49 protein-coding genes and 1 pseudogene are annotated in these 57,671 nt (G+C 37.3%); 29 read left to right on the top strand and 21 right to left on the bottom strand.

From position 1 onward, the window contains the following. Positions 1-64 precede the first annotated feature (64 nt). A complete protein-coding gene (gene kdpA / locus ACM03V_RS25620) occupies positions 65-1,747 on the bottom strand; it encodes a potassium-transporting ATPase subunit KdpA (RefSeq protein ID WP_414623626.1) in 1,683 nt (560 codons plus the stop codon). Positions 1,748-2,226: 479 nt separating this feature from the next. Between kdpA and ACM03V_RS25615 the strand changes: the two genes are divergently transcribed. The 5 genes from ACM03V_RS25615 to ACM03V_RS25595 all read left to right on the top strand — a co-directional run bounded on the left by ACM03V_RS25615 (position 2,227) and on the right by ACM03V_RS25595 (position 8,987). Beyond that, complete coding sequence (locus tag ACM03V_RS25615) at positions 2,227-3,411, top strand: sensor histidine kinase (protein ID WP_414623625.1); 1,185 nt, start codon at positions 2,227-2,229, stop codon at positions 3,409-3,411. A 563-nt stretch (positions 3,412-3,974) separates the two neighbouring features. Then, the gene (locus ACM03V_RS25610; RefSeq protein WP_414623624.1) at positions 3,975-4,844 is read left to right on the top strand and encodes a response regulator; all 870 of its coding nucleotides are present in this window, start codon (positions 3,975-3,977) and stop codon (positions 4,842-4,844) included. Between the two features lie 84 nt (positions 4,845-4,928). Next, entirely contained in the window at positions 4,929-5,213 is a 285-nt protein-coding gene (locus tag ACM03V_RS25605; RefSeq protein ID WP_414623623.1) for a circadian clock KaiB family protein, read from the top strand. Between the two features lie 59 nt (positions 5,214-5,272). Continuing rightward, on the top strand, positions 5,273-6,793 hold the full coding sequence (gene kaiC, locus ACM03V_RS25600; protein ID WP_414623622.1) for a circadian clock protein KaiC: 1,521 nt from the start codon (positions 5,273-5,275) through the stop codon (positions 6,791-6,793). A gap of 202 nt (positions 6,794-6,995) precedes the next feature. After that, on the top strand, positions 6,996-8,987 hold the full coding sequence (locus ACM03V_RS25595; protein ID WP_414623621.1) for a response regulator: 1,992 nt from the start codon (positions 6,996-6,998) through the stop codon (positions 8,985-8,987). Between the two features lie 156 nt (positions 8,988-9,143). Here ACM03V_RS25595 and priA read toward each other — a convergent pair whose 3' ends face one another. Further along, positions 9,144-11,741: a primosomal protein N' gene (gene priA, locus ACM03V_RS25590; protein ID WP_414623620.1), complete on the bottom strand. Its 2,598-nt coding sequence runs from the start codon at positions 11,739-11,741 to the stop codon at positions 9,144-9,146. An 831-nt stretch (positions 11,742-12,572) separates the two neighbouring features. Here priA and ACM03V_RS25585 point away from each other — a divergent pair. The 7 genes from ACM03V_RS25585 to ACM03V_RS25555 all read left to right on the top strand — a co-directional run bounded on the left by ACM03V_RS25585 (position 12,573) and on the right by ACM03V_RS25555 (position 19,045). After that, entirely contained in the window at positions 12,573-13,730 is a 1,158-nt protein-coding gene (locus ACM03V_RS25585) for an RpoD/SigA family RNA polymerase sigma factor (RefSeq protein WP_414623619.1), read from the top strand. Between the two features lie 698 nt (positions 13,731-14,428). Further along, entirely contained in the window at positions 14,429-14,659 is a 231-nt protein-coding gene (locus tag ACM03V_RS25580; RefSeq protein WP_414623618.1) for a hypothetical protein, read from the top strand. Between the two features lie 82 nt (positions 14,660-14,741). After that, positions 14,742-15,242, top strand: coding sequence for an N-acetyltransferase family protein (locus ACM03V_RS25575; RefSeq protein ID WP_414623617.1), 501 nt, complete (start codon positions 14,742-14,744; stop codon positions 15,240-15,242). Between the two features lie 280 nt (positions 15,243-15,522). Next, positions 15,523-15,852 carry a cytochrome c6 PetJ gene (petJ, locus tag ACM03V_RS25570; protein ID WP_414623616.1) on the top strand — a complete coding sequence of 110 codons (330 nt, stop codon included), beginning with the start codon at positions 15,523-15,525 and terminating at the stop codon, positions 15,850-15,852. Between the two features lie 333 nt (positions 15,853-16,185). Continuing rightward, entirely contained in the window at positions 16,186-17,106 is a 921-nt protein-coding gene (locus ACM03V_RS25565; protein ID WP_414623615.1) for a tetratricopeptide repeat protein, read from the top strand. 29 nt (positions 17,107-17,135) lie between these two features. Further along, entirely contained in the window at positions 17,136-17,429 is a 294-nt protein-coding gene (locus tag ACM03V_RS25560; RefSeq protein ID WP_414623614.1) for a hypothetical protein, read from the top strand. Between the two features lie 140 nt (positions 17,430-17,569). Continuing rightward, positions 17,570-19,045, top strand: a complete 1,476-nt coding sequence (locus ACM03V_RS25555) for an alpha-amylase (protein WP_414623613.1) — start codon at positions 17,570-17,572, stop codon at positions 19,043-19,045. A gap of 500 nt (positions 19,046-19,545) precedes the next feature. Here ACM03V_RS25555 and ACM03V_RS25550 read toward each other — a convergent pair whose 3' ends face one another. Beyond that, entirely contained in the window at positions 19,546-20,880 is a 1,335-nt protein-coding gene (locus ACM03V_RS25550) for a hypothetical protein (protein WP_414623612.1), read from the bottom strand. Positions 20,881-21,186: 306 nt separating this feature from the next. Next, positions 21,187-23,103, bottom strand: a complete 1,917-nt coding sequence (mnmG, locus tag ACM03V_RS25545) for a tRNA uridine-5-carboxymethylaminomethyl(34) synthesis enzyme MnmG (RefSeq protein ID WP_414623611.1) — start codon at positions 23,101-23,103, stop codon at positions 21,187-21,189. 245 nt (positions 23,104-23,348) lie between these two features. Between mnmG and ACM03V_RS25540 the strand changes: the two genes are divergently transcribed. The 3 genes from ACM03V_RS25540 (at position 23,349) to ACM03V_RS25530 (ending at position 26,336) form a co-directional block, all read left to right on the top strand. Further along, complete coding sequence (locus ACM03V_RS25540; RefSeq protein WP_414623610.1) at positions 23,349-24,221, top strand: D-alanyl-D-alanine carboxypeptidase family protein; 873 nt, start codon at positions 23,349-23,351, stop codon at positions 24,219-24,221. 336 nt (positions 24,222-24,557) lie between these two features. Further along, a complete protein-coding gene (locus ACM03V_RS25535; RefSeq protein ID WP_414623609.1) occupies positions 24,558-25,385 on the top strand; it encodes an NYN domain-containing protein in 828 nt (275 codons plus the stop codon). Between the two features lie 105 nt (positions 25,386-25,490). Further along, on the top strand, positions 25,491-26,336 hold the full coding sequence (locus ACM03V_RS25530; RefSeq protein ID WP_414623608.1) for a glycosyltransferase family 2 protein: 846 nt from the start codon (positions 25,491-25,493) through the stop codon (positions 26,334-26,336). A gap of 119 nt (positions 26,337-26,455) precedes the next feature. Here ACM03V_RS25530 and ACM03V_RS25525 read toward each other — a convergent pair whose 3' ends face one another. After that, the gene (locus ACM03V_RS25525; RefSeq protein ID WP_414623607.1) at positions 26,456-27,562 is read right to left on the bottom strand and encodes a glycosyltransferase; all 1,107 of its coding nucleotides are present in this window, start codon (positions 27,560-27,562) and stop codon (positions 26,456-26,458) included. Continuing rightward, positions 27,475-28,605 (bottom strand): glycosyltransferase family 4 protein, encoded by a 1,131-nt coding sequence (locus ACM03V_RS25520; protein WP_414623606.1) that lies wholly within the window; start codon positions 28,603-28,605, stop codon positions 27,475-27,477. The genes ACM03V_RS25525 and ACM03V_RS25520 overlap by 88 nt, the downstream gene beginning before the upstream one ends. 297 nt (positions 28,606-28,902) lie before the next feature. Between ACM03V_RS25520 and ACM03V_RS25515 the strand changes: the two genes are divergently transcribed. From ACM03V_RS25515 to ACM03V_RS25485, 7 genes are all read left to right on the top strand, one after another. Beyond that, complete coding sequence (locus ACM03V_RS25515; RefSeq protein WP_414623605.1) at positions 28,903-29,487, top strand: TIGR04376 family protein; 585 nt, start codon at positions 28,903-28,905, stop codon at positions 29,485-29,487. 87 nt (positions 29,488-29,574) lie between these two features. Then, entirely contained in the window at positions 29,575-30,315 is a 741-nt protein-coding gene (locus tag ACM03V_RS25510) for a prolipoprotein diacylglyceryl transferase (protein WP_414623604.1), read from the top strand. A 3-nt stretch (positions 30,316-30,318) separates the two neighbouring features. Continuing rightward, positions 30,319-30,894 (top strand): ABC transporter permease, encoded by a 576-nt coding sequence (locus ACM03V_RS25505; protein ID WP_414623603.1) that lies wholly within the window; start codon positions 30,319-30,321, stop codon positions 30,892-30,894. 178 nt (positions 30,895-31,072) lie between these two features. Continuing rightward, positions 31,073-32,488: a radical SAM protein gene (locus ACM03V_RS25500; protein ID WP_414623602.1), complete on the top strand. Its 1,416-nt coding sequence runs from the start codon at positions 31,073-31,075 to the stop codon at positions 32,486-32,488. A gap of 10 nt (positions 32,489-32,498) precedes the next feature. Further along, positions 32,499-32,810, top strand: a complete 312-nt coding sequence (locus ACM03V_RS25495; protein WP_414623601.1) for a hypothetical protein — start codon at positions 32,499-32,501, stop codon at positions 32,808-32,810. 15 nt (positions 32,811-32,825) lie between these two features. Then, positions 32,826-33,143, top strand: coding sequence for a hypothetical protein (locus ACM03V_RS25490; RefSeq protein WP_414623600.1), 318 nt, complete (start codon positions 32,826-32,828; stop codon positions 33,141-33,143). Positions 33,144-33,210: 67 nt separating this feature from the next. Beyond that, entirely contained in the window at positions 33,211-33,558 is a 348-nt protein-coding gene (locus tag ACM03V_RS25485) for a hypothetical protein (protein ID WP_414623599.1), read from the top strand. 249 nt (positions 33,559-33,807) lie between these two features. On the opposite strand, the gene ACM03V_RS25480 is transcribed toward ACM03V_RS25485, so the two are convergent. Then, a complete protein-coding gene (locus ACM03V_RS25480; protein WP_414623640.1) occupies positions 33,808-34,089 on the bottom strand; it encodes a hypothetical protein in 282 nt (93 codons plus the stop codon). Between the two features lie 294 nt (positions 34,090-34,383). On the opposite strand from ACM03V_RS25480, the gene ACM03V_RS25475 reads away from it, so the two are divergent. The 4 genes from ACM03V_RS25475 (at position 34,384) to ACM03V_RS25460 (ending at position 40,225) form a co-directional block, all read left to right on the top strand. Further along, positions 34,384-36,738, top strand: a complete 2,355-nt coding sequence (locus ACM03V_RS25475; RefSeq protein WP_414623598.1) for an ATP-binding protein — start codon at positions 34,384-34,386, stop codon at positions 36,736-36,738. Positions 36,739-36,775: 37 nt separating this feature from the next. After that, complete coding sequence (locus ACM03V_RS25470; RefSeq protein WP_414623597.1) at positions 36,776-38,116, top strand: response regulator; 1,341 nt, start codon at positions 36,776-36,778, stop codon at positions 38,114-38,116. A 289-nt stretch (positions 38,117-38,405) separates the two neighbouring features. Continuing rightward, positions 38,406-39,296 carry a polyamine aminopropyltransferase gene (gene speE / locus ACM03V_RS25465; RefSeq protein ID WP_414623596.1) on the top strand — a complete coding sequence of 297 codons (891 nt, stop codon included), beginning with the start codon at positions 38,406-38,408 and terminating at the stop codon, positions 39,294-39,296. A 119-nt stretch (positions 39,297-39,415) separates the two neighbouring features. Then, positions 39,416-40,225, top strand: coding sequence for a methyltransferase family protein (locus tag ACM03V_RS25460; protein WP_414623595.1), 810 nt, complete (start codon positions 39,416-39,418; stop codon positions 40,223-40,225). A 174-nt stretch (positions 40,226-40,399) separates the two neighbouring features. On the opposite strand, the gene ACM03V_RS25455 is transcribed toward ACM03V_RS25460, so the two are convergent. Next, on the bottom strand, positions 40,400-41,461 hold the full coding sequence (locus ACM03V_RS25455) for a 3-deoxy-7-phosphoheptulonate synthase (RefSeq protein ID WP_414623594.1): 1,062 nt from the start codon (positions 41,459-41,461) through the stop codon (positions 40,400-40,402). Between the two features lie 406 nt (positions 41,462-41,867). On the opposite strand from ACM03V_RS25455, the gene ACM03V_RS25450 reads away from it, so the two are divergent. Continuing rightward, positions 41,868-43,052, top strand: coding sequence for a DUF4336 domain-containing protein (locus ACM03V_RS25450; RefSeq protein WP_414623593.1), 1,185 nt, complete (start codon positions 41,868-41,870; stop codon positions 43,050-43,052). Here ACM03V_RS25450 and ACM03V_RS25445 read toward each other — a convergent pair. The 3 genes from ACM03V_RS25445 to ACM03V_RS25435 all read right to left on the bottom strand — a co-directional run bounded on the left by ACM03V_RS25445 (position 43,049) and on the right by ACM03V_RS25435 (position 45,421). Further along, entirely contained in the window at positions 43,049-43,651 is a 603-nt protein-coding gene (locus ACM03V_RS25445; RefSeq protein WP_414623592.1) for a hypothetical protein, read from the bottom strand. The genes ACM03V_RS25450 and ACM03V_RS25445 overlap by 4 nt on opposite strands. A 120-nt stretch (positions 43,652-43,771) precedes the next feature. Continuing rightward, the gene (locus ACM03V_RS25440) at positions 43,772-44,776 is read right to left on the bottom strand and encodes a protochlorophyllide reductase (RefSeq protein WP_414623591.1); all 1,005 of its coding nucleotides are present in this window, start codon (positions 44,774-44,776) and stop codon (positions 43,772-43,774) included. Positions 44,777-45,022: 246 nt separating this feature from the next. Continuing rightward, positions 45,023-45,421, bottom strand: a complete 399-nt coding sequence (locus ACM03V_RS25435; protein WP_414623590.1) for a tetratricopeptide repeat protein — start codon at positions 45,419-45,421, stop codon at positions 45,023-45,025. 20 nt (positions 45,422-45,441) lie between these two features. Between ACM03V_RS25435 and ACM03V_RS25430 the strand changes: the two are divergent. Then, a pseudogene (locus tag ACM03V_RS25430) lies at positions 45,442-45,588 on the top strand (DUF421 domain-containing protein); the annotation flags it as partial. A 58-nt stretch (positions 45,589-45,646) separates the two neighbouring features. On the opposite strand, the gene ACM03V_RS25425 reads toward ACM03V_RS25430, so the two are convergent. Together ACM03V_RS25425 and ACM03V_RS25420 are read right to left on the bottom strand one after the other, a co-directional pair. Then, the gene (locus ACM03V_RS25425; RefSeq protein ID WP_414623589.1) at positions 45,647-46,486 is read right to left on the bottom strand and encodes a M56 family metallopeptidase; all 840 of its coding nucleotides are present in this window, start codon (positions 46,484-46,486) and stop codon (positions 45,647-45,649) included. A 6-nt stretch (positions 46,487-46,492) separates the two neighbouring features. After that, positions 46,493-46,909, bottom strand: coding sequence for a BlaI/MecI/CopY family transcriptional regulator (locus ACM03V_RS25420; RefSeq protein WP_414623588.1), 417 nt, complete (start codon positions 46,907-46,909; stop codon positions 46,493-46,495). A gap of 272 nt (positions 46,910-47,181) precedes the next feature. Here ACM03V_RS25420 and ACM03V_RS25415 point away from each other — a divergent pair, with 272 nt between their 5' ends. Next, the gene (locus ACM03V_RS25415; RefSeq protein WP_414623587.1) at positions 47,182-47,919 is read left to right on the top strand and encodes a 2-phosphosulfolactate phosphatase family protein; all 738 of its coding nucleotides are present in this window, start codon (positions 47,182-47,184) and stop codon (positions 47,917-47,919) included. A gap of 459 nt (positions 47,920-48,378) precedes the next feature. Here ACM03V_RS25415 and ACM03V_RS25410 read toward each other — a convergent pair whose 3' ends face one another. The 8 genes from ACM03V_RS25410 to ACM03V_RS25375 form a co-directional block, all read right to left on the bottom strand. Beyond that, positions 48,379-50,139 (bottom strand): M61 family metallopeptidase, encoded by a 1,761-nt coding sequence (locus tag ACM03V_RS25410; RefSeq protein WP_414623586.1) that lies wholly within the window; start codon positions 50,137-50,139, stop codon positions 48,379-48,381. Between the two features lie 260 nt (positions 50,140-50,399). Next, on the bottom strand, positions 50,400-51,083 hold the full coding sequence (locus tag ACM03V_RS25405; RefSeq protein ID WP_414623585.1) for a Crp/Fnr family transcriptional regulator: 684 nt from the start codon (positions 51,081-51,083) through the stop codon (positions 50,400-50,402). A gap of 280 nt (positions 51,084-51,363) precedes the next feature. After that, positions 51,364-52,701 carry a pilus assembly protein PilB gene (locus tag ACM03V_RS25400; RefSeq protein WP_414623584.1) on the bottom strand — a complete coding sequence of 446 codons (1,338 nt, stop codon included), beginning with the start codon at positions 52,699-52,701 and terminating at the stop codon, positions 51,364-51,366. Positions 52,702-52,895: 194 nt separating this feature from the next. Beyond that, positions 52,896-54,071: a HetZ-related protein 2 gene (locus tag ACM03V_RS25395; protein ID WP_414623583.1), complete on the bottom strand. Its 1,176-nt coding sequence runs from the start codon at positions 54,069-54,071 to the stop codon at positions 52,896-52,898. Positions 54,072-54,899: 828 nt separating this feature from the next. Further along, a complete protein-coding gene (locus tag ACM03V_RS25390; RefSeq protein ID WP_414623582.1) occupies positions 54,900-55,250 on the bottom strand; it encodes a carbon dioxide-concentrating mechanism protein CcmK in 351 nt (116 codons plus the stop codon). 100 nt (positions 55,251-55,350) lie between these two features. After that, positions 55,351-55,662 carry a carbon dioxide-concentrating mechanism protein CcmK gene (locus ACM03V_RS25385; RefSeq protein WP_414623581.1) on the bottom strand — a complete coding sequence of 104 codons (312 nt, stop codon included), beginning with the start codon at positions 55,660-55,662 and terminating at the stop codon, positions 55,351-55,353. Between the two features lie 81 nt (positions 55,663-55,743). After that, positions 55,744-56,817: a DUF3616 domain-containing protein gene (locus ACM03V_RS25380; RefSeq protein WP_414623580.1), complete on the bottom strand. Its 1,074-nt coding sequence runs from the start codon at positions 56,815-56,817 to the stop codon at positions 55,744-55,746. A gap of 55 nt (positions 56,818-56,872) precedes the next feature. Beyond that, a complete protein-coding gene (locus tag ACM03V_RS25375; protein ID WP_414623579.1) occupies positions 56,873-57,466 on the bottom strand; it encodes an REP-associated tyrosine transposase in 594 nt (197 codons plus the stop codon). Between the last annotated feature and the right edge of the window lie 205 nt (positions 57,467-57,671).

The following is a 57,671-nucleotide window of genomic DNA, read 5'->3' as shown; positions in this document are numbered from 1 at the left end:
CTAACTTTTAACTCCTCACTGATAACTGATAACTGATAACTGATAACTGATAACTGATAACTGTTCACTGTGCTGCTAGCCTAAATGCTTCGGCTAAGGGGCCATTGATTAAGATGGGGAAGAAAATTAGAAAGCTTAAAATAAAAATTACGATAGTTGTCAAACTCGTAAATAAAAGTGTGTCGGTTTTTAAGGTAGCAGGAATTGCCGGTACTGGTTTTGTATTTGCCATAGTACCTGCTAAAAGTAGGATGGCGCATATACTAACGTAGCGTCCTAATAGCATACTTGTAGCAGTACTTAAGTTCCACCACAAGGTATTGTCTGTCAAACCTTCAAAGCCGGAGCCGTTGTTGGCACTGGCTGAAATGTACTCGTAAACTACTTGAGATATACCATGAAAACCGGGGTTGCTGATTCCAGATAAAGATATAGGATAAGCTAAGGCGATCGCGCTGGGGATTAATACCGCTATGGGATGAATCAGCACTACCAAACTCGCCAACACTATTGAACGTTTTGTAATTTTACGTCCAAAAAATTCTGGAGTGCTACCGATCATTAATCCTGCCCAGAATGCGGTTAAATATTGATAAATCAATAAATAAACAATTCCGGTGCCTATTCCACCCCAAATCACGTGCAAAAACATACTGAGTAAGGTAGAAAAACCTCCAGCAGGCATTAAAGAATCGTGCATTCCGTTAACTGCGCCGTTCATGGTTGCGGTAGTTATGACTGCCCATAGCGCTGTTTGTGCCCAGCCAAATCTTACTTCTTTTCCTTCTAAGTTGGGTTGTTCGAGTCCTAATTCAGAATTTACCAGGGGATTACCTTGAAATTCTCCTGCTGCTGTTATCCAAAGTAAAACTAGGAAGATTAAGGATACCATCCAAAACAGCCGCCAAGCTTGTTTAATATTGTTAGAGAATGCACCGTAAACAAAAATCATCGCGGCTGGAATAGACATCATCGCGATAATTTCGATTAAGTTAGTGAAACTACTGGGATTTTCAAAGGGATGGGCAGAATTCGCACCAAAAAAACCGCCGCCGTTTGTACCCAACAGTTTGATCGTTTCAAAAGATGCTACTGGCCCTGTAGCAATATACTGGGTTCTACCCTCCAAGGTTTCTACTGCTATAGGTGCCCCAACAGTTTGCGGTACTCCACTCGCCAATAATACGATGGCTCCAATAATAGTTAGAGGCAGCAATATACGGGTTATCCCCCGAATTAAATCCGCGTAATAATTTCCTAAAGGTTTACCCGTCAAACCGCGAATAAAAGCAATACCTACTGCTAAACCTGTCCCTGCTGAGACAAACATCAAAAAAGTTAAACCCGCCATACTGCTAAAATGACTCAGGGTTTTTTCTCCTAAGTAATGCTGCTGCCCTGTATTAGTTAAAAATGAAATAGTGGTATGCAGTGTTAAATCCCACCTTGGGGCACCAAACTTATTCGGATTCCACGGTAAAACCTTTTGAAAAATAATTAGTAAATATACTAAAACTCCCATAAATAAGTTGCTTTGCAGCAAAGAATAAGCATATTGCCTACCCGTCATATTTTTTTGAGGATTTACGTCTGCTAGCTTATAAATAACTTTTTCTAATGGGTTCATTACTTTATCAAGCAATGTTGTTTTACCCATAAATACGTTGGCTATATATTTCCCAAATATTGGCGTAATAATTAACACCACAGCAAGGGTTAACCCTATCTGTAACAAACCTTGTCCCATGTATTTTTGTCCGTATACAGTTGATAAAAGATTACTAGTATCGCGTCTATTAATAGGAATATAAATTAGTATCTTGTAATATAATTTACAAGATATCTGGAAAATATCTTACTTTAGTTAATTATGCAATGTTTTTTAGGTAAATTGCTTTCTTTATCTATTGCGACTAGATATTGATATATTCCCGGTATTATCAGCTAATCTTCAATTAATACGTTATTTTTTATGATTTTTTAATGATTACTTCTTCGGTTGATAATTGGCATATTATATTCCTGTTTAAATAAAATAGGTTTTTATGCTCTACACTTTTTGCATAAACACTTATATTAATGACTTTCACCGATATAACAGATACTAAGGGATAACAATGTATAATAAAAAACATTGTTTGAAATATTAGAAAAGAATAATAAATCTTTTTTTGCTAAACCTGGTTGTTAAGATAGATTATGTGAACTAAATAATTAATTTCCGTTGTGTCGGAATATATTAACGGTAGAGAGATAAAACCTGTTTCTACAAATAGTAATGAAATCGTCCAATTAAAGCAAGTTGAGGAACTATTGCCCGATAGCCAAGAGTTATTTCGTTTAGCTTTCAACGATGCCGCAATTGGTATGGCGCTTGTAGCTACTGATGGGCGATGGTTGAAGGTTAATCGTGCTTTATGTGAAATTGTCGGTTATTCTGAAACTGATTTGCTCAAGACAACTTTTCAAGAGATTACATATCCCGATGATTTAGAAGCTGATTTAGGTAGCGTGCGTAAAGTGCTTGCGGGTGAAATACGCACTTACCAAATGGAAAAGCGTTATTTTCACTCAAGCGGGCATATTGTTTGGATCTTACTCAGCGTTTCTTTAGTAAGGGATAAACAAGAGCAACCGCTATATTTTATTGCTCAAATTCAAGATATTACGCCACGCAAGCAAGCCGAAGCTAGATTAAAAAGTTTACTTACGGAATTAAAACGCAGCAATCGCGATTTAGAAGACTTTGCCAGCGTGGTGTCTCACGATTTAATCTCACCGCTGCACAAGATTCAAATTCTTTCGGAATATCTTGAAGAAGATTATAGCGAGGTTTTGGATGAAGAAGGGAATGATTATCTCAAACAAATCGCTCAAGTAAGAAGTCGAATGCAAAGCTTGATTGAGGATTTGCTCAGTTTTTCCCTTGTCACGACTCAAGGGAAACCCTTTATAAATGTAAATTTAGCTAAAGTTGTCCGAGGGGTAATATCAGATTTACAAGCTGATAGTTTGACAGATGTAGTTTGGGAAGTGGGTGAATTACCCGTTATTTCGGCTGATTCCGGTCAAATCTATCAACTATTTCAAAATATTCTAGGTAATTCTTTAAAATATCGTCAGCCAGAAATTAGATTAGTCGTCAAAATTTATCAAACTCCTAGAAGTCAAAATCAAGCATTAGATAATGGATGCGAAATAGCTATAGAAGATAACGGTATTGGTTTCGATGAAGCATACCTCGAACAAATATTTGAGCCTTGTCAACGGTTACATAATTCCAGCGAGTACGAAGGTACGGGTTTGGGTTTAGCAATTTGTCGCAGAATTATCGAACGTCATGGAGGGCAAATTTCTGCTCGAAGCAAGCCTGGTGAAGGTGCTAAGTTTATTATTACTTTACCGCATTGAGAGAGGGTGATGGGGACATTTTTAAAGTAGCGAGTAACAAGTAGAAAATGGACGGTTGAGCAACCAACTTTTGATCGTAAGATCGCAAAAAGGTAGTTTACTTGCTACTCGCTACTGCTAACTCCCAACTCCTAAGCTTGTGAAATATACCTTTTGGTAGTTGTAAGTAAGTAAGTAAGTAGGTGGGCGGGGAAATTTATAATTATGTAACAAAATGTAAATAATCTGAAACCCTTGCGATTGCTTCGTCGTGCCTCCTCGCAATGACAAAGTATAGTTCTGTTTATTTACGCCAACCTACTTATTGTAATTAAAAAATCACCACTCAATTCATACTTTGGATGTGTCACTAAATTTTATAAGCATCTAAAGTTCATGTAAGGTGATATTTTAATGGCTAGATGACTAAGAAATTTTCTTCTAGTTATTACACCATCCTGTAGACTTATAAAAGTATTAGATATGTCCGATTTTTAAATTTTTTTAAGTAAAGTTAAAGATTAATAAATAGCAGATTTAATAGAATTTATTGATCGCCATTATCTGATAACTGATAATAACTTATGCTGAATCATCGTTGCCAAATCCTTTTAGTGGAGGATGAACCTCTTGAGATTGAGTATTTTCGCAGACAGCTATCTAAAGCTAAGTCTTCTTCGTTTAAACAAGGTTTTGAGATAATTGTTGCTCAATCTTTAGAGCATGGATTGCAGCAGTTATCGCTTAATGATATCGACGTTATTTTCCTAGACTTAATGGTTACTGATAGTCGGGGAATTAAAACTTTGACGAGAATGTTAGAAGTGGTTCCGAATTTGCCAATTATTGTTTATACCGTTTTAGATGAAGCTGCTGCTGTTAAAGCTTTGGAATTGGGTGCAATCGGATATTTACATAAAACTGAAATTGATACTAATCTACTAGTTTATGCTATTCGTTCGGCAATAGAGCGACAGCAGCAGCTAAATGTTTTAAAGCAGCAGCAAACAGAACAAGAAAAGGTGGAATTTGAGCAACTTGAGGCTTTAGGAACATCCGCTTCTTCCAACGCTAATCTATCGGGGTTAGAATCTTTACGAGACAGCAAACCAGATATTTTTGCGGAATTAGTCCAAAATTACGGCGAAATTATGGATTTAGCTTTGGAGGAGAAAGCTTATAAAGTTGAGCATAATATCTCCGATAAGCTCGGTGCTTTGGCTAGACAACTAGGTTTTATGCAGGCTACTCCCAGAGATACGATTGAAATTCATACTGCTGTTTTGAAAGGAAAAACCGACCATTCTTCTAAGAAATATCAAGCTTATGCAACCGAAGGACGTTTAATATTATTGCAATTAATGGGTTATCTTACAGCTTATTATCGAAAGTATTTTATAGGATTAAATAAACTTAGTTTTGATAAAATTAGTAATAATTTAGATCCTGATTAAATGAGATTAATAGTAAATAATAGATACGTATAGAAATAAATACGTTTAATCATAATGTGTAAAAGTAGTTTAGAAAAAAAATATGTGTTAAGGCTATATGTAACAGGAAATACACCTAGATCGGATAGAGCAATATCTAACTTAAAAGAATTATGTGAAAAATTTTTTCCCAACGAATATAAAATTATTGTTATTGATGTATTAAAGCAACCCGATGTTGCTGAAAAAGAAAAAATTCTCGTGACACCAACTTTAATTAAAGAATCTCCTTTGCCACAAGTAAGAATTATTGGCGATTTATCCGAACTCAAAACAGTTTTGATGGGGCTGGGAATTAAAAGTAGGAAACATGATATATTTAGCGAGTAGCTATAACAAATTGCTTAGATAATTATCTAACATCAAATAATAAGAACAAAAATTTTGAGATGGCTGAAGAAAATGTTGAAGAGATCAAAAAATTAGAAACAGGAATTCCAGGTTTTGATTTAATTTCTGAAGGTGGATTGCCAATTGGACGTACTACTTTGGTTGTTGGTAGTGCGGGTTGTGGTAAGACAATATTCTCTTGTCAGTTTTTGATTGAAGGAATTAAGCGAGGAGAAACAGGAGTTTACGTTACCTTTGAAGAATCTCCTCAAAATATTCGCAAAAATATGCGCGGTTTTGGTTGGGATATTGCCAAGTTGGAAGAGACAGGTAAATGGTATTTTGTTGATGCTTCTCCGGAGCCTGGTAACAATGCTTATATTAGTGGAGATTACGATTTAAGTCCTTTGCTAGCTCGAATTAAGTATGCGATTGACAAAGTAAAAGCTACTAGAGTTTCGATGGATTCTTTGGGAGCAATATTTAGCTACATACCTAATAAATCTCAAATCCGCGACGATTTATTTATCATTGTTTCCGCTTTACGAGATGTTAACAGTACGGCGATTTTAACATCGGAACGCAATCAGGAATACGGCCCAATCAGCACTCACGGAGTGGAAGAGTATGTAGCTGACAACGTGATTATTTTAAGAAACGTATTGATTGAAGAAAAGCGCCGTCGTACTTTAGAAATTCTTAAATATCGCGGTAGTTCCCATCAACAAGGGGAGTTCCCGTTTACGATTCTTGCCGATAAAGGGTTTGTGACTATTCCCCTTTCAGCAATGTCTTCGCAGGATAGGGATTCATCTATCGTCCGTATTTGCAATGGGAATGACGAACTCGATCAAATGTGTGGTGGTGGTTTTTACCGCGATTCAATTATTTTAGTTAGTGGTGCTACTGGTACGGGGAAAACTTTACTTTCAACTCAGTTTATTTCTGGCGGAATTAAAAATGGGGAACGCTGCATTTATTTTTCGTTTGAAGAAAATCGGCATCAGTTGATGAGGAATGCGCGAGGATGGGGTATGGATTTGGCACAAGCTGAAAAACAAGGAATGCTAAAAATTATATTTCGCTATCCAGAATCGACGCGATTAGAAAATCATCTAATTAAAATGCAGGAAGACATAAACGAGTTTCAACCCCATCGGATAGTAATTGATAGTTTGACGGCTTTAGAAAAAGTTGCCACGCTCAACGGGTTTAGGGAATTTCTTGCTAGTTTCAATGCGACAGTTAGACGGGAAGGGATAACTGGACTTTATACGGCTACTGCTCCAACTTTCTTAGGAGGTAGTTCGGTAACTGAGTCTCAAATTTCTACAACTACGGATTCAATTATTTTACTGCGATATGTGGAAGTTTATGGGGAAATTAAAAGAGGGTTGGCGGTAATCAAAATGCGGGGTTCAATGCACGATAAGCAAATTCGCGAGTTTACAATTGACGATAAGGGAATGCATATTGGTAGAAGTTTCCGCAACGTCATCGGCATTTTATCTGGGAATCCAATGTATGTAAACCAGGATGAAATAAACCGTCTGAGCGAGTTATTTCAAGATCAAGCATAATCGCAATTTCTATAGTTCTTAAGGTAGACAAAATTATCTTGATATCGTGGTAATAATTTAAAATATAGAAATAATTTAACTTCTATCATCTAATTACGACTGGAATAATGCGAATTTAATTTGGTTAAAAAAAATAGACTTACCAAATTTAAGAATATTTCTTTGTTGTAAGTAAAAAATATTTAGTTATTAAATGGTGTTTATGGTAGTTACAGTAAATCTACTATTATTATGTGATTCTGCTGAAAAAAACGGAAACATACTATCGTTATTAAGCGAAGCTAAATTTAATCCCATAGCAAAGCAAATAGAAACTGAAGCAGAATTTGTGACTAATCTAAATTGTGATGTAAAAGTAATATTAGCAGATTACGAACACCCGAAGCTAGCGATTTTAATAGCTCAAGCAATTTTACAAGAAAAAGAAATATACGCTCCTTTCATAATTTTTAATGGTAAAAATCACGCACAAGATGCTGTAGCTTGCATGAAAGCTGGTGCAACTGATTATCTAACTACAGATGAATTGCATCGGCTGCCATTAGTAGTGAAACAAGCACTTGACGATCAATGTTCGCAAGCTGAATTTAGTGTAGTAGAAAAACGCAATAATCATTTAACCGATCTACAGCAACGTTTATTTTGTCAAGCAACAGAATTACAAAAGCAACGTCAGCAAAAACAAACAGAAAGTATTCGTAGGGAAAAAGTAGAAGCTGCGCTGAAAAAGAGCGAAAAGCAGTTGCGGATGCTGATTACCAAAAATCCAGATGGAATAGTAGTAGTAGATAAGCAAGGAATAGTCAGATTTATTAATACCGCTGCTTTAAAGCTATTTAATCGTAAAGAAGAAGAACTTTTAGGAGAAATATTCGGTTTCCCTGTCGCTGGTGGAGATAATACCGAAGTAGATGTTTCTACGAAAACGGGAAAAGCATTAATAGCACAAATGCGCGTGGTAAAAGTAGATTGGCAGGGAAAACCCGCTAATTTAGTAACTTTAAGAGATATTACCGAACGCAAGCAAGCCGAATTAGACAGAATTAGATTATTAGCAAAAGCCGAAGCTGCAAACCGGGTGAAAGATGAGTTTTTAGCCGTACTTTCCCATGAATTGCGAACTCCACTTAATCCGATTTTAGGATGGACTCAACTTTTACGCTCTAATAAACTTCCCCCTCAAAGAATTGATCGAGCATTAGAAACAATTGAGCGAAATGCTTCTTTGCAAGCAGAAATGATCAAAGATTTGCTTGATGTTTCGCGGATATTGCGCGGTAAATTGCAGCTTAATCCAGTTAGCGTTGACTTGATAAATATAATCAAAGCTGCCATCGAAACTGTGCATTTAGCTGCTCATGCAAAATCTGTTGAAATCATTACCAACTTTCCTCCAGAAACCGTAATTGTTGAAGGAGATGCTAACCGGTTGCAGCAAATTTTTTGGAATTTACTTTCTAATGCAGTCAAATTTACTCCTTCGGAAGGAAAAGTAAATGTAGATTTAGAGTTGGATAATTCCCAAGCAAAAATTCAAATTACGGATACGGGGAAAGGAATCAATTCTCATTTTTTACCTTATGTATTTGAATACTTTCGTCAGGAAAACAGTTCCAGTACTAGAAATACTGGAGGATTGGGATTGGGGTTAGCCATCGTAAAATATTTAGTAGAACTTCACGGTGGTAACATTCAAGTAGAAAGTCCGGGTATTAGCAAAGGTACGACATTTACTGTAGAAATACCTGTAATTTACAACGTCGAAACCCATACCGAAACTAACAATAAACACAGCGTAAATTTAGATTTTAACGGTATAAATATTCTTATAGTAGACGACGAGCCAGACAACTTAGAGTTTTTAAAATTTGTCCTGGAAACCTACGGAGCATCAGTACAAACAGCAACATCCGCATCAGAAGCATTTCAATTATTCTTAAAAAATCAACCAGACTTACTTATCAGTGATATTGCTATGCCCGAAGTAAACGGACATACACTGATGCGTCAAATTCGAGCGCTACCTTCCCGAAAAGGCGCAAAAATACCTGCGATCGCACTAACCGCTTATGCAGGAGAAACAAATCAAAATGAATCTCTACAAGCTGGTTTTAACCTGCATCTTGCCAAACCAATTCAGGTAGAAAATTTAGCAGAAAAAGTCGCGGAGTTGACAGCGAATAGTGAACAGTGAACAGTGAACAGTTAGGAATTGGTAATTGGTAATGGGGCATAGGGCATGGGGAATGGGGCATGGGTAATTGGTAATTATTATTTATTCTCCCCCCTCTCCCCCATCTCCCCCATCTCCCCTTCTACTCCCTACTGCCTACTCCCTACTCCCTAAAATTCACATAATATTCAGCGGATCGATATCAATCGTTAAGCTAACCAAATCCGGGCACATCTGACGTATTTCTTGCCAATCGGGTAGTTGCGGCAAGTCTTCGGGAGCAAATTTGAGTAGTATTTGCCAGCGATAACGGTTTGCTACTCTTAATATGTTTGCTGGTGCTGGCCCCAATATGTCTATATCCGATCGCTGCTCTAGCTTTTCGGCAATTTCTGTGGCGGTGTTTTCTACTAGTACGTCATCTGGACTGCTCAATCGCAATAAAATCAATCTACCGTAGGGTGGATAATTTAATGCTTCTCGCTGTTCTAATTCGTCTTGAATAAAAGTTTGATAATCGTGTTGCTGTACTGCTTCGATGACTGGATGTTCTGTAGTGTAAGTCTGGATTATAACTCTTCCGGGGTCTTCACCTCTACCAGCACGTCCGGCAACTTGGGTTAATGTTTGGAAAGCGCGTTCGCTGGCGCGGTAATCTGATAAATGCAGCAATCCATCGGCGCTGACTACTCCCACTAAAGTTACTTGGGGTAAATCTAAACCTTTGGTGAGCATTTGGGTTCCGATTAATAAATGCGCTTCACCTTTGGCAAATCTGGTTAGTAATGTGCGATGCGCTCCTTTGTTGCGGGTGGTGTCGCTGTCAAAACGGATAAATTTTAATTCAGGAAACTGTTTTGCTAACTCTTGCGCTACCTTTTGAGTACCGCTACCAAAGAATTTTAAATAAGGGGAACAACAATCGGGGCAATTTTTGGGGTGGGGAGTTGCATAATTGCAGTAATGACAGCGCAAAACCTGGGCTGCTCCGGCTTCAGTTTGGTGATAGGATAGCGATACATCACAATAAGGACATTCCATTACGTATCCGCAGCTACGACAGGATACAAAAGTACTGTGTCCCCGACGATGAATAAATAAAATTCCTTGCTGCCCAGTTTCAATAAGTTCTTGCAAACCCTGCTGTAAAGACTTACTAAATATAGAACGATTTCCCTGCTGTAATTCTGAGCGCATATCTACTATTTCCACCGGAGGTAGAGGGCGGGAATTGACGCGCTCTGGGAGGGGAAGGTAGTACGATTTTGGGAATTGGGAATTGAGTAATAATTCTTCCCCCTCTACCCCCTCTACCCCCTCTCCCCCCTCTCCCGCAGCTACCCAACTTTCCAAGGAGGGAGTTGCGGAACCCAAGATTAGGGGACAATTTTGTAATTCTGCTCGCCAAGCTGCGACTTTACGAGCGTGGTAGGTGGGCATGGGGGAATCTTGTTTGAATGATGAGTCGTGTTCTTCATCTAAGATTATGATGCCGAGGTTGGGTAATGGTGCAAAAATGGCGCTACGGGTGCCGATGACTACTTGGGGTTCCCCTGCTAGCATTTGCCGCCAAGTGTCATAACGTTCGCCATCGGAGAGGGCGCTATGATATACGCTGACTTTGTTGCCGAATCTGGCACGAAAGCGATCGGTTAGTTGCGGTGTTAATCCGATTTCGGGGACTAATACTAATGCCGATTTACCTTTTTGCAATAGAGCTGTAATTGCTTGCAAATAGACTTCTGTTTTTCCCGAACCCGTGACTCCATGTAATAGGATTGATGCAAATCCATTAATATTATTTATCGTTTCTATAGCTGTTTGTTGGGCTGATGTGAGGTTTTTTACTTGCGCTCCAGCGAATGTATCATCTGCATTTTTAGAGGTATCAATTCGTAAAATTTCTTTTTCTTCTACGACAACGTAACCTTTGTTTTCTATGGTTTTTATAGTTGAAGAACTGGCGCTGCAAGTTTGTAATAATTCAGTTAGCCACATCTCACCACCGCGCCGTCGTAATACTTCTAAAATTGACCGTTGTCGGGTGGTTAAATCGGCTGCAAAATTACTTGCAATTAATGTTACTGCTTTTTTTCTTTGCGGTTTTGTTAAACGAGGTGCTTCCAAATAAGTTTCTATCAAACCAAATCTTCGTAATTCCCTTACCGCACGATAAGCGCCGCGAACTTGCCGACTTAGATAAACAAAACTGTAATTTCCTTCTGGTGATAGTTGGAGTAGATCGAGAATTTTTTGCGCTGCGGGGGAAAGAGAAAATGAGAGAGAGGAAGAGCGCGAAGTTGGAGAAGTATTTTTTGGAGAAACAAGTTTAATGCGACGTTGAGATTTTCCTAACAAACCCGGAGGTAAAGCAACGCGAATTACTTGAATTAAAGGCGTGTAATAATATGCTGCAACTCGGTTCAATAATTCCCAGTAAAAATCTGGGAAAAATCCGACGCTGACTACATCTTCTATATTCCGAATTTTTTCTATTGGTATATCTTGGGGAGGCTTTGTTAATTTACGAATTGCTATTCCACCAAGGGTTTGCGTACCAAAAGGCACGCTCAAAATATCTCCAGGTTGTACTTCTAAGTGCTTTGGTAATCCGTAAGTGAATAATCCCGTGGCTCTCGGACAGTCCACCAACACTTCAACCCATTGGGCTTGGGGAATTCTGAGGCTATATTCGCCTCGATTTGCAGCCGCGATACGCGAAGCGTCAAGCCTCCGGCTTATCGCAGTTGGTAAAGCTGCGTTATTTGTATACATAATTTTTTATTTAAGCGATCGATAATTACCAATATCCGTTTAACAAAATTGACTTAACGGAATGAGTGTATTAAGAATCTCCTATGGATAAGTTAAAATGTATTTCGGAATACTTTCAATTGACATAATACTTGATAAATTTCCGTTAGATGTAATTTCATAAACAAACCTTACATAAACCATATAGCTAATGCTTTTTTGATACATGACATCCGATCTCAAATAATCTCAGTTCTTTACCTTAATTCTTGCCTGCTTTTACCAATTAGGGAATAGGGCTAATCTCTCTATTGATAGATTTTCAGCTTTGGCGGTATATGAGATGCTTTTATATAGGAAATTAATTCCTATAATTTCGCTTGCAATATTTTATATAAATAGAGCAAGAATTGCCCGAAGTCATAATATTGACTTATAAGTATATACGGTCATCTAAGAACGTTATTCAAGATCAAAGTCTAAAAGCATTAAGATAAACATAGTAAAACTCAACATATAGGCGGTAATCGATTATTTTTTTATATTTATTGAGTAAATAAAAAAATTAGGAGGTGACAGGAAGAATATTCTGTTAGAGAAAAAAAGTGAAGAATATATTTACAAAGGTTAATTAAGTTTACATTAGAGTCGTGAAAAGTATAACTACGTCATATGAGTGGATTATAGCGGTATTAAATTATCAAGCTTTACGCGAGCTTAACCACTAGGGATGTTTTGAAATTTAGTCAAAGGCAGATAAAGTACGAAAAATTTCAGCTTTAAATGTCAATGCGGTAGCTGTCACTTTCGTTATTTACGGTCCGCAAGCAACAATCCCCCATTAAAAAAACTATGAGTATTGCACAATTGGGAACAATGGAAAGTATGCAGAAAGTTGCCGATCAGAATCAATCAGAAGCAATAAACGTTTTAGAAGTAGTGACAGACGACGAAGCTATAATTGCTCAAAATATTGAAAATGAAAATGAAAATGAATCAAACAGTGGGGACAGTGGGGATAATTTAGCAGAAGCCAGACCTACAGGTTACAACAAAACCGAGTATGACGATGCTGTAGGGGCGTTTTTCAAAGAAATGGCGCGTTATCCATTGCTTAAGCCCGATGAAGAGGTTGAATTAGCTAAAAGAGTACGCATCCTCGAAGAAGTAAGACAAGCACAAGCCGCAGCCCAAGAAAAATTAGGCTATTTACCCGATAAAGCAGCAGTAGCCAAAGAAATGGGGGTTACTCAAAAGCAGATGGAACATCGCTTGTACCAAGGAAAAGTCGCCAAGCGCAAAATGATTCGTTCTAACTTGCGGCTTGTGGTTTCCATCGCCAAACGGTATCTTAATCGTGGAGTTCCCTTTCTAGATTTGATTCAAGAAGGGGCAATGGGTTTAAATCGTGCTACTGAAAAATTCGATCCAGACAAAGGATATAAATTTTCAACTTACGCTTACTGGTGGATTCGTCAAGCAATTACCAGGGCGATCGCCAATGATGCTAGAACAATTCGTTTACCCATACATATTGTAGAAAAGCTTAATAAACTCAAGAAAGCCCAAAGAGAATTAAAACAAAAATTATCCAGGAATCCCACCGAAGAAGAATTGGCAGAAGTGTTGGAAATTCCCCCCAACCAGTTACGTCAATTACAACAGCTGCGTCGTCAAGCGCTTTCCTTAAACCACCGTGTCGGTAAAGAAGAAGATACCGAATTGATGGATTTACTGGAAGACGAAGACAACCAGTCTCCAGAAGCAAGAATGAACGAAACCATGATGCGTCAGGAGATTTGGGAAGTATTAGGAGACGTATTAACTCCACGGGAAAAAGACGTAATTTCCTTGCGTTACGGTTTAGCAAGTAGCGAACCCTGCACCTTAGAAGAAGTTGGCAATATGTTCAATCTTTCTCGCGAAAGAGTACGACAAATTCAAAGTAAAGCAATGCGTAAATTGCGCCGTCCCCATATTGCTAAGCGTTTGAAAGGTTGGTTGATTTAGTCAGTGAACAGTTCGCAGTGAGCAGTTAGCAGTTAACATACAGCATATTTCTTCAGCATAAGGTACATCCAGACGGGCCTTCTCTGCCCATCCCACAAGAGTTTTATAATATAAAGCTGTACCTCCTGCAATCTGCAAAGGGCTGTATCACTTTTTTTGAGTCCTCTTGAGAGGACTTTAGCTATTAGCCAGGGAATTTGATTCCCTGGTGGATGGGAATGCAGCGCCCAAAATTGTCTTATCGATCTCGACACCGCTACAAAATGGAATCTCTCGGTTTTAAGTAATATTTCCGCCTTTAAATAAATTTCAAAACTCATATACGAAGTACGTTAAAACGTACTAAAATCGCCTCAAAGCCTTGCTCAGTCTGCCGCAATCAGACTTAATATATAAGCGTGGGAATTTATTCCAAGGCGATTGTGAAAGCTAACTGGGATTGTGCATTCCGGTGAAGAAGTAACTAACATCTGGCATTATTTTTAACACAATCGAGTCATAGAATTTTCCATCCAGGGCAAAGCTCATCTTAAGAAGAGTAAATTTATAAATACAGCAGTTAATATATTTTGATTTAACAATACTTAAATTAAGTATTTCAAATTTGCTTGGGTTAAATTCCCATTCGTGAGAGAAAATAAATATTAGAAATTAATTATTATAAAAATTAAGAATTATAAAATTAAGGAATTGTATCCATGCCAGAAATTCAAGACTTTGGAGTTACCGTAGAAGAGTATTTAGAAGGTTTGGAAGCAGGTATTGATATTTTAGAGCTAAAGCGTCTAGAAGCTTCGGGAATCCCTACAGATGCAGCTTTAGAACTGATGAATATTATGCCAAAAGTCGCAAACGGAACGGCAACTCATGAAGAAATCGTTAGGGGATTAAAGATTATGTCGCCATCGCGCAGAGCAAAAACAGAATAAAAACTTTTGTAAAGTTGCCTAATATTTAAGATGTGTTTGTTTCATACTGAACACTTCATCCTTCGTATTTTAAATAACGGGCATGACGATTGATAGCGATTTAATTTTACGTTTAGCTCAACCAGAAGATTGCGACGTATTATTTGAATTAATAAAAGGGCTGGCAGAATATGAAAAACTAACTGATGCCGTAACTGGTAGCGCCGCACAACTCAAAGAGCATTTATTTGGTGACAAAAAATATGCGGAGGCAATACTAGCAGAAACAAAGGGAGAAACTGCGGGTTTCGCCTTATTTTTTCATAATTATTCAACCTTTCTTACCCAACCGGGAATCTATTTAGAAGATTTATTTGTATTAAAACAATATCGTCAAAAAGGTATTGGTAAAGCCCTTTTAACCAAACTCGCGAGCATTGCAGTAGAAAGAAATTGCGGAAGATTAGAGTGGAGCGTTTTGGATTGGAATGAACCAGCAAAAGAATTTTACCGCCATATGGGAGCAGACATTTTAGAAGACTGGCAGATTTGTCGCGTCACCGGAGACGAATTGAGTCAGTTAGCAGTGAGCAGTGAGCAGTGAGCAGTAAACAGTTAGGAGTTGGGCATGGGTAATTGGTAATTGGTAATTGGTAATTATTCTCCCCATCCCCCCATCCCCCCATCTCCCCATCTCTCGTCGCAGTGCTTAACAAAACTTAAAAATTGCTCTACTCTCTGCCCAATGCCCTATGCCCTATGCCCCTTGCCCAATAATTAATCCAGAAGTATGACAGGTTGTCATTTGACGTTATAAGTTACGAATTAGAAAATATTATATGGAATTGTACCAAATCATCCTTAATTCCTAGAGAGAACACAAAATGAAGAAGATTTTATCAATATTGTTAGTAAGCGCGGCAATTTTCGGCCTCGCTTTCAATCGCCCTGCTTTAGCTGATGCAGCTGCTGGTGGTGCTGTATTTAATGCTAATTGCGCTTCTTGCCATGCAGGTGGTAGAAATTTGGTGCAAGCGAATAAGAGCTTGAGTAAAGCAGATTTGGAAAAGTATGGTATGTATTCGGCAGAAGCCATCGTAAGCCAAGTTACTAATGGTAAGAATGCGATGCCTGCTTTCAGAGGGCGTTTGAAAGATTCACAAATTCAAGATGTCGCTGATTACGTTTTATCTAAGGCTGAAGCTGGTTGGTAGGTAAGTAAGTAATTGGTAAAAAGCCCTAGACTAGGGTGTTGATTCTGTATTTTTTTCAGTCTAAAAGTTGATCGCAAATCCCTCTCCCCTTCCCCTCTCCCAAACTTGGGAGAGGGGTGCCCGTCAGGGCGGGGTGAGGGCTACGCTCGTGTGGCATAAAAAAAAGTTGTATGAACAAAAAGCGCGGAAATCCTATCAAAGTCAACACCCTAGCCCGCAGGCTCTAAGCCTGGGGCTAATACTACAAATCCCACCAAGGTGGGCTTTGTTTGTGTAGCCTCATTCATAAGCAGGAGTGGCTTGCCCTATTAATTTTATCTAGGAATATAACTTATGAATTGCTGGTATCGATTTGCAATTAATTTTATTGTTATTGTCGCGATTAACTGCTTTTTTATAATTTCTCCCGTACATTCGTTACCAAGTTCTAATCAATTTACAGCGGATGATTTTTTGCAGATGGGAGCAAAAAATATTCAAGTTGGTAATTATAGAAAAGCTATTGAAGACTTTACTCAGGCAATTGAGTTAAAGAATAATTTTAATCTAGCTTACAGCAATCGGTGTTTAGCTTATCTTCAATTAAAAGAATACCATAATGCAGTTGCAGATTGTACTGTTGCTTTAAATTTTGTCCCAGATAATACTGAAGCTTATTTGAATCGGGGACTTGCTGAATATAGATTGGGAAATTATCAAGCGGCGGTTTCAGATAATAACCAAGCTATTAAACTCAAACCTGATGATTTTCGAGCATACTATAACCGAGGTATAGCTAACGCTGCATTGAAAAATCATCAACAAGCAATTCAAGATTATAATTTGGCTTTAACTCAAACTCCTCAATTATTAACTTCTTCGTTAGGAAATATTTACAACGATAGGGGTTTGGTAAATTTAGAATTGCAAAATATACAGGCTGCGATGCTTGATTTTTCCAAAGCAATTCGTTTGAATTCAACAAACGAAAGAGCTTATTTTAACAGGGGTTGCGCTTGTGCTAGAAACAAAGATAATCAAGGTGCGCTGCGTGATTTTAATCAAGTTGTAAAGCTTAACCCAGAAAGTGCGATCGCCTATGTAAATCGAGGTGTAGCTTACCACAATCTTGGTTATTCTCAAGCCGCAATCAAAGACTTACAAACAGCCGCAACTTATTTTATCAATAGAAAAGAAACAATAGCTTATCAAAAAACGGTAAAGTTGATTGAAACAGTACAAAAGCAACTTGCTGCGAGAGTGGAAATTGGGTAATGGGTAATTGATAACTGTTAACTGAAACCATGAAAGCCAGAATTGAAGACGATTTAATATACATAAGCCATGAGGATGTACCGGAGTATAAAAAAGGCGGCTCGGTGGTGAGAAATAGTTATTTTTGGGCTTTGCGATCGATTGCGGGAAAGGCTGGGCGTTATGGCGATTGGGAGTATGAAAGTGAGGTTTGGTTTGCTTTAGGAAGGATGTTGATGTCTTTTACTGAATCTGGATATTTAGGTGTTAGGGAAACGATATTAGAATTTCCTCAATCTACAGAAATTCCCCAAGTATTTCGAGATGTGGCAACTTGGCAGTAGGTTAATGTCTCTACATTTCACGAATCAATCAATAAATGTTTAATCCTTCAACATAAATTACTGCATAACTAGATGGGATTTTTGCTTATTACTATTTAAGAGACTATAGTCCTAAATGTACAGTTATCAGCAGCACTACCATGTCAAATTTCAACGGTACGATGATGCAGTATTTCCACTGGTATATTCCCGGTGATGGAATGCTATGGGATAAAGTAGGCTCCAGGGCGAAAGAGCTATCCAAGGCGGGTTTTACTGCTATGTGGCTTCCACCTGCTTATAAGGGAATGGGTGGAACTTACGATGTGGGATATGCTGTTTACGATATGTACGATTTGGGGGAATTTGAACAAAAAGGAACTATTCGTACTAAGTATGGCGATCGCAAACAATATTTAGATGCTGTTAAGTCTCTGCAAGGTGCGGGGATTCAAGTTTATGCGGATACGGTATTAAATCATCGTATTGGTGGGGATGATGCGGAAATTGCCAAGGGAACTCCTTTTTCTCAGAGCAATCGCCTAAATCCTCAAGGTGAAATGCGCGATATCAAATGCTATACCCATTACAAGTTTCCCGGCAGAAAAGGTAAATATTCTCAGTTTGAGTGGCATTGGTGGCATTTTGACGCGGTTGATTACGACGAATACACTCAAGATTCTTCAACTATATATCTACTCGAAGGTAAAAAGTTTGATGATTACGTTGCTTTAGAAAACGGCAATTTCTCTTACTTGATGGGATGCGATTGTGATTTCCAAAGTAAAGACGTACAGGATGAAACGATTAATTGGGGTAAATGGTATCTCGATACAACTGGTGCGGATGGTTTCCGTTTAGACGCGATTAAACATATTTCTTCGTGGTTTTTCCCGATTTGGATCGATGAAATGGAGCGTCATGCAGGTAAAGATTTATTTGTAATGGGTGAATATTGGCAAAACGATATTAGTACTCTGCATTGGTACATTGATGCAGTGCAGGGTAAAATGTCGGTTTTTGATGTACCGCTGCACTATAATTTCCACTACGCGAGTAAATCCGGTGAAAGTTACGATATGCGGCGGATTCTAGATAATACGCTGATGCAGCAACTTCCTACCCATGCGGTGACTTTTGTTGAAAACCACGATTCACAACCGTTACAGGCTTTGGAATCACCCGTGGAGCCGTGGTTTAAACCTTTAGCATATGCATTGATTTTATTGCGTCAGGAAGGATATCCCTGTGTATTCTACGCAGACTATTACGGTGCGGAATATGAAGACTATGGCAAGGATGGAAATCGTTACCCAATCTATTTACCTTCCCATCAGTGGTTAATTGATAAATTCCTTTATGCTCGTCAAAATTTTGCCTATGGCTATCAGTATAATTACTTTGACCATTGGGACATTATCGGATGGACAAGATTAGGTAATCCAGAACATCCTCAAGCAATGGCAGTAATTATGAGCAACGGCGCGGGAGGAAGTAAATGGATGGAAGTCGGTAAACCCAACACCAAATTTTACGACTTAACCGAACACGTCAAGGAACCTGTTTCTACTAACGAGTGGGGTTGGGCTGAGTTTCGCTGTAATGGCGGCTCTGTTTCCGTGTGGGTGGAGCAGTGAGCAGTTATGAGGTTTTTGGGTTGGAATTTGAAGGTTAATAGTTAGTAGTAAGGAGTAATCATAGTTCGTAGTAGCGCTGAAGCGCATCCGGATTTCAGATGCGCTGAAGCGCTACTACAAACGAATTTTCTTTTACCCATCAAATTAAATGCAATCAACTACTAATCAGATTTATCTGACGAAGGTATATAAGCCTGGGAATTTATTCCAAGGCAGTTGTGAAGCTTAACGACATTTGGCTCGCTCAGAAAACCAACCGAAAACTTAAAACATAAAAAATTAATTGTATATGAATCATCATCAGCAATTGTTAACTGCCAACTGCTCGCTGATTCAAAAATTGTTATCGTAGATGCTTTTTAAAAGCTTGCCCTGATGATATGTTGTTAATAACAGCCTAATCTCCTGTTAATAAACATTTGGTTGCCAAGTAGATTGTTTTCAAGTTTTGATGTAATCGCGTTTATTTGTAAATTACCAATTACCAATTACCCAATTAATTAAAATTTCTGTCCAGCGAAAATTGAACGTACTTCTCCATTACGGCGAATAATCGCTTCTCCATTGGCTACGTCTACTAATGTCCAACCGCTAGCACCGATGCTTTCGCCTTTTTGGACGCGACGACTTACGCCATTGACTTTAAATAATGCCGCTGATTGTTCCCCTAACTCTAACAATCCTTCCAAGACGTGGGCAGAAGTTGGAACTGATGCAACTTTTTGCTCTTTTTCAACTGGCTTTTCAACTGGTGCTGTGGAAACTTCTGGTGATGGTGCAATAGTTGCAGCCTGTTTCATTTTGGGAATTTCGGGAGCTTGCTTGACGCTTACAGGTTTGTTTTTTACCGCTACTGGCTTAATTTCTCTGATAGAAGCAAAAGCTGCCATTTTTTCTGGTGCTTTGGCTAATTGTACTTTTACGGGTGCGGCTTTTTTGGTACCGTCAGATGGTTTTGGTGCTACTCCTTTGGATGCTGTGTTTACTGGTGGTAAAGGTGTTGGTGCTGGTGCTTGCGCTATTGCTGGAGGTGCGTAACGCATTGGCTGCGGAGCTTGATATACGGGGATGTAAATTCTTTCTACAACTCTAGTGTTGCGAATTGATGGTTTGGCGTTGTTAGCAATTTTTGGCGCTGGAAGATTTGCAACTGGTTGGTTTGCATAAGCTAGGGTTGCTTGATTCGCCGGTACGGGAGTTGCGATCGCGATGTTGTTCGCGGATGCTAATTCCTTGCTGTCTTGCTGTCGATCAATAATTTCTAGGGCACCGAGCATATAGTCTGCTAAGTCCGTTCTGATTTGGGTTTGGGTGGGTGCTGAGTTTGACGCTTCTATTACTTTCTGCTGTAAAGCTGGTTCTTGTAACGCAAATTGCAGCGACTTGGAGGTAAGACGATTCAAAAAGCCGTTGCTAATTGCCCAGTTAATTGCGGCGATCGCCAATCCTACACCTGCTCCCACCTTAAGTATTTGTCCGAGGTTGCGCCAAAGAAGGCGACGGGATTTCTTGACTTTAGCTGTTTTAGGAGCCTTTCCACGTAAAACGCTATCGAGTTGAGCTTCGATGCGGCGTTGCTCGGCTTTTTGGATGGGGCTGATAATAGTAGGTGGTGGAACTACTTCTGGGAGTGTCGCTTGATGGAGGATTAACTGTTGTGTTGGTTGAACTATTTGCTTGCTCAGATGACCTTTGCGATCGAGAATACAGTCAATATCAGAAAAAAGTTCATCCATCAAGCCATCAGCATAAGTGTCCATCGTCCAAGGTTCGCTGACGATTAACTCTTCAGAGGGTTCTGGAATTATGAGATTTTTACTAGCTGTTTTAGACATAATAGTTTCTAGGTAACGATCGGTATTAATTCGCTGCGGTAGGGCGATTCATGAAATCTTTACTATGAAGGAATTGCTCTTTTAAATCTGCCGTTGTAAATTTGTCCTTTTAAATTTGCCTTGTAAATGTAAATTAAAAGAATTGTTCCTTACTGAGACAGTTACGGAGAGTTCATCAAGTTTAAGTATCTATTTCAACATATACCAGGGAGATATTAATGATTTTTTGATTTTTCCTATGTCATTAATCATACCAGTCTTCCCGGATACAAATACTACTATACTCGTGCTTAATGAAGATTGTCTTCATGTTAAGGCAGATAATTCAGTCTGGGTATGGTTTTTACGCAATTCTAAATATATAAGTAAAGCATTTACATCAGCGGGATTGACTCCACCGATCCGTGCTGCTTGTCCGATGGTGAGCGGTTTTACCTTGTTAAGCTTTTCCCGCGCTTCTTTGGAAAGGGTATCAATAGACTCATAATCCAAGTCTCCAGGAAGGGGACGATTTGCTTGGCGAGCAACTTGATCGATTTGATTCTGCTGTCTGGCTAAATAACCAGAATATTTAATATCAATTTCTGCTCCTTCTTTTTCGGCACGTTGTAAATCGGCATTTCCCAATTCATATTTGATTAAGTCGGCGTAATGAAATTTGGGACGGCGTAATAAGTCGGCAAGGGTAATTGAACCTTTGATAACTTGATTGGTGTCTGCCACTATTGCTTTCCCTACCCGATCATTTTCCTTAACCCGTGCAGCATACAGCCGTTCTTTTTCGGCAGTAATATTCTCTTGCTTGCTGGTAAATAATTCCCAACGTCGGTTATCAATCAAACCAATTTCTCTTCCCAGGGGAGTCAATCTTTGATCTGCATTATCGGAGCGCAGCAGCAAGCGATATTCCGATCTGCTGGTTAATACCCGATAAGGTTCGCGCAAATCTTTGGTACACAAATCGTCAATTAATGTACCGATATAGCTTTGCTCGCGGGGAAACACTATCATTTCTTCATTACGAACAAATCTTGCGGCATTAATTCCAGCCACAATTCCTTGAGCTGCGGCTTCTTCGTAGCCAGTTGTACCGTTAACTTGTCCCGCACAAAATAAACCAGCGACTTTTTTGGTCATTAGTGTGGGAAAACACTGAGTTGCTGGCAAGTAATCGTACTCAACAGCATAGGCAGGTCGTAACATTACGCAGTTCTCCATACCCGGAAGAGTACGTAACATACGTAGTTGCAAATTTTCCGGCAGACCTGTGGAAAACCCTTGGATATAAAGTTCGGGAATATCTCTTCCTTCGGGTTCAATGAAGATTTGATGACTTTCCTTATCGGCAAAGCGAACAATTTTATCTTCAATGCTCGGACAATAGCGTGGCCCCTTGGCATCTACCCAACCACCATAAACCGGAGAAAGATTGAGATTATCGCGAATTAATTGATGAGTTTCCGCTGTAGTGCGCGTCATATAACAAGGCAGCTGTTCCTTTTCCACCCATACTTCCGGATCGAAACTAAACCAGCGAACATCTTCATCGCCCGGTTGCGGAGTCATGAGGCTGTAATCAACCGTGCGCTTATCTACTCGTGCGGGAGTACCAGTTTTGAGGCGACCTGTTTCAAACCCCAAACGCTGTAAAGTTTCCGTCAAACCTTCTGCTGCGAATTCTCCAGCCCGTCCGGCTGCCATTGACTTATTACCAACCCAAATTCGTCCTCCCAAAAAAGTACCAGTGGTGAGGACAACAGCTTTACATTCAAAAGCCACGTCAAAATAAGTTTGAACGCCGATAACATCATCGTTCTTCCCCAAAACCAAATCCGTTACCATCGCTTCACGAATGCTTAAATTTTCTTGATTCTCAACAATTCGCTTCATTACCAACGCATACTCGCGCTTATCAGTTTGAGCGCGTAATGCCCATACCGCAGGACCTCTGGAAGAATTGAGAATGCGTTTTTGCACGTAAGTACGGTCTGCCATTTTCCCGATTTCCCCACCGAGTGCATCAACTTCGTGGGTTAATTGAGATTTCGCCGGGCCACCAACAGCGGGATTACACGGTTGCCAAGCAATTTTATCCAAGTTAAGCGTTAATAGCAGGGTACGACAACCCAGCCGTGCAGTAGCTAAAGCCGCTTCACAACCAGAGTGACCTGCACCTACAACTATGACATCAAAAGAGTCTTGGAACTCAACACAATTGTGCATGGTCTTACTTAGAGTTCAGCATTATTTAGGATTAATCTAATTTTAACCGATACAGTAACTCGATGATTGTACAGTGTTGATCAAATGCCCAGCAAAACCCCTATTATTTTTTTACAAAAAGAAAATTATTATTGCGATCTACGGATTATGTGTTAGATATTTTATTGAATTATCAAGTTAAATTTATTGTATAAATATTGTCTCAAATAATTATTTTACTGTATCAAATATTACGTTATAAATTAATGAAAATAAGATTTAAGATAACATTTACCAAAGTAGCTATTTTGATAGTTGCTACATATTTAGTGATAATTTTAGCTGCTAGCAATCGAGTTGCTTATAGCCAGACAAGTACAGATATTAAAGAAGTCGAAAACTGTTTGATAAATAGACTGTTAAATAAGAAATGTACTCCTCCACCAAAACCAGTAATTCTTCCAACACCAACCATTTCACCTACTCCAACTCAGCCTTTAACTGCTAAAGATAGATTTATTGCAGCATTGACAAATCAATTCCCTGAAATTTCTCAACCAGATAGTTACGAATATATTTTGCTGCGTGCTTATGGAGCGCCATTTGTCAATTTACAGTCAACGATTAAGCTACCAAAAAAAGTTGTCTTTGCAAACGATAAAGAAACTAAAGAATTTCAAGATACCATCACAAAAGGTAAAGTTGCTGGTACGAGAAACTGTTATTTACAAAAATCAGCCGCCGACGCATTGAATAAAGCACGCAGCCAAGCAAAATTTCGACTTAAATCTGGATATGCAACAAGCGACTGTATTCGCAACTTCGCCACAACTACCAGATTTTGGAGAAAATATACGAATTCACGAACATTAGATTTAGTAAAAGAGGGTAAAGAAACAAGAATTTTGGGTACAGTCGCACCACCAGGAGCTTCACAACATTTATGGGGATTAGCGATCGACTTAGGAGTAAATAATCAAAAGCAAATCGCAGCTTTAAATAAAAATGGTTGGTTTCGTACCGTAGAATACGACGTACCCCATTGGAGTTATGTCGGTTATCCACCAAAAAAATTAGTTGACTTAGGTTTTAACAAGAAAATTATTCGGGGAGTTACTTATTGGGTAACACCGCTTTGATTTTGGATTTTAGATTTTGACAACGGATGCGTTTCTTTTAGATTTTGGATTTTGGATTGGGAGTAGCTGTAGGCTGGGTTGAGGAATGAAACCCAACATTTTGCTGGGTTTCACTTCGTTCAACCCAACCTAAGTAAGTAAGCGAAAATAAAAGTAACTATGTAACAAAATGTAAAAAGTTCGAAACACTTGCGATTGCTTCCTCGTACCTCGTCGCAATGACAAATCACAACTATATTTATTCACGCCGAGCTACTTACCACTACTGGTTAGTGTTAGATCAGATTAAATTTTGGGAAAACTAAATTTATCGTTGCATTTACAAGGGTTGTAGCAATGCATGATGATTTAATACGTCATTCGCAAACTTTTAATACTGTAATTCTTTACGACATCGAAAATTTAACAAAAGGTAACAACAATCCTCAATTTAATTTCTCTTTAGAAGATATTACACAAAAGATAAAACGATATAATTTAGTTGATAAAATTGCTGGACAATATGCTTACGCTGATTGGAGTAATAATAAATTAAGTCAAATGAAAAAAGAGGTTCAACAACTTGGCATTGAACCAATTCAAATTTTTGGCTTCAGTAATCATAAAAATGCAGCGGATATTCAATTGGTAATTGATGCAGTTGAATTAATTCACAGCAAACCTTCCTTAGAAGTTTTTGCAATTGTATCTGGTGATGGTGGATTTTCTTGTTTGGTCAAAAAGCTGCATGAATATGGAAAAATAGTTATTGGATGCAGTCATGAAAGCCAAACTAATAATATATTTGTTGCTGTTTGCGATTACTTTATTAGATTACCTGCTTCAGTGCAACAAAACCCAGACGAAATAAATAATTGCACAGAGACGGCGGCTAAAAATAAAGCACAAGCAAAGAAAAATAAACCAAAAGCAAACAAAAATGATTATCAAAAAGTTTTAGCCTATTTGAAAACTAACGAGCCTCATCGAACTTCCTTAAAACAAAGTGGTATAGATTTTTCAATTCTTCACAAAGTTTTTAAAGAGCAAATTTCAGGTTTTGACTATAAACAAGAAGGTTTTAGTCAATTTCAAAAATTTTTAAATTCAACTATTCAAGGTACGGAATTTAAAATTGTTTGTGTGGATAAAAATACAAAAACATCAAGGTTAAAAATAAATTAACTTTTTTATTTGTTATATCTAGTTCGTAGTTGCGCTTTAGCGCCTCTTATCGGAAGCGCTAAAGCGCAACTACAAACCTTTATTATCTCATAATTTTGCTGTGTAATGACAAATCATCAAATATCAGTTTGTACGCTTTATTCTCGCAGAAGTACGCATTTACAAAATTTAGTCCAAGGTTTAATTGAATCGAAAATGCATCCTTTGGAACTTGTAATTATATGCATGAATGATTCTCTACCCGAATTACCATCAACACCTTTTCAAATAAAATCTTCTGTAATTAATTCTCCTCATAAATTACCTTTAGCCGAAGCACGCACGAAAGCTTCTTCAATTGCGAATGGTTATTTTTTAATCTTTTTAGATGTTGATTGTATTCCTCATCCCAATTTAGTTGAAACCTTTGCTTATCATCTCGAAAAAGAAGATGCACTGTATCAAGGTTCAATTCGCTATTTACATTCTCAATGGCGCAAAAAATGGACTTTTGAAACGCTGCATTCTGATTCTGCACCAAATCAACTCCAAGCTGAAGAATTAACCGGAAATCAAAGATTTATTCATAAATACGAGTTTTTTTGGTCGCTTTGTTTTGCAATTAGAAAATCAACTTTTACTAAAATTGGTGGATTCGATACCCGTTTTACTGGCTACGGTGGAGAAGATACAGATTTTTCGTTTACCGCTCGCTTAAATAAAGTACCTTTTTATAAAATAAGTGCTTTAGCGTACCATCAATTTCACGCTTCTTATTCTCCTCCGTTGAATCATTTAGCGGATATTGTAGAAAACGCGAAAGTTTTTTATGGTAAATGGAATTTTCTACCGATGGATAAATGGTTAAAGCAGTTTGCGGAATTAGGATACATTAAATTAGAAAATAATCAAATTGAAATAGTTAAATTGCCTTCAGAAGAAGAAATTGAAGCTTTTATAAAAAACAGTTAATATTCAAAAGCCCTGCCTTTAAAAGGGGGATCGGTATTGTGGGTAAGACTAGTATTAATCCTGGATGGTGCGTTAAACGTAATATCAATTATCGTTTATTTTCAAATTTAATTGTGCGTTTAACACACCCTACAAGAAGTTTTATTTAATAAATAATTTTGGATTTTCAAAGCTTCTGATTCAATTGCCATTCCAGCTTTTTCTGCTCCATCTGATGAAACGATATTTTTCCATTTTGTAATATCCATATTTATCAGTAATTCTAAAGTACTTTTAACCGAATAACTTGTAGGAAACGAACTACTATAAAGACATAAACCCATTTTTTCTAATAATTCTGCCTTGACTTTTTGCTCGTTAAAAGGTCTTTTTTCGGGAATGCATAAAAATGGAATTTGCGCTTCGGCTATTTCCATTGTGGTATTATGTCCGACAGAAGCAATTACAACGTCAGCAGCTTTTAAGTAAGGAAAAGTATCTTGCTGCCATCCTTCGCAAGCTATATTTTTTGGTAATTTATTATAGTTAATTTGTATGGGGCCAACTATAAACCATTGCCATTCTGGAGTTGTTTTTGCAGTTTCCGAAATACTTTCTAAACAATGGCTATCTCCTCCTCTTCCTTTAAGTACCAACACTACTTTTTGCTGTTCGTTAATCCCTAATTTTTTTCTTGCTTCTGGTTTACTCAAAATTCTTCCCGAATAACGCGAAAAACCGGGAACGTAAATGGTTTTTTGCTTTTTCCACAAAGGTACAGAATCGGATTCTAAAATTTCGGGATAAGGTGCAAGTAACTTGTAAGCTGCATCGTAACCGCAAAGATGAGCCGAATCATTGCGATCGCCATGTTGCAGCATGGAAATTACGGGTACTCCCAAAAGCCGAAAATATTGAGTAATTTCAGCAGAAACATCAACGACAACCAATGTAGGCTGAGTTTTTTCTACCCATTGGGCTATTTTCAGCATTCGCTGCTGATATGTTTTTGCGCCATAGGGTGCGTAGTGAAAGGATAGGGTTTCGCAATTTTCATTAATTGCGACATCGGGAACGTATTCAACTTTATCGGCAGGTAAATCTACAATATTGAAATTATTTGCAACATCTGAATTTGAAAGATTACTTCCTAAAAAAGTTACGTCCGATTTAATGTGTTTTGCAATTTGCTGCGCCCTTTGTAAGTGTCCCTTGCCGTGAGAGTGGATGTAGTAGCCGATATGCATGATTTTTGGCTACTCATACGAGTAGCTGCTATTTTCTCAAACACTTGTAAATAATTTGATAGCATTGCATCAATACTAAAATGTTTAACAACTCTTTCTCTACAGGCATATCGAGAAAGAAGTGTAGCCTGTTTTATTGCTTGAGCCATAGCATCTGTATCGTCTGGAGTTACTAATATTCCAGTATTTTCGTCAATAATTTCCGCTATAGCTCCACGGTTAAAGGCAACTACTGGGGTACCGCATGACAGACTTTCAATTACAACTAAACCAAAAGGTTCCGACCAAATCGGTGTACATAAAATTACGTAAGCATTTTGTATTAAACATATCAGTTCCTTTTTACCCAAGTGTCCTGCATACTGTATTCCCTCGTTTAAACGGGGTTTAACTTCTTGTTCAAAGTATTCCGAATCGCAAATTGGCCCTGCTATAACTAAATTTATATTTGCTTTCTTCGCTGCTTCAATTGCTAAATGAGTGCCTTTACAAGGAAGAATTCGTCCCGTCCAAACTGCAAAATCTTTGGATTTATTTTCACCAAAACAAAAGATATCGGTATCTACACCGTTGTAAATTATTTCTGATAAACCATTATTTAAACCCCAACTTTCTGCATTAATTTTGGAAATAGAAATATAGTTACATCTTCGTTTTCGATGTTTTACAGCGCTGTAAAGCAGTGGAAAGGGTGGAGCGTGCAGCGTAGTTACTAATGGGGTAGAAATATTATCAGATAGAACTATAGGAAAATAATTTAACGAGTTATTATGAACTATATCAAAATTATCGTAATCTAAATAATCCATGATGCTCAGAAAAGACTCATGGGATTTTTCCTCAGAAGTAGTACAAAAAGAAGTATCTATAAAATCTGGAGCAGCAACATTAAGACTTGGATCTGAATCTGGATGGGCAAACAAAGTAACATCGCATCCTTTCCGCTGTAAACCCTGCACTAAAGTATAAATAAAACGTTCCAATCCTCCAGCAAAAGGTTCGCTAATTGGAAAAGTTCTATGTCCTAATACTGCTATTTTCATTTTTAAATATTACCGAATACATAAATAAAATTGATGTTAAAATACTTACAATGCTATTGCAATTAATAAGTACAGTTATATTAAATGATTTAGAAAATTTGTTTATCTGGCTTAGGGCTGACAGGTTGCTATTACCCAAGATGGAAGTCGGAAAGGGATGGGGGGACAAGGGGATGGGGAGAAGATTATTCCTAACTACTAATTACTAACTCAAAACTCATAACTACTTGTTTCGCATTACCGATAATAATCATTACAATAAACCTAATTACGCCATTGTTTGGAGAAGACGGGAAAGTGGGCTTATTTGATGATTTGAGCAAGTTTCTAGAAAGTCGTTTGGAAGAATTTCTGCGGAATAACCCGCATTTGGAATTAGATGCGCTATCGGAGCAGTTACGGGAACAGGAAGAAGACACTTTGAAGTTAATTGCAGATTTGCAGCTACAGGAAAAGCGCAAGCAAGATGAAGTATTGTCCACAGCGCAAGAAATTCAAAGATGGCATATGCGCGTACAAAAAGCGAAAAACGCTGGTAGGGAAGACTTAGCGGCAAAAGCGCAAGAAAGAGAAGCAGCGTTATTGCGACAAGGAAACCAGCTTTGGGGGCAAATGCAAGGTGTCAAAGAACGCATTACCCAAGCCAAAGATTTATATAAACAAATTCAACAACGACGGCAGGAAGTACAGGCTAAAGCCACACAAGCCCAAGCAGCACGTACAAAAGCTCAAGCACAGCAACGTATCGAAACAGATGCTGGGTGGTGGAGTGCAAACAGCAATTATCCTAATTCTAGTAAATATGATGATTTGGAAGAAAAATTCCTTCGATGGGAAACCGAAGCGGAATTAGAGGAAATGAAACGCAAGATGGGAAAGTAAGGGGAGATGGGGAGATGGGGAGAAAAAGAATCAAACTAATCCCCAATTCCCAATGCCCAATGCCCAATTTCTAATTAATAACCATATATGTTGTTTCCAATTTATATTGATGTGGGTTTTATAAAGATTCATCCACATATTTTATTCGAGTCTTTGGCTTATGCTGTTGCGTTTCGTTTGATGTTGCGTAATGTGCGTCAAGATTCGATTTCTACTGCACAACGTTCTTCTGTTGTTGTCGGTGGAATGCTGGGGGCTTTGTTGGGTGCTAAGTTGCTGGTTTTGCTACAGCACATCAATATATTATGGCAAGATCGACAACAATTTTTATTGCTATTTTTGCAAGGTAAAACTGTTGTCGGTGCTTTATTGGGTGGGTTAATTGGAGTAGAAATTACTAAGAAAATTATCGGTGTCAAGCAGTCAACTGGTGATGTATTTGTTTACCCTTTAATTGCGGGAACTGCTATCGGTAGAATTGGCTGTTTTTTAACTGGTTTGAGCGATAAAACCTATGGAATTGCCACTAATCTACCTTGGGGAATCGATTTTGGTGATGGAATTACACGGCATCCAACACAGCTATATGAAATTATTTTTTTAATTATTTTAGCTATATTTCTCCGCTTTCGCAGTCGCTATAACTACCAACAAGGCGATGTATTTCAATTTTATTTAATAAGTTATTTAAGTTTTCGTTTCCTGATAGATTTTATTAAACCAGATTTTCATGCTTTTTTAGGATTAAGTGCAATTCAAACAGCTTGTCTCATCGCTATTTTGTATTATCGTCGCACTATCCCTAAAATGTTCCGCATAAAAACTTGAAGAATGGAACGAAGTATTTTTTTTAATCTTTTATCGAGCTTGCAATTATTACTTGTAGGCTACATTTCTGCTGCTGTTCTAGGTATTTTGATTGGGTATTTAATTGGTTTGAATAGAATTGTTTATCAAATATGTAAGTGGATACTTCAGGTTCCAAATACTATTGTTCCTATTGCTTTACTGCCAATTGCTTTAATAATTTTCAAAGAAGCTGAAGCTGCTGCAATTATAATTGTTTTCTTTAGCGCCATTTGGTCAATTATTCTTAATACTGCTAGAGGAATACGACACGGGCGCAAACAAGGAAGAAATTTTAAATTAGTAATTAACCATATATTTGAGGGTTTAAGATTTGCAGTTTGGATTGCTTGGTTTGCTGCTGTCGCCATAGAAATGTTGACTCTAAATCAAGGGCTAGGTTTTATCATTTGGAATGCTTATAAACAAGGTAAAGTTGATGACGTTATTGAAGGTATAATCTGTATTGGCGCTATCGGATTATTACTAGATCAACTCTTACATTTAACCGGAAATATTCTTTCAGAGCTTGTCTCAGATGGGGGGAAGAAGGAAGGGTGATGGGTGAGGGGGGGATGGGGAGACAAGGAGACAAGGAGACAAGGAGAAATTATTTTAAACTCCTCGCTGTTAACTCTTAATTCCTAACTCCTAATTCCTAATTCTTTACTCCTAACTCTTAACTCCTAACTTCTAACTCTCTACTCCTAAATCTCAATCCAAAATCCAAAATCGTTTTATGCCTAATCGTAATTATCTTTTCTATGCTTTGACTAATAGTGTTTGTTCAAAGTGTCTTGTGAAGGTGGAAGCAAAAATTATTTTTCAGGATGATTGTGTTTATTTGGTTAAACATTGTGCCACCCACGGAAGGGAAGAAGTATTGATTGCTGACGATATTGAATATTATAAAAAATCTTTGGAGTTTATTAAGCCGGGTGATATGCCGATGCGGTTTAATACGCCAATAAAATACGGTTGTCCTTACGATTGCGGGCTTTGTCCAGATCACGAACAACATAGCTGTTTAACTTTAATTGAAGTTACCGATAAATGCAATCTTTCTTGTCCTATTTGTTATGCTGATTCTGGTGTAGAAGAGTTTTCCGATAATTCTCATCAACCCAGAAAACACCGCAGTTTACAACATATTGAAAGCATGATTGATGCGGTTGTAGAAAACGAAGGGGAACCGCAAATCGTGCAGTTGAGTGGTGGTGAGCCTACTATTCATCCTGAGTTTTTTCAAATATTAGATATTGTCAAAAGTAAGCCGATAAAGCATTTGATGATTAATACGAATGGCGTGAGAATTGCTAACGATAAAGCCTTTACTCAACGTCTTTCCCAATATATGCCGGGAATTGAGATATATTTACAGTTTGATAGCTTTGAAGCAAAAGCCCTGCAAGAGTTACGCGGCGTGGATTTGCGGGATATTAGAGAAAAGGCGATCGCGCAATTAAATAAGTACAATATTTCTACAACTTTGGTTGTGACGGTAAAAAAAGGTTTAAACGACGGTGAAATCGGTAAAATCATCGAATACGGTTTACAGCAAAAATGCGTGCGTGGTGTAACTTTTCAACCGATACAAATTGCCGGAAGATTATCAGGATTTAATTCTAAAACTGATAGATATACCCTTACAGAAGTACGCAGATCGATTTTAGAGCAAAGTCCATATTTTAAACCAGAAGATATTCTTCCGGTGCCCTGTCATCCCGATTGTTTAGCGATGGGATATGCTTTGAAAGTTAATGGTAAAGTAATACCTTTGACTGGGTTAGTTAATCCGGAAGCATTTGTGGAAATGATGCCGAATAGCGTACTTTACGAACAGAATGAAGAGTTAAAAAGTAAGATTTTTGAGTTATTTTCTACCAGTCATTCACCAGCTTCAGCAGCAACTTCATTAAAACAGCTTTTGTGTTGTTTGCCGATGGTTAACGTACCCGCAGCGCTGAATTATTCTAATATCTTTCGAGTGATGATTGTGCAGTTTCTCGATCCGTTTAACTTTGATGTGCGATCGGTTAAACGTTCCTGCATTCACATTGTACACCCCGATGGTCGAATTATTCCTTTTGATACTTTTAATATGTTTTATCGGGAAGGTAGTGCGGGGTATGATTTAGTGAATAATCGTAATTAATTAAATAACTATGTCCCAACAAAATCAGTTTAAAGGAATTATTCAGGGCATACTCTCATTAATTTTAATGCACACTTTAGCCGCATCAATAATATCTTTACTAAGTTATCTTCTACAGATAATTTACGGTGGTTATACGCTTTTGGGTGTTTGGATTACTGGATTTGGTGGCTTTTTTATATGGCAACTATTATATGTAATTCCAATTTGTATTTTGTTGAAACGGAAAAGAAAACATTTAATCATGAAAGGTGTAATTATTGGTGCGGTAATTACAGCTTTAGTTAATGGTGGGTGTTATTTATTGATGACATCTCAATAAAATTATGTAAAAACAATGTCACAACAAAATGAAATTCAGGAAATTTTTAAAGGCTTATTATTATTAATACAATCTCATCTGATAACATTAGGGCTAATGTTTTTAACTTATTATTATCTTGTGAGGCTAAATAGTTTTTTTGCACCTCTTGGATCTATCATGGGAATTTGGCTTCTCAAATTTTCTCTATGGCAATTATTATATGTAACTCCAATTTGCATTTGGTTAATAATAAAAACAAAATATTCAATGCTTAAAGGTGTAATAATAGGTGCGATTATTACTGCTTTGCTAAATGGTGGCTGTTATTTAGCATTACCACTATTGTTTTGACTTTAAGTGTATGCAATAGATTATATACTTCACGTAATAGAAACCAATATTACAATTAAATAAAATTATGTCAAATAGAAATCCCAATTCTAATAATAATTGGTTCGCAATTATTGGAGGAATTTTATTAGTATTATCAACTAACTTTATTCTTAGTATTTTAGGAATGTATTTATTTGCTTTTATAGCCGATAATTCAGATTTGCCTCTGGGTACGGGATACTATCCTCTTGCTCTCGGTATTAGTGCTGTATGGCTATATCAACTTTTGTACGTTATCCCTTTAATTCTAAGCTGTAAAAAACAAAGAAAATTTAGTTTAATGAAAGGAGTAATTATTGGGGCAGTAATTACTGGTTTAGTCGCTGGATTTTGTTTTGTTGAATATCTTTCTTACATAAAACCATCTAAGTGAATAGTTGGTTATTGCGTATATCTTGCACCATTCTCAACAAGCCTCTTCAACCGCCTCGGAATAAATTCCCAGGCTTAAATACAAAGTCTGATAAATCAGACTGCGTATGGGTTTTAGTGCGTTTTAACTTACTTTATATATCAGCCTTAAAATGAATTTCAAGGCGGGTGCTAGGTTTTAACTATAATGGTGCAAGTTGTGAATAGATTCTAATTAAAAGATAAATATTTTTTCCCTACTCCCTATTCCCTATTCCCTAATTTCCAATTCTTCAATTTCTTCAACATATTGATATTCATCTTCGTAGGTTGGCACTTCAGGTTGAGAAGCAGCATCTAATTGCTGTTGAGTATTATTTTCACCTGAATATTCGCCTAAATAACTACCGAAAAGCTTTTCGTAATTAGAAGCAACGGCTAAAAATGCTCCACCTAAAATATAGATTGGCAAAGGTAAAGAAAGCTGCTGTACCCAATCGAATAGCTGTGATAAAGCAAACAGCACAACAAAACAAATGAACCAAATTCTTATATTGTTATCCATAAAATTAGAAGTGAGTGAGCCGTAATAGTTATTTGTTGCATGATACTTTATCTATGGCAGAATCAACAACGAGGAGCGATACGACAAGGAAAAAAATTTGGTTTTAAAATTTAGTGATAATGCTGAAGTATTGGCGAAAGGGTAGATTCAAAGGATGTAAATAGTCGGAAAAGCAGCCCTTAAGAGATAATTCGTCAAAATTAATGGCAATTCTGAGTTGCATTTTGGGAATCATGTAATTAACCGCAAATTATCTATATCGGTGCAAACGCTGTCAGACGAATGACTTATCCTTCCTCAGAGCATCAAATTTCTCAACCGGATACCCAGAAGCCCAAAACAGCTTTTTGGATTTCATCGGGATGGGCTTTTAAGCCTGTTACCTGGATAACTAATCGTCTCACTTTACAAAAAAAGATTTTTCTGGGATATGCTGTTGCGCTGGGTATTACTGTGGGGGGTACTGGCTTGGGTTTGAGTATAGGAAATTCTTGGGTTAATCAAGCAAATCGGGAAAGGAAAGATATTCGTCAAGAATTGAGACTGTTAAATAGCTTGCTAAATACAACTTTGAATTTACAACTTATTAACGATGTTTATCCTTATCTACAAAAGCCCCAAGAGTTTCAACAGGCGATTAGCAGAGTAAATTATTTTAACAAATTACTCTCTGAAGTTAATACGAATGCGCCAGAAAATTTTCAGCAAAGATATAAGCAACAATTTAATCAGTATAATAATAGTTTAGAAAAATTTGCTCGGGATTCTAAAAAGACTTTAAAACAGATTGAATCAAATCAGTTGAAATCACAAGAAGTTGAGGTAAAACGGCTAGCTGCTAATTTGGTAGCAAGCGATTCTCGGAGTAAAACGCTGAAATTTGTAGAAGAGTTGCAGGTTTTTGTCGAATCTTTGGAAGATGAATCAGAAAAAGCTGAAGCTAACTTGAGTCAAACCCAAATAGTGCGATTAGTAATTGTAATTATAAGTTTTATTTTGTCTTTAACTCTCGCTTCTGTTATCGCTATTTACAGCAGTAAGTTAATTGCCAAACCGATTTCAACAATTACTGATGTCACAGAAAAAGCTCTAGAAGAAGCAAACTACGATTTACAACTATCCGTCATTGGAAATATAGAAGCGAGAAAACTTGCAACTTCTGTAAACCAGCTATTCAATCTGATCAAAATTAATATTCAAAAACAAGAAGAAGCCAAAATCTCTGCCGATGCAGCAAGTTATGCAAAAAGCGAATTTATGGCAAATATGAGTCACGAGCTTCGCACCCCTTTAAACGGTATTTTAGGCTATACCCAAATTATCCAAAATTCTCCAAACCTATCGAAAAAGGAACAGCGGGGTATAGAAATTATTCACCGTTGCGGCAAGCACTTATTAACTTTAATTAACGATATTCTCGATTTTACAAAAATAGAAGCACATCAAATCAAGCTTCACTCTAGCGATTTTGATCTTCCTTCATTTTTACAAGGGATTGTAGAAATATGCCGTGTAAAAACCGAACAAAAAGGCTTGAATTTTATCTACTTAACTCAAAAAAATTTACCATATGGAATTAATGTTGATAAAAGAAGATTGCGACAAGTATTAATAAATTTACTTAGCAATGCGATTAAATTTACCGAAAAAGGCTGCGTCACTTTACAAGTGGAGGTATTAGAAATCAAAAAGGAACGTTCTTCAGAAACAGTAAGATTACTTTTCCATATTGAAGATACTGGAGTAGGAATGACACCGGAAGTAATAGATAAAATATTTTTTCCTTTTGAGCAATTAGGTACAACTAAAAATAAATCGGAAGGTACGGGGCTTGGATTGGCTTTGAGTCAAAAAATCATCGAAATGATGAATAGTACAATTCAAGTTAAAAGTGAATTAGATATGGGAAGTGTATTTCAATTTGAAATAGAATGTCCAATTGCTGACGATTGGACGGAAACAAGCAGCATTACTCGTACCGGCAGAATTGTGGGTTATATAGGCGATCAAAAGCAAATTTTAATTGTAGATGATAGGTGGGAAAATCGTTCTTTATTTATTAATTTATTATCAACCCTGGGGTTTGATTTAATAGAAGCTGAAAACGGTGAAGAGGGTTTAGAAAAAGCAATAAAACATCAACCGGATTTAATTATTGCGGATATTAAAATGCCAATTATGCACGGATGGAAAATGCTTCAAGAAATTCGTAAGTTAGATGAATTAAAAAATACGCTGTTTTTCTTTTGCTCTGTATCTACATCTGATAATGATAATCGAAAAGCTATGCAAGCAGGAGCAAACTACTTTTTAAATAAGCCAGTTAAATCAAAAGAATTATATCGTGTCTTAGCAAAGCAATTAAATATTACCTGGCGTTATAGCTTGAAAGAAAAGATTAAGCCAGCAGCATCAAAAGCATTTCCTAAAAAGAAAATAATTATTCCTCCTATTTCAGAATTAACTATGCTATTAGAATTTGCTAAACAAGGTAGAATAACAGGTATCCAAAAAGAGTTAGATAGAATTGCAGAAATAGATCGAAAATATCAAGATTTTGTTTCCGAACTAAATTCATTTGCACAATCTTTTAATATTAATAAGATTCGTCAATTTCTGCAAGAAAACATAAAATAATAACACTATAAATATATTTACAACTAAAGAAATTAATATGAACTCATCTTACGAACAAGAGTTATGTAATAAAAAGCTAGAAACAATTTTAGTTATCGATGACAGCCCAACTAACCTAGAGATTCTCCATGATGTCTTAGGAAGTGCTGGCTATGAAGTGTTAGTTGAAATGGATGGTGCCAGCGGAATTGAGCAAGTTGAAGGCAATCCTCCCGATTTGATATTATTAGATGTAATGATGCCGAAAATTGACGGATTTGAAACCTGCCGTAGACTGCAAGCAAATCCATCTACAAAGCATATTCCGATTATATTTATAACCGCACTTACAGAAGCCGAAGAAAAAGTTAAAGGCTTAGCTTTAGGAGCGGTAGATTACATTACCAAACCATTTGAGCAAGAAGAAGTTTTAGCTAGAATTAGCCTACATTTAAAGTTACGCAAATTAAATCTTGAATTAGACAAGCAAAAACAAGAATTAGAAATACGAGTAGCCGAGCGAACTTCCGAACTATCTCAAACTTTGAATGAACTAAAACAAACTCAGCTACAATTAGTTCAAACAGAAAAAATATCTTCTTTGGGACAATTAGTTGCTGGTGTTGCTCATGAAGTTAACAATCCCATAGGTTTTATTTCTACCAATTTACATTATGCTAACCAATACATTGAAGATTTACTTATATTAGTGCGGCTTTTTCAAAAAAATTGCTCTAACCCCGGTAGCGAAGTTGAAGAGCAAATAGAAGCTATGGATTTAAAGCATATTGACAAAGATTTACCTAAGTTAATGTCTTCGATGAAATTAGGTACCGATACTATCAAAGGAATCATGCAGTCTTTACGAAACTTTTCTCGTAGCGATGGAGAAAATAAGAAATTAGTTGATATTCATGAAGGGATAGAAGCAACATTAATGATTTTACAACATCGTCTCAAAGCCTATCCCAAACGCCCTGCTATTCAAGTAGTTAAAGACTATAGTGTTTTACCTAAAGTGCAATGTTATCCAGGGCAACTCAACCAAGTCTTTATGAATTTGTTAGCTAATGCTATCGATGTCTTGGAAGAATCAATGATTGAGAATCAATATTTAAACCGCAAAGAATCTACTTTTATAAATCCTAAAATCCGTATTGCAACTACTATCAATAAATACCAAGTTATTGTTAAAATTGCCGATAATGGTAAAGGAATGTCAGAATCAGTCATAAATGAGATTTTTCAACCTTTCTTTACTACCAAACCAGAAGGAAAAGGTACTGGCTTAGGACTTTCAATTAGCTATCAAATTATTACTGAGAATCACGGAGGAAATTTGCAGTGTATTTCTTCCCCAGGAGAAGGAACGGAGTTTTTAATTCAGATTCCTTTTTAAGTTAGGTAATAGGTAATTGGTATTAGAAAGCATAGTAATAAATTGTTTTTAGTTAAAAGGCAAATTCAATATTTTATTTATTTTATTCATAAATTATTATTTACATAAATCATTATTTTTCCGATCTTTTCCTGCTTTATCAAATTAAAACTATTAAATAAATCACCATAAAATCATATAATTAATCCTTGTAGATTCGCAATTGAACGCGCATTTACAGTTGTTCTCACATATTTTATATTAAGTATGGGAACAGAGAACAATCCAAAATCCAAAATCCAAAATTAAAATGACCATTTCAGAACAACCAGGTAAAATCAATTCAACCGAATGGGTAACAGATAGCAATGGAAATTTTGCTATATCTATTCGTTTAAAAGGAGAAAGGCTTTTTCATGAAGTATCTCCCTTTCAAACTGTAGAAATATTTGATACTCACGATAGAGGGAAAATGCTGACCATCGATCGCATGGTGATGTGTACCGAAGCGGATGAAGCGGCTTATCACGAGATGATTGCTCACGTGCCAATGTTGACTCATCCCGATGTCAAAGATGTGCTGGTAATTGGCGCTGGTGATGGAGGTACGATTCGCGAATTAGTTCGCCACCAAGGAATTGAGGGCATCACAATGGTAGAAATTGATGAAGCTGTGGTGCGTGCTTCTAAACAATTTTTACCTACCATTTCTTCTGCTTTAGAACATCCAAAGTTAAATTTACTCATAGATGACGGCATAAAATTCGTTCAAAATGCCGCCGATAATTCCTATGACTTAGTAATAATTGATTCTTCCGATCCCGTAGGGCCATCAGAAGGTTTATTTACCAAGTCATTTTATCAAGATGTGTATCGCACTCTCCGTGTTGGTGGAGTAGTAACGGTACAAAGCGAATCACCAATCTTTCATCAAAAGGCTTTTACAGACTTAAATCAGTGTCTCAAACAAGTTTTTGGCAATGATTCTGTACATTGTTATTTGGTATTTATTCCCATGTATCCTACCGGAATGTGGAGTTTGACTTATTGTTCCAAACAAGGAAAGCATCCAGTTGAAAACTTAGACGTTGAAAAAGCCACGCAGTTTGTCAAACAGCACAATTTACGCTATTACAATGCAGATATTCATAAAGCTGCTTTTGCTTTGCCTGGGTTTATTCAACAGATGATTGGAGAATAGGCAACAGAAAGGTTTGTAGTAAGGACTTTAGTCCTTTAAAAAAGCGATAAATCGCTTACTACGAACCTTTCAATCTAACTGTTGCGTGGTAATAGGTTGGATAAAGCAGAGCCGATATCATGACTACAAACAAACAGTTAACCCAAGTCTCTCGTGGTAAGCGATTCATCGTACTTTTTTACGGTATTGTTGCTTACGCGATCGCAATGTTAACTATATTATATTTAATCCTAGATTTAATTCTCTACAATGCAGGCAAGCAGCCATTAAATTCAATATCTTTAAATCAAGGTTCTATTTTTTCAGCACTATGCATTAATTTAATATTAGTATTTATATTCGGGCTGCAACATAGTATTATGGCACGTCCAAATTTTAAAAAGTGGTGGATGCAAAAAATACCTGTTGTTGCGGAAAGAAGTACTTATGTGTTATTTTCTGCCGTTGCTTTAGTTACACTATTATACTTTTGGCAGCCGATGCAAACAACAATTTGGTCGGTTAACAATACAGCATTAAAATATTTAATTTGGGGATTATTTGCCTGGGGTTGGATTTATTTTGTTCTCGCTACTTTTGCCATCAATCATTTTGATTTGTTCGGTTTGCGTCAGGTATATCTCTATTGGAAAGGGGAAACCTATCAAGAATTTCCATTTATGAAACGCTGGATGTACAATTTCAACCGCCATCCAATTCAAACAGGCATACTTATAGGTATTTGGGCAACTCCATATATGCAACTCGAACATCTTGTTTTATCAACAACATTTACATTTTATATTTTAATTGGCATAGCCTTAGAAGAACAAGATTTGATTCGTCTTTATGGCGAACAATATCAACGCTATCGTGACGAAGTTGGAGGGTTATTTCCTTGGAAAAAGGTAACGGGGAATAGGGAACAGGGAACGGGGAATAGGGAATAGGGAGTAGAAAAAAAGCCTATTTAATTAAAAATATTAGTTGTAAAGCGCAGTAATTCTTATATATGAAGTCTTACAAAGATTTTTACAGACACTTAAGCATACTAATTATTAAATAACCGCTTTCTTTCCACTATTCCCTGTTGCCTGTTCCCTATTCCCTACTCCCTTCACTAATTACAGCTTTTCATGAGCAGCCAAAATTATTCTTTCTGTTTCTTCCCAACCAATACAAGCATCTGTGACGGAAACCCCGTGCTTCAACTCTTTTAAATCGTCAGGAATCTTTTGATTGCCTTCATTCAAATTAGATTCCAACATCAACCCTACGATAGATGTGTTACCGTCCGCTATTTGTTGCACTACATCTTCTAAAACACCAGCTTGCAACTTATAGTCTTTGTTGGAGTTACCGTGACTGCAATCAATCACAATTCTTGGTTGTAAATCTGCTTTTTTGAGTTGATCTTCAGCAGACTTTACATTTTCGCGATCGCAGTTTGGTTTCCCACCACCACCACGTAAAATTATATGACCGTAATCATTTCCTTTGGTTTGAACAATACTAACCTGTCCTTGTCGATTTAAACCCAGAAAATGATGGCTATTTTTAGCTGACTCAAGGGCATTCAAAGCAACTTTAATATTACCATCCGTACCATTTTTAAAACCCACTGGCATAGAAAGCCCGCTGGACATTTCGCGGTGAGTTTGTGATTCAGCAGTGCGTGCCCCGATTGCAGACCAAGCAATTAATTCGCTGATGTACTGAGGTATAATCGGATCTAGAGCTTCCGTACCTGCGGGCAATCCTATTTCATTGATTTTTAACAGCAGTTCCCGTGCCATCAATATACCTTTTTCGATACGGAAAGAATCATCCATATCTGGGTCATTAATTAAACCTTTCCAGCCTACTGTTGTTCTAGGTTTTTCAAAATAAACCCTCATAATTAACAGTAATTTATCTCCAACTTTTTCTTGAAGTTTCTTTAATCTTCGAGAATATTCTAAAGCTAATTCTGTACTATGAATCGAACAAGGACCAATTACAATAAATTTTCTTTTATCTTGAAAATCTAATATATCTTTTAGCTCTTGTCTGTATTTTAAAACATTTGCTTCTGCTGACGGTGTTAAAGGTAATTTTGATTTAACTTCGTGTGGTGTCAATAGAACGTGATAATTCTCGACGTTAGTGTCAAATAATTTCTGGCGCGTGGATTGTCCTATTATCATATGCTTTAATTTTGAACACTTAATTTATCTATACATTGTATCTAAGAAAATACCACTAATAGAAAGAAAAAGTTATAAAATATAATCAAATATTTGAACTATTTATAGTATTTTTGATGATCTAAAATGGCGTTAAGCGTTAGCGAAGCGTCTCTGAAAGAGATAGCTCACCTTTATGTATCGTCTATTCAAGCTTGATAGTTAAATCGATTGCGTACTATGCCACGCAAGCATTTACAACCCTTAATTTAACTTGCCGTAAACCATAGTACTGAGTCAATAAATTTTTGTAAGATAATAAAGTTTATCAATTCTCAGTGTCCTGTTACCTGTTACCAGTAATCTGTTATCAATATTTATATTATTTAACTCCTAACTCCTAACTCCTAACTCCTAACTCCTGAAAATGCTTGAAACCTTACAACAAAACAATTCCAAAGATTATTCATGGAACTTCTGGTTTACTTTGCCAATTTACCCATTCGGTAAGCGGCGAACAATCCGTAAGGAAGTAGTCAAGGATACAGTTTGGACTTTTGACCAGCTTCAAGGCATTTTCTACGTTGTTGTTCCCATTCGCATGACGGTTGTAAAACTCAACGAAGGGGGTTTGCTGGTTTATGCACCAATTGCGCCAACCCCGGAATGCGTTCGTCTTGTTGAAGAATTGGTAGCAGAATATGGCAGAGTGAAGTATATAATATTGCCTACTATTTCCGGCTTAGAACATAAAGTATTTGTCGGTCCCTTTGCCAGACGTTTTCCCGATTCACAGATATTTGTCGCACCCAAACAGTGGAGTTTTCCCGTCAATCTTCCCTTAAGTTGGTTGGGTATACCTGCAAAACGCACCCAAGTACTTCCAGAAGACAGCAGCAAAACACCTTTCGGCAATCAATTTGACTACGAAATTCTCGGTCCCATCGAACTACGTGCTGGTAGATTTGCTGAAGTTGCATTGTTACATAAATCATCAAATACTCTTTTAGTTACTGACTCAATAGTTTCCGTACCCGAACAACCTCCGGCAATTACTTTATTAGACACATACCCCTTACTTTTCCACGCTAGAGATAAAGCAACTGACATCATTGCCGACACACCAGAAAATCGTCATAAAGGATGGCAGCGTATCGCGTTATTTGGCTTGTATTTTCGTCCCAGCGTCTTGGATGTACCAAAATGGGGAGAAGTATTTCGCAATGCTGCCCAAGCACCCCAACGTTCAAATAAAGCTTATTTTGGTTTGTATCCCTTCCAATGGAAGCAAGATTGGCAGCGTTGTTTTGAAACCCTACGAGGTGATGGTAGATTATTTGTAGCACCAATTTTACAGACTTTAATTCTTAACCGCGCACCCGAAGAAACTATTGCATGGGCTGATAAAATTGCTAAGTGGGACTTTAAACGAATTATTCCCTGTCACTTTGACGCACCGATAGAAGCAACACCCAAGCAATTTAGACAAGCATTTTCATTTTTAGAAAAGCACAGTAATAGCACTTTACCGCAAGAAGATTTTCAACTTTTAGAAAAGATTGATGCTACTTTGGATAAATTGGGGATACCTTCAGCGAAGGAGAAAGTTTAATTTTGTCTGAGTGCATTTATCAATATTCCTAAAATTTTTTCGACATCTTGAATATAATATTCACTCAAATCGATGTAAATATGATTTTCTTCTAACTTTAAAAATTGCCAAATTGTTCCAATGGATATTACACCATAAATTGTTTTGATTTTATTTCCCTGCATTTCATTAAACAGTTGTGCTGCAATCATTTCTGCAATACACTGCCCTAATCCAGATTTCAGGTTTTCATTTTTTGTTTCAACTAAAGTCATTACAGGTGCCCGAACAAAAAGCTGTTCTTGAGAAAGACTAATAAGGAAATCACAAAAGCCATTTAATCCTCTTGCACTATCAACACTAAAATCTACTCCTGAAAACAAACTAATTTTTTTATCAAGTTTACGCCGAACTTCAAGTAATATCGGGCTAATTATCATTTCAGAACGGGCTTTTTCTGTATTAATTGCCACTGCTAAATCTACATTTTCTTCCAAAATAGTTGAAAGTAATTCGCTGCATTTTTCTTCTGGAAAATCCGCAAATATTCTAGAGCCTTCGTGAACTGTTAATCCAAAAAAATCGATAACTTGAGCTAATTTAAAATCGCTATAAGCCATTTTGCAAATTGATTTAATTAAATATTAAGCTGTGATTATATTTTAATAATTTATGAAAAATGCAAAGCCGTAAAATACATTCCCAAGCCGAAGCCTGGGAATTATAATATCAATCAAACCTCACACGGTACCAGCAGCAGCACCAACAGCTTGCTCGTCGGCAATTCCCACCAACTTCGCGCTCAATTCCCATAAACGCCGTGCTTTATCATCATCCAACGCTTCATTAGAAACTTCCTGCTCGAAAGATTTTCTACCTTCTTTCTGACGATTTCCCCAGCTATAGTAAGAACCGGATTTATTATATTCTGGCTCTGCAACTACATCTGCAACTCTTTCACCAGCTAATTCTTCAGATACATATCCGCCGGTAATATTCTTTTGGAATAGAGGGAATATTTTCTGGAATAGGGAATAGTGATTGCGGAATAAACCAGTTTCAGCAACGCATCCAGGATACAGCGAACTAAATACAATTCCCGTGGAATCGTGATAGCGTCTGTGTAATTCCCGCATGGTTAAAACGTTGCACAGCTTGCTATCTTTATAAGCTTTACCAGCTTTAAATTTCTTACCGTTAATCATCGAAATCGGTGCTTTGAAGCCTTCCTCAAAACCTTTTAAATCTCCTAAATCTGGAGGTGCGGGAATGGGAATTTTTCCTCCTAATTCTTTAGGATTCGCAGTTACAGTTCCCAAAATTATCAACCTAGCTTCATCGAGAGAAGATTTTTGCAAGTCTTCCAGCATCAAGTTGCACAACAGAAAATGTCCCAGGTGATTCGTGGCAACGCTCAATTCATATCCATCTTCGCTTCTTTGTGGCTCCTTCGCCAAAGGTAAATACACCGCAGCGTTGCATACTAAAGCATCCAGGGATTTACCGCTTTCCCGAAAACTATTAACAAATTGACGCACGCTATTCAAAGAAGCCAAATCGAGATGCATGATGGTGTAGCTGTCAGATGACATTCCCACTTCGTTAGCAACTCTTTGAGTTTTTTCCAAATTGCGACAAGCCATTACTACGTGCCATCCTTTATTAGTAAGAGCTTTCGCAGCGTACAAGCCAACCCCAGAGGAAGCACCCGTGATGACAACTGTTGATTTGCTATTTTGTGCCATATTCTTAAAACTCTATAAATTCTAAATATCAACGTTGGTTGTATTTATGTTCCCATAATTTGAATGCTTACTATCGCAATTGTTAAGAGTGCTTTACGAATCCACCAGATTGTTAAGGAATGTTTACGAATTTGGAACGGTAAATCTATTCGTCGTCTTTTAGATTGTCATGTCGCGGACAATCAAACAATAAACATCCACAACTTTCTAAGAAGTAATAATTATTCATATCTATATTTGGTTTATCTACTGCAAATTCTTATCTCTTTTCTGTTCTTTTGAATATGCAATCTCTAAATATTTGATAGCTTCTGAATATTGATTATTTTGCAAAAGCATACAGCCATACAAAAAATAAGGATAAAAACTTTTAGGACTCATTGATATACATTCTTGCTGTATCTTGATTGCTTCTTCTAAAGTTGCTCCGAATTCCATATAATAATACCAGGCAAGATTATGAGTTGATTTTATAGTCTTTTTTGTTTGATAAGCTCTTTCAAGCAATTTTAAATCTTCATTATCTTGAACTAAACTTGGATTCTCAAAATATCCCAGCGCAAGGGCATTCATTATATTAGTATCTGTGGGATTTTCAGCCAAAAATTGTTCTAGCTGTTTGACATCTTTTTCTGTCGGTATCATGTTTATTTTCAAGTTTGCCAATAGAAAAATGGCTCCACATCGACTGGCAAACAATCTTTATTCCCAGCACTTCCGTTGCGGAATTGTTTATCCGTGGTTCGTTGGTTTACCTGGCTTTGTTTTCTGTTTTACGCATTTTACCCAATCGACAAATCGGAACTTTGGGATAGGAGATAGGGAGAGGGGGTAGAGGGGGTAGAAATTTATTCAATTACCAACCCTTAATTAACTATGAAACACGACGGTAATTAGTGGAATAAAAGTCCATACCAACCATTTCAAAGAGGTGAAGTAACTTGATGGTGCTGGTTGTGGTTGGGATAAGAGGGCTTCCACTCTTTCTTCTAAACGGTTGGCACCGGGGGAGCCTAATGCTGCACAAAGCACTTCTGAAGATATGGGGGGGCTGCTAACAACCATTAGTAGAGATTCCGCTAGCAACAAAGGATCTACAGATAAAACTGCGTGAGCGTCGGCTCGTAATTCTCGTAAAGTTAATAATTCCTGCCACAACGCTTCTGTATTTGGCAGCCAAGAGGTACATTCTCGCATCCAACCCAACCAAAAAAACCAGAATGTATCGCGATAATAATAATGTCCTTGTTCGTGAGCTAAAACGGTTTCTAAATGATTGTTTGAAAGAGTTTTTAATAATCCAGAACTTAAGACTAATTCAGGTTTAAAAAAGCCAATTTGTCCGGCAAATAATGCTGCTGTATTCAACAAGCGAACTTGTTTTCCTCCTACATTAACTATCGGACAGTCACTCGTCTCTTTTACAGATAGCCATCCAAGGCATGCCTGCTTAACGCACATTATTGCAAAAAAGACAATGCCAAATAACGCGATCGCATAGCCATAACAACCAGTTTGCAAGCCTGCCATTCTGCCTTGAGGCCCCATGAATAGTAAAGCAAACGTTGTGGTGAAAATCAATAAGGGAGGAAATAGAAAGAAAAATAGCGCTTTGTGCCAACGTTCATTCCATCTACCGATGTTTTGAATCCATTGACATCTGGTGGTGTAAGCAACTATTAAAGCTGCAAAAATGATTAAAAAATGCATTATTATTTATTCCTCCCTTGCTTGTCGCGCAGCTTGAACTCGTTTTGCTATTGCTTGTATTTTTGCAGAATCTGCTTCATCTAAGCTATCTGCAAAAGCCGCAATTACATCGGGATTTCCCACCTTGAGAAATTGCTGTAACTGTTCGTGTGCTTGAATAACTTCTGCCTGTTGCTTTGTTAGCATCGGCTGCCAATAAAAAGCTTTTCCTCGTTTATTACATTCGAGCCAACCTTTTTGGGTTAGCCGTCGCAGCACCGTAGTAACTGAAGTATAAGCTAATTCGCGGTTAGGGTCAGCTAAAATGCAGTCATGTACATTTTTTACCGTAGCCTTGCCCAACTGCCAAACAATATTTAAAATTTCCGCTTCCAACGGGCCAAGAGAAAGTTGTTTAGGACGGTAATCTGGTAAAGGAGCCATTTTGATTTTGGATTTTAGATTGAGAAGTGTTGCGAAATTTAAACGCCAAACATATTTTATTTGAAGTCCTTCTCTTTCCAGATTACAGTCAACAGCGAACAGTTAGCAGTAAACAGTGAACAGTTATCAGCGAACTGTTACGAGAAAGTAAGGTTAAAGGTTAAAGTTTGAAATTCCCCTTGTCTCCTTATCTCCCCATCTCCCCATCTCCCCATTAACACCGGCAGCGTATTAAAATCTCGGCAGTATATAAAAGCAGGTGTATCAAGCGCATGAAGTTATTTATTTATCATGCTCCGGAAGAAACCCCAACCCAGGAAATGCCAGAATGCGCGATCGCGGTTGATGTTTTGCGTGCAACTACAACGATGGCAACGGTTTTGGCTCACGGTGGGGAAGGGATTCAATTTTTCAGCGATTTAGATGAATTGGTGAAAGTTAGCGAAAAGTTTCCTGCTCACAAACGTCTGCGGGCTGGAGAAAGAGGTGGTGCAAAGGTTCCTAATTTTGATTTAGGGAATTCTCCCCTCGACTGCAAACAGGAAGTGGTGGAAGGAAAGCGCTTGTTTATCAGTACTACTAACGGTACCCGTGCTTTACAAAGAATACAGGATGCTCAAACCGTTATTACCGGAGCATTTGTCAATTTAACCTCTGTGGTGGAATATTTGGCAAATAATAAACCCGAAAATGTCTGGATGGTGGGTTCCGGATGGCAAGGTAGTTACTCTCTTGAGGATACTGCTTGTGCTGGTGCGATCGCTTATCATCTATTGGAAAAAACTAAGTTATCTATAGATGATGTCACGGGTAACGATGAAGTAGTTGCAGCAATGGCACTTTATTCTCAATGGAAAGATAATTTGTTGCAAATGTTGAAATATGCCAGCCACGGTAAACGTTTAATAGGTTTGGATTGCAATGATGATTTAAAATACTGTTCTCAAATTGATACTTTCGATGTGTTACCAATGCAGCAAGAGCCGGGGGTTTTGAAAAGACACGCTTGATAGATTTAATTGAAATACGGGCAGGGATGCCCGTACCACAAGATTTCAACAAAAAAATAATGTTTTATATACTAATTCATCCGCAATCGTGATGTATTTTTAACTTCTATATTCAACATTTAACCAAACAATACGCTTCAACTAAAAATTGATGTTGGGTTACGGCGCTTTTTTACTTTTTGTTAACTATGAATATTTTCGTGCGCCGTGAAGGCAACCTACAACTAATTGATCCGCAATTATAATCTTGGGTTATGACAATGCAGCTTGTAGGTTGGGTTAGGTTCACGAACAAATATAAATACCAACGAATAATCTATATTTGAACCGTAACCCAACATGACGTTATGGATTTATTCGCAATATTCATCCGCAATCATGATGTTGAGTTACGACACGATAAAGTAGCATTTTTGTTACAAATCAAATTTGGTTTTCCTGTCTAACCCAACCTACTAACTACACTGCTAAAAACTTAGCAAAATTCTTTTTCTGAACGGCAGAAGGTTTTTCAACTGGCACCACTTCGTATTTATTAGCACGAGGCTCTGCTAAGGTAACGCTATAAGTACGCAGTTCGTCTTGATGAAATACGGTTATTTCAATGGTATCTTGCGGTTGATAATCTTTTAATCTTTCGTTTAATTCTTTTCCAGTTACTTTAATTCCATCAATTGCTAATAATTCATCACCTGCGTCTATCCCGGCAATTTGGGCGGGAGAATCTGATTCTACAAATTTAATTGATTCTTTGGCGTTATTACTAACTACTTTTATTCCCAAAAATGGTTCATCTATATTATCTTCAACTAATTCTAAACCGAAAGGTTCTAGATATTCGTTAAAGGGTAATTCTTCTCTACCGTGGATGTAACGCTGATAAAATTCTGTTAAATCTTTTCCGGCTACTGATTCGATAATTTGCTTTAATTCATCGGCAGTATAGCCAATTTCATCTTTACCAAATTGCTGCCATAATTTGAGCATGACATCATCAAGAGAACGCTGGTTTTTATGACGGGAACGAATCATTAAATCTAACAACAAAGTAATCATTTCCCCTTTCAAATAATAGGAAATTTGAGAATTTGGACTGTTAGCATCTTGACGGTAAAGTTTAATCCAAGCATCAAAACTTGATTCGGAAACTGGCTGTATTTTACGCCCTGGTGTTGTTTGATACCGACTGATTTCTTTACTTAAATTATTTAAGTATGAACTAACATCATAAATTCCCGCTCTCAAAGGAATTAATAGATCGTAATAACTTGTAGTTCCTTCGCAAAACCATAGGGAAGGTGTATAGTTTTCTTGGTCGTAATCAAAAACTTCCAATTCTTTGGGACGAATTCGCTTTACATTCCATAGGTGGAAGAATTCGTGAGCTACTAACTGCATGAAACGCTCGTATTTATCGCGATCGCCAAATCCAAATCGCTTATATATTAAGGAGCAGGAGTCTTTATGTTCCAATCCACCGAAGGATTGCGCTGATAAGTGGAGCAGAAATAGATATTTTTCGTAAGGTAAACCACCGAACATATCCGCTTCGACTTCGATGATTTTCTTAATATCTTCAATTAACGGTTCGACTTTAACGTTACCTTTTCCCCAAATCGCTAACTGATGCGGTTTTCCCCTCACTTCAAAGTCATATAGCTGATGAGTACCGATTTCAAAAGGACTATCTACAAGAGTATCGAAATCCGCAGCGACAAAAGTATTTTGTTGTTTTTCAACTACTGGCAATGTTGTAGTGACTTGCCATTGAGGTGGTGTTTGAATGGTAACGTTGATTGGCTGCTTATCGAATTCTGGGATTCTGAAAAATATTGCAGCTCCATTAAAATAACCGTGGGTTGAATCTAAATGATTTGTTCGCACGGTTAACTCGTTTGCAAAAATACGGTATTTAACAGTTACTTCTGATATTCCATCTGTATCTACTTGCCAGTGATTTTTACCAATTTTGCGCCAAGTTAAAGCTTTCTCGTGACTAATCGCCGATAAATCTTGTAAATGCTTGGCATATTCCCGCACTAAGTAAGAACCGGGAGTCCAGACGGGCATTTTCAAATCTAAAGTAGATAGCGAATAATCTTCTAAATGTAAAGTTACCTCAAACAGATGGTTTTGAGGATTCGGCATTGCAACTTGGTAGTTAATTGTTGCTGTGGATTGCTTTGCAGTTTGGATGGGAGGAGCAGTTAATTCGGTCATATTTTAGGGCAATAATTATTTTTCTTCTAACATATAATTCTATTGCTTGAAAAACTCTGCTGTAACAAAAACAAAACAGATTTTAGGTTGATTTTCAAGCTATGGGGATAATTCTAAATTCTAAACGCTAAATTACAAACTTAAAATCCTGAAATCGTTAAAAACCCGATTTTTCTAAAAAACCGGGTTTATAAAAGCTAAAATTATGTTCTAACTGATATTCTTCTGTTGCCTATTCCTTAATACCCCTAACTTAAAAGTCAAATTTTACCAGCCAAATTCACCAATTGCTTGAAATTAAGCAGATGAATCATATCTTGAGCGGTGTTGATGTTAACCCAAGCTTTTTCGTGGAGCTTTTGCATAATTTGGGTAGTTTCTTCTATACCGATGTCGGTAACGTCAGCTAAATCTTGCAAAGGAATATTATAAATATTTTTTCCTTTTTCAGCTTGTTCACCGTAACTCTCACCCAAAGTTACCAGAGTATGAGACAACTTGACAGCAGGCGGTGCCCCTCGCATTTGCAGACGTAAATTAACGTAGCGCATCCGTCTTACCATTAATTGCAGCATTCGATGGTGTAGCTGGGAATCTTTAAATAATATTTGAATAAAGCTTTCCCTCGATACGCTAATCAACTCTACCGCAGAAAGAGCAATTACATCGGTAGAGCGGGGAGATTCATCCAAAATCGCCATCTCTCCGAAGAAATCACCTTTACCTAAAATCGCTAGAGCGCGAGTATCTTCGCTGTTAGTACGCCGGACTTTCACCCAACCCGATAAAATAAAGTAAACCGCATTACCCCAAGAATCTTCCATTAAAACGGCTCGCCCTGCGGGATATTCGTGCATTGTTGCAACGTTGAGCAGCCATTCCAAAGTTTGGGGATTAGCTGTACTCATTAAGGGGAAAATTTCGCTAAAAACCTCTGTCTGCATGAAATATTTGCCACAAATAGATTAAAAAACTGTTAAAGGAAAAACTTGGTAAATACACTTTCAGCTATCAGCTTTTAGCTTTTAGCTTTTAGCTACTAGCGGGTTAAATACCTCACCGATAAAGATAGGTGCAAGCCGTCTTGTTGGGATCAAATCCCCATCAAATTGCCAGCTAATAGCTGATAGCTGATAGCTAATAGCTTTAATTCGCAGTTAATGCCTCTATTACAACACAATGATTTAGGAATACTCATCAGCGGTTTCACTGAGTCTTTATCTATCAGCTAGGAATGTCTGTAAGTATCCTTAATTGTCGATCTAAATTTTTTACAAGTCCGTTTAAGGATTCCAAAGCCTTTATTTGCTCGGTGTTTAAGTCTGGTTTATTCGCAGCCAGCCTTTGGTGTAATTCGCGCACTTTATAGCTTAACTCTTGAGAAGCTCCCAAAGCGTCACGACTAATATGGCTTAACTGTTGTTGCTGGTAAAACTTTAATGCAGCACCACGCAATACTTGTAAAGTTGCTTCTTCTCCGTACATTCCCGGCATGACTCGCAAGCGTAATAACAAGCGCTGTTGTTGATACAAACATTCTGTTTCCACTTGCTTTGCTTGTGCCAATGTCATTAGAGGTAAAGAACTCAACCGTTTCAATTCATTGAGTACGCCTTGAAATGCTGATAATGGAAGTTCTTCTACTACTGACTGTACTATCCCGTTCAAACTCCAGAGTATTCTTGCTTGATAAGGCTGCCTTTCCAAATATAACCGACCGATACCTCCAGCTAAAACTCTTGCTAGTAATTCGTTAAGCAGTTTCCTGGGTGGAAGTGTTGGCAGTATCTGATCGGCACTAAATGATTCCGGAAGAGGTAATTTTAATACGGGTAAATTCTTTGCTGATACAATTTCAAAAATATCTGGATCGGTTTTTTTATGGGATTCTTGCTTATTTTCTTGCTTATTTTCTTGCTTAGATTCTTGCTTATTTTCTTGCTTAGATTCTTGTTTAGATTCTTGCTTATTTTCGTGATTTAAAGTTTTAACAGGAGATTTTCGGCGCTGTTGATTAGATACACTTTTTAAGTTAACTCTATTAGGAGAATCGAACAATATTAAAGTATTATCTCCCGGTAATGATTCTTCTTCTTCTTCTAAATTTTGCATTTTTTCTGTAATTAATCGATTCTCAACATAGGGTACATTGTTGGAATCTACTCGATCTTGTTTTTCTAATTTAGACTCAGAAGATGCGTTTTTGTAGTTGAGGTATTCTGACAATATGATCCGGTGAGCTTCCGCAGTCACGGTTTGAGTTGCTACCGTGATTTTTAGGTAGGATAATATGTTATTTACATATTCTAATGCTACCGTGTCTTTTGGATTAACGATGCCCAACAACAGACTGTTATATTCTAACTTCAAAGGTAAAACTTGATGATAGAGGCAAGCCTCAAAACACAAGATACCTTCTTCTATCAGTCGAAATATCTGCTCGCGTTCTAATTGTTGGTTTGGCTTATGATATGATGCACCGTCAGTTCCTATAGTCTTAGATGGCTTTTGATTGGCAATTGCTGAATTGTTATCAGTTGGTTTGCCTTCGGAAGACAACATAGGTCAAATCGCTTAATATTTTACTCCATCGTATTCGCTCCATTAATGATTTGGCACTATATTTACAAAGACTTTTCAGTAAATACAAGTTAAATTATTTACAAATACTTACAAAAATTAGTACAAATCCTTAGTAAAGACTTGCACAACTCTGGGCTTGAGCCAGTGCAGGAAGACTGTAATCTTCCCAACACTTACTCACTACGTATCACTTGAGCCGCTAAATATACTTTTGTCCACTCTCCCATCACCTGATGAGTTTTGCGATTGATATTCTGGGCAATTTCTTCTGTAGTTTTACCAATTTTGGACATTTCTAAAACTTGCTTTTGCACGGGTGATAATTTTTCTTGCAATTGTTCCCATTGCTGGAGTGTCAGCCCCAAATTATGCTCTAGCAACGAAGTTTCCAGCCAGTTTGACACTAATTCTGGTTTATCCTTGACTGCAAAAACTCGTACCGCATGATAGCCAATTTTCTCTCGCAACCGATAAATCTCTTTGATTGGCTTATCTAATTCTTTCGCGATCGCATCTTGGGTAAAGCCTTTAAGATACAGTTGCAGCCAAATGGTAGCATCTTCTCCCAAATTTTCTTTGAGATATTCCTCAAATTCCGTTTTTACCAAGTGACGCTGTAACTCTTGCTCCTGGCTTTTCTCCTCTTCTTGATAATCTTCTATGGCATTTTGATCTACCAGGCTGACTCGATTTTCACCGTCTTCACCAAGCACTTCTTCGGAAACCAACCGCACCAAATCTTTGGTAGGTACCTGGGTTAAACCGCCACGCTGAGTTCTCTTTAAATAGTTGACAAAACGATATACCAGTAATGGCTGATTGCGTATTGGGCGCATACAATACTCTTCCAAACTGGCAAATAACAAGGCATTCTTCAATCTAGTATCTTGCGTATACTCAGAAATACAAGCCATCTGAGAAACCATATACTTATCGCTCTGCAACAATTCTTGGAGTACCTCTTGCAACACATCCAATACTTTACGCTGGCGATCGCGACTCAAAGAAATCCAAGTTTGAATTTTCGTTCGTAATGTCGCTAAACTTCCCAAACGAGTAATCAAGTTACGGTAAGCACGCTCCCTCCCAACTCCCAAATAACGCTGACACAAAATTCGATAGCGATATTCCATTGCTTGCTTGGCAATATTGAATTCCTTGACATTAAGATTGTCAAAGCGTTCTTTATCGCTTCCTATCAGCCACTTAGCTATACTTTCTCTTGAAGATTCGCTGTGTTGCGAACATTCTTCTGCCAAGCGATTGAGCCAATATTCTTTTAATTTTTCCGCTTCAGATGATGTCATATCGAGATTGCGCTCCTCAAAACCCTGCTTTAAAGTTTGCATCACAACCCCCACTTATCACAATTGGTGTATTTAACTATTTGTCGTCCCATCGCACTAAAATATCCAAAAAACATTTATGGATTCTATTTTTTATACGTCTGATTCAAGCTAAGTTATGCAGAATTTACCTCTCAACTCGAAAACCAATCAATGTTTTCCAGTTATCTTCCTTAGTTTTAAAAGGTTGTTAATTTTTGTAAAGGAAAATATTTAATTTGCAGTTAAACTATATATATATGTCTTAAGACAGATTTACATACTGCCAGCTAAGTGAATATGAAAGCTAATAACATCACTACTATTTTTTGAACGTAAGAAATAGAATTCACATTAAACGAGACGTTGCTCTATACATATTAGTTTCATCTCCAAAATATCAAATTAAATTAGTATTTCTTTTTACAGATACTTGATTATTCTCAGAAGAACGGAGTGTATATCATCGCAGTTAATATGGTTAATTAATCGTTAGTATTATTTCGCAAAAGTATTGAGATTAATTTTCAGGTGAAATTTATCGGTAAAATTCAGTTGAGAAAGAATTAAGCCCAAAGCAAATCAATTGACATATATAGTCCGAAGTTTAAGACATTATTTATAGTTATTTCTCGTTGTTACTATTCGGCTTGGCTTTGTGCGCTCTTTGATAGAAACATCTGCTTTCTCGATCTAATCTTATTCTGAAAAAAATCCTCAAAATACGAAAGTACCCAAACGGGTACTATTTGTAATATAAGAGTTTGAGGAAATTAACCTTTGTTAGCTCAATACTGTCCAAGACCTTTTAAATTCAATTAAATTCAATTAAATTCAAATAAATTAAATTACTTAACGACCGTAAGACCTACCTATGATCGGATTTTCTACAGATAATCGATATTCTTCAACTTCTTCGGAATAAGCAATAGGTAAAACAGCTTCAACGTTTTCATGGGGACGAGGAATAATTACCCAAGATTCGAGGGTTCCACCGTGACAGCTTTCTGCGGCTTCAATCCCAGCAGCCATAGCCGCTTTAACTTCTGAAACATCACCGCGAATATTAACTGTAAACCGAGCGCTACCAACTCTGATATAGCCCACAAGCGTAACTCTACCAGCTTTTACCATTGCATCAGCAGCTGCTAATACGGCAGGAAAACCTTTAGTTTCTAAAGAACCAACTGCCTGTGTTGACATTTATAATCTCCTCTATTAATAAACGTATGTGGTGCTACCCTTCTTTGGATAGCTACCGATATATTCTTTATCATCTTCTCAGAAATCGAACAATCGCGGACTATAAACGGAAAGGTTCTGACTTTGAAGTAAAATGGATTGGTAAAATGCTTTCCACATTTTCTGGCGGGTTGGGGACAATGTAATGACTGGTGACTTCACCTCCGTGGGATTCTTGTTCAACAGATTCCATACCTGCTGCTACAGCACGTTGAACTTCAGCAACCCTCCCTCTAACTGCGACAAAAAAGCGTCCGCTTTCCGATTTATCGTAAAAAACGATTGAAACTTCGGCAGCTTTCACCATCGTATCTGAGGCTATAAGTATTGCAGGAAAACTTAGCGCTTCGATTACTCCTACTGCCATTGGCATAACTTTACTCTCCTGAGTCAAGGTATAAGTAAAAATAATTATACGGTGGTTTTGACCTGGTTTTATCTAAATATAGGACAGCTAAATTTGAAATACATCAACCAGTATTCTTTTATCTTCTCGCAAGCGGCTACTATCTGGAGAATCATAAAATATCATCAAGCTATTTTGTTCTCCCCAACAGGAATACAGCGCCAAACCTTCAGCATGATCCGAACCAACGGTAAAAGGTAAGTCAAACAAAGGAAACAAATTATCCTCATCCTGCTGGTGTATATTTTCACCCGAATTATTTAAAGCATCTTTCCAACGAAAAACTTCCATTTCTCCTTCCACAGCCATTGTCGGCCCTGCTAAGATAATTAAATCTTCCCCTTGCAAACATAATTCTCGTATTCCCAAACCGTTCAAATCGAGAAAATGCTTTTTATATTTTGCACCTTCATCGGTTATCTCTTCCAACGTCAAAACACCTGGCTCAGATTCCGTTAACTGCATTTCAATAATTACAGCCCATCCCCGCAAAACAGGGCCGCGCAAACCGAGAAAAATGCGATTATTACTTGCTGCTACTAAACCTTCGATATCCAAACCGTTATCTTTAGAAGGGATTCCACTAGTAATAAATGGTTTCAAATGTACATCTTCTTTCAAAACTTCAAACAATAAATTACGCTCATCAAATGTTTGCAAACAAGCAGCGGTTTTGGTTTCTCCTTCAGCAGGAACGCAAGATTTAATTAATTCACCATTAACAACGGGAATTCTCGCCAAAATAAAACGATTCAAGTCAGTAGTAATAGTAGCAAGTCTTTCTAAATCCGTTTCCAAATCTTTTCCTTTTGGTTTCTTGCGTTTAGTACTGTGAGAACCAGTCAACCAGAGATAACCATCCCGAAAATCCATACCTTCAATATCAATTTCATCATCATCGAATAGCTCGATATAATCCTTTAATAAAAAGCGTTGATGCTCCCCATAACTATGACAACCGATAGGAGAAAGACGTTCAACCGCAACCATTTCATCAGAACCGATCCATAAACTACCATCATCACTAAAAGTAGCAGAAGAAATATCGCTGACAATATCATCACTTCTTTGCTCAAACTGAAGTAAAACGCGAGTTAATAAAAAATATTCTAGTTGAGACATAAATAGGTTCGTAGTAGCGCTTTAGCGCCTCTTAATTCTGAGTGTATTCATCCTACTATAAATCATCCCAACTTTTTCCAAAATCGCGTACTGGATATTCAACCCAATTACTTCGTAACCACTCTCTGCCGTAATTTTCTAAATACCAATAAACACTGCTTTCGCTCCAATCATAAGGAGATTCGGCCCAATCATGTTTTACAGGATTGTAATGGATATAATTTAAAGTAGTGTAATAGTGTCCTTGAGAACGTATAGCACGGTCGCTAAAAGAACACCATATTTTACCTGCCGTATTATCTTCTTTATTCCATTGACGAGCAAGATTTCCATGAATTGAACGTAATATCTTTCTAAGGTAATAAAATCTGATATTCTTTAATAATAAGTGGTAATGATTTGGTAAGATAACCCAAGCGAGTATATCTATATCTTTGTATATAAATTGTTGAAAAATTAGATTTAATAATTGTTGTCGTCTTTGATGCGTATTTATCCGACATTTATGTTCGTAACAAGTAGCTGTAATTAAATAATATTCGCTGTTTTCTATTGGATGAGGGGGTGAGTGTGGGGGAAAGCCCTTTTTCAACCTTTCTTCTACAACTGCTGCTTTTTGTTCTGGAGTGAGCTTGCGATATTCATACACAGTTTTAAAGAGCGCTGAAACGCTATTACAAATCTATAATTTATTTAGTAACAGAAAAATTCATACCGTGTCATTCGTAGTTTTTCGTAATATGAGTAAAATCGTTCGTAGTAGCGCTTCAGCGCATCCGAATTCAACCATGTGTGAATCATAAAATAATCCCTATCTCACCGAGCATTTTTCGTAAAACCAAAAATTGTTCGTA

The organism is Calothrix sp. CCY 0018, from assembly GCF_963920925.1.
Lineage (GTDB): Bacteria > Cyanobacteriota > Cyanobacteriia > Cyanobacteriales > Nostocaceae > Rivularia.
The sequence above is the reverse complement of the archived record's forward strand: the minus strand, read 5'-3'. Positions and strand labels throughout refer to the sequence as shown.

Coding starts and splice junctions, on each gene's coding strand:
- ACM03V_RS25575 (WP_414623617.1), top strand. CDS start 14,742: ATGACGATTGATAGCGATTTAATTTTACGTTTAGCTCAACCAGAAGAT.
- ACM03V_RS25540 (WP_414623610.1), top strand. CDS start 23,349: ATGAAAATAAGATTTAAGATAACATTTACCAAAGTAGCTATTTTGATA.
- ACM03V_RS25510 (WP_414623604.1), top strand. CDS start 29,575: ATGTTGTTTCCAATTTATATTGATGTGGGTTTTATAAAGATTCATCCA.
- kaiC (WP_414623622.1), top strand. CDS start 5,273: ATGGCTGAAGAAAATGTTGAAGAGATCAAAAAATTAGAAACAGGAATT.
- kdpA (WP_414623626.1), bottom strand. CDS start 1,747: ATGGGACAAGGTTTGTTACAGATAGGGTTAACCCTTGCTGTGGTGTTA.
- ACM03V_RS25450 (WP_414623593.1), top strand. CDS start 41,868: ATGCTTGAAACCTTACAACAAAACAATTCCAAAGATTATTCATGGAAC.
- ACM03V_RS25580 (WP_414623618.1), top strand. CDS start 14,429: ATGCCAGAAATTCAAGACTTTGGAGTTACCGTAGAAGAGTATTTAGAA.
- petJ (WP_414623616.1), top strand. CDS start 15,523: ATGAAGAAGATTTTATCAATATTGTTAGTAAGCGCGGCAATTTTCGGC.
- speE (WP_414623596.1), top strand. CDS start 38,406: ATGACCATTTCAGAACAACCAGGTAAAATCAATTCAACCGAATGGGTA.
- ACM03V_RS25390 (WP_414623582.1), bottom strand. CDS start 55,250: ATGTCAACACAGGCAGTTGGTTCTTTAGAAACTAAAGGTTTTCCTGCC.
- ACM03V_RS25525 (WP_414623607.1), bottom strand. CDS start 27,562: ATGCATATCGGCTACTACATCCACTCTCACGGCAAGGGACACTTACAA.
- ACM03V_RS25595 (WP_414623621.1), top strand. CDS start 6,996: ATGGTAGTTACAGTAAATCTACTATTATTATGTGATTCTGCTGAAAAA.
- ACM03V_RS25585 (WP_414623619.1), top strand. CDS start 12,573: ATGAGTATTGCACAATTGGGAACAATGGAAAGTATGCAGAAAGTTGCC.
- ACM03V_RS25460 (WP_414623595.1), top strand. CDS start 39,416: ATGACTACAAACAAACAGTTAACCCAAGTCTCTCGTGGTAAGCGATTC.
- ACM03V_RS25400 (WP_414623584.1), bottom strand. CDS start 52,701: ATGTTGTCTTCCGAAGGCAAACCAACTGATAACAATTCAGCAATTGCC.
- ACM03V_RS25530 (WP_414623608.1), top strand. CDS start 25,491: ATGACAAATCATCAAATATCAGTTTGTACGCTTTATTCTCGCAGAAGT.
- ACM03V_RS25495 (WP_414623601.1), top strand. CDS start 32,499: ATGTCCCAACAAAATCAGTTTAAAGGAATTATTCAGGGCATACTCTCA.
- ACM03V_RS25405 (WP_414623585.1), bottom strand. CDS start 51,083: ATGCAGACAGAGGTTTTTAGCGAAATTTTCCCCTTAATGAGTACAGCT.
- ACM03V_RS25500 (WP_414623602.1), top strand. CDS start 31,073: ATGCCTAATCGTAATTATCTTTTCTATGCTTTGACTAATAGTGTTTGT.
- ACM03V_RS25440 (WP_414623591.1), bottom strand. CDS start 44,776: ATGGCACAAAATAGCAAATCAACAGTTGTCATCACGGGTGCTTCCTCT.
- ACM03V_RS25505 (WP_414623603.1), top strand. CDS start 30,319: ATGGAACGAAGTATTTTTTTTAATCTTTTATCGAGCTTGCAATTATTA.
- ACM03V_RS25535 (WP_414623609.1), top strand. CDS start 24,558: ATGCATGATGATTTAATACGTCATTCGCAAACTTTTAATACTGTAATT.
- ACM03V_RS25555 (WP_414623613.1), top strand. CDS start 17,570: ATGTCAAATTTCAACGGTACGATGATGCAGTATTTCCACTGGTATATT.
- ACM03V_RS25425 (WP_414623589.1), bottom strand. CDS start 46,486: ATGCATTTTTTAATCATTTTTGCAGCTTTAATAGTTGCTTACACCACC.
- ACM03V_RS25565 (WP_414623615.1), top strand. CDS start 16,186: ATGAATTGCTGGTATCGATTTGCAATTAATTTTATTGTTATTGTCGCG.
- ACM03V_RS25435 (WP_414623590.1), bottom strand. CDS start 45,421: ATGATACCGACAGAAAAAGATGTCAAACAGCTAGAACAATTTTTGGCT.
- ACM03V_RS25395 (WP_414623583.1), bottom strand. CDS start 54,071: ATGCAAACTTTAAAGCAGGGTTTTGAGGAGCGCAATCTCGATATGACA.
- ACM03V_RS25420 (WP_414623588.1), bottom strand. CDS start 46,909: ATGGCTCCTTTACCAGATTACCGTCCTAAACAACTTTCTCTTGGCCCG.
- ACM03V_RS25470 (WP_414623597.1), top strand. CDS start 36,776: ATGAACTCATCTTACGAACAAGAGTTATGTAATAAAAAGCTAGAAACA.
- mnmG (WP_414623611.1), bottom strand. CDS start 23,103: ATGCACAATTGTGTTGAGTTCCAAGACTCTTTTGATGTCATAGTTGTA.
- ACM03V_RS25475 (WP_414623598.1), top strand. CDS start 34,384: ATGACTTATCCTTCCTCAGAGCATCAAATTTCTCAACCGGATACCCAG.
- ACM03V_RS25550 (WP_414623612.1), bottom strand. CDS start 20,880: ATGTCTAAAACAGCTAGTAAAAATCTCATAATTCCAGAACCCTCTGAA.
- ACM03V_RS25410 (WP_414623586.1), bottom strand. CDS start 50,139: ATGACCGAATTAACTGCTCCTCCCATCCAAACTGCAAAGCAATCCACA.
- ACM03V_RS25415 (WP_414623587.1), top strand. CDS start 47,182: ATGAAGTTATTTATTTATCATGCTCCGGAAGAAACCCCAACCCAGGAA.
- ACM03V_RS25455 (WP_414623594.1), bottom strand. CDS start 41,461: ATGATAATAGGACAATCCACGCGCCAGAAATTATTTGACACTAACGTC.
- ACM03V_RS25520 (WP_414623606.1), bottom strand. CDS start 28,605: ATGAAAATAGCAGTATTAGGACATAGAACTTTTCCAATTAGCGAACCT.
- ACM03V_RS25385 (WP_414623581.1), bottom strand. CDS start 55,662: ATGCCAATGGCAGTAGGAGTAATCGAAGCGCTAAGTTTTCCTGCAATA.
- ACM03V_RS25445 (WP_414623592.1), bottom strand. CDS start 43,651: ATGGCTTATAGCGATTTTAAATTAGCTCAAGTTATCGATTTTTTTGGA.
- ACM03V_RS25380 (WP_414623580.1), bottom strand. CDS start 56,817: ATGTCTCAACTAGAATATTTTTTATTAACTCGCGTTTTACTTCAGTTT.
- ACM03V_RS25490 (WP_414623600.1), top strand. CDS start 32,826: ATGTCACAACAAAATGAAATTCAGGAAATTTTTAAAGGCTTATTATTA.
- priA (WP_414623620.1), bottom strand. CDS start 11,741: ATGTATACAAATAACGCAGCTTTACCAACTGCGATAAGCCGGAGGCTT.
- ACM03V_RS25560 (WP_414623614.1), top strand. CDS start 17,136: ATGAAAGCCAGAATTGAAGACGATTTAATATACATAAGCCATGAGGAT.
- ACM03V_RS25610 (WP_414623624.1), top strand. CDS start 3,975: ATGCTGAATCATCGTTGCCAAATCCTTTTAGTGGAGGATGAACCTCTT.
- ACM03V_RS25485 (WP_414623599.1), top strand. CDS start 33,211: ATGTCAAATAGAAATCCCAATTCTAATAATAATTGGTTCGCAATTATT.